Raw genomic sequence first — 57,671 nt, 5'->3', positions numbered from 1 at the left:
AACATTGGCTACAGGACAAAAAAATGGAACTTGTTTTTGAATTACAGTGCACGAATTGATCATTCCGGTTCTCATAATGACTGGACAAAAGAAAATTTTTTAAGTGACTCTTTGCCGTTTTTTATGGAACACAGTCATTCTACCAATAAAAATCAATCCCAGCTGGTAAAGACCGGAATTTCTTTTTTGCCTGACCTTCGAAATACCTTTACTGCAACCATAACACCGGAATGGGATCGGAATAAGTCAGATGCGGTTGCCACAGACTTTCAGTCGGACGCAGAAAACATACTGCGGCTTTTGACTTACGTCTATACAAAGGACACTATTAAGGGTTCAGGAATAGATTATTCTTTAGATTATCGCAGAACATTTTCCAACCCAAACCAAATTCTTTCATCTACTATTACCTATAACAATTCCAAACGAAATCAGGAATCAGCAAATCAGTGGCAACCGTATAATACCGATTTTACGTCCTCCGCTGCATTGCCTTATTTTTATACTGATCCTTTCGGCAATAACTCTAATATCTGGAACTGGCAAGCGGATTATGCACAACCCTTCTCCAATAAAACTAAATTAGAAACAGGAATAAAAACCACCATAAGAAAAATCGAGACCAGCTCTTCCTATTCTTATCTTGATACCGTTAACAACGAATGGATTTCAAATCCGGCACGTGAAAATGATTTTCGCTTCAATGAAAACACTTACGCTGCCTACGGAATTTATTCTTTTGGATTAAGTAAATATCTTTTTCAAATGGGATTACGTTTAGAGCAAACAAATACAAAAGGCCATCAGGAAGCAAATGACGCAAGCTTCACCCATAACTACTTTAGCTTCTTTCCAAGTGTCAATGTAACCCGAAGATTTAATGATAAGGTTTCAACACAGCTATCTTACAGCCGCCGTATCAATCGTCCGATGCTGATGCAGCTAAATCCTTTGGTAGATTACAGTGATCTCTTCAACATTACAAAAGGCAATCCTGAGCTCAGACCTGAATACATACATTCTTTAGAGCTTTCATACAACCAATTCTTCTCTTCCAGTTCCTTTACGCCTTCGCTCTATCTTCACTATACCCAGGATGCGATCAATCGCTTTATCAGTGTTGATTCAAATAATGTAAACACCGTAACCTTTCAGAATTATAAGTACAACCTTGACTACGGAGCAGAGCTTACCGGAAACTGGGCAACCTATAACTGGTGGAACCTCGTAGCCACTTTTAATTGCTTCCGTTCCATCCGAAATGCAGAAAACCTTGGCCAGGGTCTTGTCAATAAAAATATCAGCTATTCTGCAAAAATTATATCGAACATGAATTTCATGAAACAGTTAAATGTCCAGCTTACTGCATTTTATAATGGCACAGGTGTTACTGTTCAGGGCACCAGAAGACCTGTCTTTTCCAGTGATCTCTCGACCAGGGTAACGGTTATGAAAGGAAGAGGCGCAATTACGGCACGGCTTTCTGATATTTTCAATACGCGTGAATTCAGGATTACTGTAGATCAGCCCTATTTTTCTCAGGAAATTACGCGCAAGCGGGAATCCCGTATTTTATTTTTTGGATTCAGCTATAGGTTTGGAAATAATGATAAACAAAATGAAAGATCGAAACGAGGCGATAACAACATTGGAGATTTACCCCAGGAAAATGACGTCTACTGATCAGCATTACAGTCCAGGGAACTATTACTGCATTTAGTGTATTAACAGACTCGGATTAAGAATGCAATATTATTGTTGATTTATCTATGAATTTGCTTATGGAAAATAACGATGTAAATAATGGACAGGTTTCGTCAAAAATTGAAGCTGCCACTTTCGGCATGGGCTGCTTCTGGTGTACGGAAGCTATCTTTCAAAATCTGAAAGGTGTTGATAATGTAACTTCCGGGTATGCAGGAGGAACGATTAAAAATCCTGCCTACCGGGAAGTATGTACCGGCAGGACAGGGCATGCAGAAGTCTCACAAATAATTTATTATCCTGATGAAATCAGTTATGAAGACTTGCTGGAAGTATTCTGGCAGTCACACGACCCTACTACACTTAACCGGCAAGGCGGTGACAAGGGTACTCAATATCGCTCCGTGATTTTTTATCACAATGAAGAACAAAAAAAATTGGCAGAAGAGTTTAGACAAAGACTGGATGCCGCACAAGCTTTTGATAGGCCCATTGTAACAGAAATTTCGCCGCTTCCGGAATTTTATAAGGCTGAAGATTATCATCAGCAATACTTCGATCAAAACACGAAAGCACCTTATTGCCAGTTCGTAATTGCTCCAAAAATAAATAAGCTGAAAAAAGTATTTAAAGAAAAACTGAAAGCGTAAAGTGTTTTTTAGCTGTTTCAGCTATAAGGTGGTTACCGGATAATAATTTCTGTAATAAAATTTTCTGCAATTCTTTCATTGATTATGGCGATCATTTTTGTTTTGGAATACATGAGCTCTTCACGAAGCGGAGCGGATTCAATGGTAAGAAAAAGCTTATGATCAGAAATGAATATTTTCCTTGTGTATCGGGCAATGGTTTTTCCGAACAGTAGTTCCCAGTTCTGCTCCAGTGATACTGCATTTATTCTTTCTTTAAGCTGGTACGTATTAAGTACTTCGTCTATTGCCTCTCTTAAACTTTGCACATTACCGTGTTTCATTCAGTCCGGTTTTAGCACGTTTCATGACTATGTTAAAGGTAAACATCCATTAACCCTTCAGGCAAAAGAACTCTTATTTCTTTTTTCCGCTTATCAATTCTTAATACAATTTCCTTGATCCACGGAAACAAAATTTCCTTTTTATTGTAAATAAATTGTCCTAATTCATGCTGAGGCAGCTCGATAATATTCTCTAAAATCCCCAGTTCGCCATATTTTTCATCAGATAATTTAAAGCCTATAAAATCTGCAAGGCGCTGATAGGGTTTTAATTTCTTAAGATATTTTTCATCAATAAAAATTTCTTTTCGAACCAACCCATCTGCTGTTGTTTTATCTTTTACTTCCTCAAAGTGAAGCATACAATGTCCTGATGGATCAAGATCTGCTTCATCGGTAAAAAAGGGCAGCAGGTTGTTTTGTTTATTAAGAAAAATTACTTCAAGTTTTTTTAGCCGTGATAAAATTCCTGGTTCAATAAAAGCACGAATATGACCCTTAAGGCCAAACGTTTTATTCAGATGCCCAATCTTAATTAATGAATCCTGTTCCATAAATAAAAATAAGGAACCATTCCGGAATTGTGAAACTATGTTTGAAGACAGGGGAGAGGGAGAGCTAATTAAATCAGAATTCTATTAAAATTCTTGTGTAATATTTTCAGGATGCCGGTGTAGCAGCGGTTTCGCTTTTCTTGCCTTTCTTTTTCTTCACACCCTTAATCCCTTTTTCTTTTGCATCCATAATGGCATTGCGATGAGATTCTTCCCATTCAATCCATTTTTGGTCCGCAGTTTCTTGTGTAAGAACACCCTTTTTAATTCCACGAAGCAGATGTTTATGGTATAAAACTCCTTTAAAAGAAAGAATTTTATGCAGTGTATCTGTAGGTTGTGCTCCCTTTTGAAGCCATTCCAGCGCCTTATCTTTATTGATATCGATGGTTGCAGGAACAGTAGTAGGGTCGTAGGTGCCAATGGACTCTATAAAGCGACCATCACGGGGTGAGCGTGAATCTGCAATGATGATGTGGTAGAAAGGTCTTTTTTTCCTACCCATTCTTTGTAATCTGATTTTTACAGCCATTGTACTTTAGAAAAAGTTTTATGGGGTTAATAATGAGGCGCAAATATAAATATTAATTTGACTTAGGTCTTTCTGTATTGAATTAACAAATCATTTTAACAGTAAATTAATGGCGCTCCGGCATAATAGGTCGTTTCATGGAGCTCATTTTATTGAAGTGCTTCATCATCTTTCTCATCTCATCAAATTGTTTTACAAATTGATTTAATTCCTGGATGGAATTGCCGCTGCCTATGGCTATTCGCTTTCTTCTTGCACCATTCAATAATTCAGGATCTTCACGTTCCTGAGGCGTCATGGACAAAATGATTGCTTCAATCTTTTTAAATGAATCATTGCTGATATCAATATCCTTTATCGCCTTACCCATTCCGGGAATCATAGCCATCAGGTCTTTAACGTTTCCCATCTTTTTTATCTGTGAAAGCTGTTGTAAAAAATCGTTGAAGTCGAATTGATTTTTCCGGATTTTTTTCTGCAGCCGTTCTGCCTCCTTTTCATCAAATTGTTCCTGGGCTTTTTCAACCAGACTAACAATATCACCCATTCCAAGAATGCGCTGTGCCATTCTTTCAGGATAAAAAATATCCAGCTGTTCCAGCTTTTCTCCTGTGGAAACAAATTTTATGGGCTTGTGTACCTCGTATTTTATTGAAAGCGCAGCACCCCCGCGTGTGTCACCATCCAGCTTGGTAAGCACCACACCGTCAAAATTCAGCCGTTCATTGAACGCTTTGGAAGTATTTACTGCATCCTGGCCGGTCATAGAATCTACTACAAACAGGACTTCCTGAGGCTGCAATACTTTTTTCAAACGCGCTATCTCATCCATCATCTGTTCATCAATTGCGAGGCGCCCGGCGGTGTCAACAATTACGGTATCAAACTCTTTTAGCTTCGCCTGTTTAACGGCATTCTCTGCAATTTGCACCGGATTGTTATTTCCCTCTTCGGAATATACTTCAACCCCAATTTGACTCCCCAGAACTTTTAATTGTTCTATAGCAGCCGGCCGGTAAACATCGCAAGCCACCAAAAAGGGTAACCTGTTTCGTTTTGTTTTCAGATAATTTGCAAGCTTGGCTGAAAATGTTGTTTTACCAGAACCCTGCAGTCCGGCCATCAGGATCACGACCGGCTTCCCTTTAAGATTGATATCTTCTTTTCCACCACCCATTAACTCAACCAATTCATCCTGCACAATTTTTACAATGAGCTGGCCGGGTGATACAGCCGTTAATACTTTTTCACCAAGTGCCTTATCCTTTACTTTATCCGTGAATTCTTTTGCTATCTTATAGTTTACATCAGCATCTACCAGAGCACGGCGTATTTCTTTTACGGTTGCTGCAATATTTAATTCTGAAATTCTGCCTTGCCCTTTCAGAGTTTTAAAAGCACTGTCTAAGCGATCTGATAAACTTTCAAACATTTCAGATAATTATTTAGTGTAGAGATGGATTTGTATTTTTTGCTTAATTAAAAACCCCGGCCCAAAACAGATGGAACAGGGTTTTCAACTGTATTGTTTAATACTTACTGCCCTAAGTAACTTTTAAGAAGCTTACTACGGGAAGCACTCCTAAGCTTGTTTATTGCCTTGTCCTTTATTTGCCGTACGCGCTCACGGGTAAGAGCAAATTTTTCGCCTATATCTTCAAGTGACATAGGATGTTCAACACCTATTCCAAAGTAAAGTTTAATTACATCTTTTTGTCTTTCGGTTAAAGTGGAAAGTGATCTATCAATTTCTCTTCCCAGGGATTCCCGGTAATTAAGGGCCTCGTCCGTTTGGGAAGAATTAGGATTTTCGAGCACATCAAGCAGTGAGTTATCTTCACCTTCTACGAAAGGAGCGTCCACCGAAATGTGCCGGGATGCAATACCTAATGTTGTTTCCACTTCTTCAGCATTTATTTCCAATACTGTTGCTAACTCATCAGACGATGGCTCTCTTTCAAATTCCTGCTCAAGGGCAGAGAAAGCTTTGTTAATTTTGTTGAGTGAACCCACCTTATTGAGTGGAAGGCGAACAATACGGCTCTGTTCTGCAAGGGCCTGTAAAATAGATTGACGAATCCACCATACTGCATACGAAATAAATTTAAATCCCCTTGTTTCATCAAACCGCTGAGCTGCTTTGATGAGGCCAAGGTTACCTTCATTTATCAGATCGCTGAGTGATAAACCCTGATTCTGATACTGCTTTGCTACTGACACCACGAATCGGAGATTAGCTTTGGTTAATTTTTCTAAGGCATTCTGATCGCCTTGCTTAATTTTTTTTGCTAAATCGACTTCTTCTTCCGGTGTTAGCAGATCAACTTTGCCAATCTCCTGAAGGTATTTTTCCAGGGATTGGCTTTCACGATTGGTAATTGATTTTGTAATTTTTAGCTGACGCATGCGGTGGAGTTTTTCGGGAAACGAGCCAAATATACGTAAAAATGGTATCGGATATTCAGGCCGTACATGCTGTCAGACACGAGTAATATTCCTGTATACCAGCTGATATAACGGAGCTCAAAAAATTAAAATCCGTTTCCTTCTTATTAAAACAAAGGTTAATATATTGATATTTTCCCAAATATTTTTTTTTATTTGACTGGAAAAGTTACTTTTAAATTTTTCCCACTATTTTATAACCGTGTGATGAAAGCTGCGTCAACGAAGAATAATAAATACGTATTGGAGTTTGTGATAAATTCTTCACACATGATTTTATATGACTTTTTAAGCACACCTTCCGGGCTTGCGCAATGGTTTGCCGACGAAGTAGATGTTTTTCATAATGAATATACTTTTGTATGGGATGGGATTCCGCAAAAAGCAAAAATGATCGACAAGCGGGAAAATGAAATGATCCGGTTTCGGTGGCAGGATAGCCCAAAAGAGGAATACTTTGAATTTAAAATCCAGACTACAGAAATTACAGGAGATACGGTTTTAATGATTACCGATTTCAGCACTCCACAAGAATTAAAGGATGCAAGGCAGCTTTGGGAAAGCCAGCTCCAGGAATTAAAAATGCGATTGGGAGGATTGTAACAAATTTAAACTGCCCTTCCCCCGGACCCTTTATCTAAATTTTAATGACTTGTAAGTAAGGCTGCAAAAATTCTAAAGCTGTTTATTGAAAAAGTCACTAATTCATTTATCCGGTCAATGGGTATTTTACGGGCAATCTTTATAAAAATATTTTTATCAATTATCCTAATCCAGGTTTCTTCGCTTAGTTCATTGATTGCAATAAAATTTTCCCTGTTAAAATGGTGATGCCACGGTGAGTCGCTAACACTTACATAAAAATCATTTTCCTTTAGTTTAAGGAAACTTTTCCGGAGGTTAAAGGCATGCTGCAACAAAGAGTTGCCAGATAACAATAATGTACAGCTGCAGAAATTACCCCACCAAACCATGGTTCGTATTGCAAGAATGTTTTCACCGGAAAAAAATCTTGGAAAATCAAGAATCTGATAAGGGAAACCCATGTAGTTTTCGCCTTTAGAGATTTTTCCCGTGCTGCTATCAGAGCCTTCCGGAAACGTTGCATTAATAAAAATAGCCTGTCTTTTCGTTTCTTCAATTAATATAGCAAACTGATGATATATTTTTTCAATAATAATTTTTTTGGTTAAGAAAAAATCTCTTTGGCCAAGCATATCAATCTCGCCTGCAGAAAGCCATATCTTTGAACTGTTTTCCATATGGCGAAATATAGGTGAAAAAAACAGACAAGCTTTTACTGAATACTTTCCTGGGGCCTTTTATCGCGGTATTTTTTATTACCCTTTTTGTGCTGGTGATGCAGTTCCTCTGGAAATATGTGGACGATATGGTAGGTAAAGGCTTGCCAAGTTATATTATTGCTCAGCTGCTTTTTTATGCTTCTGCAAGTATGGTTCCTTTAGCGATGCCACTTGCCGTTCTACTCTCTTCTATTATGACCCTTGGAACACTCGGAGAGCACTATGAGCTGACTTCCATGAAATCTGCAGGTATGTCGCTTATGCGCATTATTGCTCCGTTAATAGGTGTATCAATCTTCTTAAGCGCTGCAGCACTTGCTTTTGCTAATTATGCCTTGCCGGTGGCAAATTTGAAGTTTGGTTCATTGCTTTATGATATCCGTCAGCAACGCCCTGCTTTAAATATAAGAGAAGGTGTTTTTTATAATGAGATTGATGGCTACAGTATAAGAGTAGGAAAAAAGGAGGGAGACAACCGCACCATACATGATATTTTGATCTATGATCATACCAGTGGCAGGGGAAATGATAATGTAATAACTGCTGATAAAGGAGCCATGTATTTGACCTCCGACAAACGGTACATGGTTTTAGAGCTTTATGATGGTCATCAATTCGAGGAAATGAGTCCAACTATCCACAAAGGAAAAAATTATGAGCAGGTTCGTGTAGCGTTTAAAGAATGGAAAAAAGTATTTGATCTGTCTGAATTCAACCTTACCAGAACCGATGAAAATCTATTTAAGGATAATTATCAGATGCAAAACCTGAAACAGCTTACCAGTTCTATGGATACCATACGGATGCAGCTAAACAAGCGGTTTGGACAGTTTCAGGAATACACCCGACCCTATCTTTCCTTCAGCCGGAATAATCTGGACAGCCTTGCATCTGCCTCTGCTACCGATACATTTAAATCATTAACGGATAGTTCGGTAATTTATTCCCGAGCCCTTTCAAATGCAAGAAGTATAAAGGGTTATGCTACTATTTCTGAAAAAGAATCAGAAGCACAGCAGGAATTGCTGATAAAATACAAGGTGGAATGGCAACGGAAATTTACATTATCTGTGGCCTGCTTCGTATTATTTTTAATAGGTGCACCGTTAGGTGCCATTATCCGTAAGGGTGGCCTTGGATTACCATTTGTGGTATCCGTTTTCTTCTTTGTTATCTTCTATGTGCTTTCGATTATGGGAGAAAAGTTTGCTAAACAAAAAGTAATGACCCCCTTTGAAGGTATGTGGTTTTCTACTTTTATTTTGTTACCACTATCCGTTTTTCTTGTTTACAAAGCAACTAATGATTCTATGCTTTTTAATGCTGAATCCTATATTGCTTTTTTTAAAAAAATATTTCAGAAATTGCAGAAAGCAAAAAAATAGTATCTGTATAGTATGCCAACATTCCGTGTTTAATCAAAAACTTACCTGATGGGCAACATTTTATTGCTTATTGTAAATGCGGAATTTTGCCATGTGATGCTTATGCAGAAAGTGCTTCACACTGGTAGACAATACTCCTAATCCATATTTTACGCTTCTGCTGAAATTAATAGAGGATGCCTCTTCAAAATATTTTGTAGGGCAGGTAACCTCTCCTATTTCAAACCCCGCCATAAAAATCTGGGAAAGCATTTGATTATCAAATACGAAATCATCAGAATTATTTCTATAGCAGATGCTTGTTAATACGTTTCTGCTGAATGCCCTGTAACCTGTGTGATATTCTGAAAGCTTCTGACCAATTAAAATATTTTCAATAAGAGTAAGCAAGCGGTTGAAATAATATTTATACATAGGCATGCCACCTTTTCTTGCCCCACGCCCGAGTATCCTGGAGCCAAGGACCACAGGAAATAAATTTTCAGCAATAATAGAAGCCATGGCAGGAATAAGCTTAGGTGTATACTGGTAATCGGGGTGAAGCATAATCACAATATCTGCACCGAGTTGCAGTGCATGATCGTAGCAGGATTTCTGATTTCCGCCATAGCCTTTATTTTTTTCGTGCACAATAATATGCTGAATACCGAGGTCATGTGCAACCTGCACCGTATCATCACGGCTGGCATCGTCGACTAAAACAATATCATCCACTATATCAAATGGAATTTCGAGATAGGTTTGCTGCAGAGTTCGCGCAGCATTATATGCAGGTAAAACCACAATTACTTTTTTTCCATGGAGCATGAGGTAACAAAAATAGAAAGTTGCGTCAGCATTCTATTGAACTAAATGATATCCGATATTCTAAATCAGCTTGATAACTTCTCAAACAAAAATTCGTCAATCATTGTATTTTTGCGCCTCTCATAACCGCTGAAGTGAGGATTCTGCAAGTCTGTAAAAAATTTCCATATCCCCTCCGTGATGGTGAGGTAATTGCCATTCATCAGCTAACCCGTGGATTTCATGATGCAGGACATAAGGTTACGGTGGCAGCCATCAATACTAGGAAGCATTTTTTTCCTCCTGCAGAATTGCCTGTCGAAAATCAGGAGCTTGCCGATTTTCATTCTGTATTGCTCGATACGGATGTGAATTGGTGGGATGCATTGCGCAGCATGTTTCGCGGTGACTCATACAACATTCAAAGATTTGTATCCCCAGATTTTGAAAAATTATTGTCAGGAATTTTACTGAAGAATGAATTTGATATTGTTCAGCTGGAAGGGTTATACTTGTTACCATATTTACTTACTGTCCGTAAATATTCAAAAGCTAAGGTGGTGCTTAGGGCGCACAATATCGAGCACTTAATCTGGGAGCGTAATTCAAAGCTGGTGAAAACAGGTGCAAAGAAGTGGTACTTGCAAACACTGGCGGCGCGCATGAAAGAATTTGAAATATATAACATCAATTCATGCGATGCCTTAATACCGATCTCTGATGTAGATGCTGCCAAATTTATAGAGCTTGGATGCAAGCTGCCAATTCATTCCTGCCCTATTGGAATGAATATTAACGGATCGCTGACTGTAAGCGACAAGATCTCATTCAAATTTCCGGAACGTGAAATTGCTGAAGAAAAAGATTCTCTTGCATATATAGGGTCCATGGACTGGCTGCCCAACCGCGAAGGCATAGAATGGTTTCTGGAGAAGGTTTGGCCAAAAGTGCATGGTCAGTACCCGAAAGCAAAACTATTCTTAGCCGGCAGAAATTTTCCTGAAGATTTTCCTGACACTAAGCAGCCTAATCTGGAGCTGGTAGGTGAAGTGGAAAATGCGAGGGCATTCATTCGTTCTAAAGCCATCATAATCGTCCCCCTGTTTTCCGGAAGCGGCATTCGTGTTAAAATTATTGAGGCCATGGCAGAAGGTAAACCAGTAATAGCTACCACAGTGGCAGCCGAAGGGATTGATATAACAAATGGTGAAAACATTTTAATTGCAGATGATGCGGATGGGTTTGCAAGACATATTAAAAAATGTCTGAATGATGCTGAGTTTGCCCATCAGCTGGGCGAGAACAGTCGTACTTTTGTGAAACAACATTATGATATCCGCAAACACATAGAACACTTGCTACAGTTTTATCAATCTCTTTTGAAGTGATAGCAATAGAATTAATTTTCTGGTGCTCCGTAATCCTATTGTTTCACAGTTATATTTTTTATCCGCTTCTCCTTCAACTATTTTCAAGAAATAGATCTCAGAATAAAGTTACATATGATCTTAATGAAGAATTGCCCGATGTTTCCATTTTACTGGCAGTCTATAATGAAGAAGAGGTAATTGAGAAGAAAATAATAAGCACCTTCAACACATCCTACCCTATTGACAAAATTGAATTTTTAATTGGCTCAGATCAATCTACAGATCGTTCAGAGGAGATCATTCTAAAGTACTCAGAACGCTTTCCTAAGCTGAAATTGATACGTTTTTATCAGCGTAGCGGTAAGGTAAATATTATGAACCGGCTGGCTGAACTATCGCGGGGGCAAATTTTGTTACTTACTGATGCAAATGTTTTTTTTTCTGAAACCGTTATCTATGAGCTGGTAAAACACTTTAAACAACAGCCGGTTGCTCTTGTTGGAGCCAACATCTTAAATCCGAATCTGAAGACGGATGGCATTTCATTTCAGGAGAGCTCCTACTTATTCATGGAAAACCATATTAAATATCTGGAAGGTATTTTATGGGGTGGAATGATGGGAGCCTTCGGAGGTTGTTATGCTATAAGGAAGGATTACTTTATACCAGTTCCTGATAAGTTTATAGTGGATGATTTTTATATTACCATGTCCGTTCTGGAACAGCGTGGAAAAGCGCTTGCAGAACTGAATGCTGTCTGTTATGAGGATGTAAGTAACAGGATTGCAGAAGAATTTCGCCGTAAAAGCAGGATAGCTACCGGAAATTTTCAGATTATTGGACGGTTTAATAAACTATTGTCGCCATCCAAAGGCGGAATTGCCTTTGCCTTTTGGTCGCATAAAGTGTTGCGCTGGATGGGTCCTTTTTTTATCATTGGGGCATATTTGAGCAACTTTGCCTTATCCTTCAGCAATACATTCTATAACCTTTGCTTCTGGATTCAATGCATTCTGCTTCTCATCCCGATTTTGGATTCAGTGCTGCGAAAACTAAAAGTGCATTTTTTTGGTTTACGATATATCACGCATTTCTATGTAATGAATCTTGCATTACTAAATGGTTTTTTTAAATTTATAGGAGGAGTTAAAAACAATGTCTGGACGCCAACACAACGGAATCAATAATTTTCAATTCCATACTATTGAAGAGGCCATTGATGATATTCGTAATGGAAAGCTCGTGATTGTGGTTGATGATGAAGACCGTGAAAATGAGGGAGATTTTATTACTGCTGCGCAGAATGCAACTCCTGAGATCATCAATTTTATGTCTAAGGAGGGCCGTGGTCTTGTTTGTGCTCCTTTAACAGAACAGCGTTGCGATGAATTGAATCTGAACCTAATGGTGGGTAAGAATACCGCATTACATCAAACTCCTTTTACAGTTTCTGTGGATCTGCTTGGAAACGGAGTAACCACCGGTATTTCAGCATTCGACCGCTCCAAAACCATACAAGCTCTTATTAATCCTGAAACAAAGCCGGATGATTTAGGAAGGCCGGGTCACATTTTCCCGTTAAAAGCCATCACAGGCGGCGTACTGCGAAGAGCCGGTCACACAGAGGCAACTGTTGATCTTGCTCGTCTCGCCGGATTTGATCCGGCTGGAGTGCTCGTAGAAATTATCCATGATGATGGCAGCATGGCCCGCTTACCGGAATTAGTGAATGTGGCACAGAAATTTAATCTTAAGCTGATAACTATAAAAGATTTAATTGAATACAGGCTTAAAAACGAATCTCTTATCAGGAAAGAAGTGGTTGTGAATATGCCTACCGATTGGGGTGTCTTTAAGTTACATGCTTACTCCCAAATCAATACCGGCGATGTGCATCTTGCACTGGTAAAAGGAAACTTTGAAAAGAATGATTCCGTTCTTGTACGGGTGCATTCCTGTTGTCTTACAGGAGACGTATTTGGATCGCAAAGGTGTGATTGCGGAGGTCAGCTGCATGATGCCATGTACATGGTAGAACAGGAAGGAAGGGGAGTAGTATTATATATGAATCAGGAAGGAAGGGGTATTGGCTTGCTTAATAAGTTAAAGGCTTATGCTTTACAGGAACAGGGCTTCGATACTGTGGATGCTAATATACAATTGGGATTTGGAATGGATGAAAGAGATTATGGCGTAGGCGCTCAGATTTTGCGCGATCTGGGAATTCAAAAAATCCGGCTTATGACTAATAATCCAAAAAAAAGGGCAGGATTAAAGGGATATGGTTTGGAAATAGTTGAAAACGTTCCCATTGAGCAATATCCGAATCCACATAATGAAAGCTATTTAAAAACAAAGCGTGATAAAATGGGGCATGAAATATTAAAATGATATTATGGCTTTAATTGTTTTCTGCCATTCCGAAAACGTTGATCTATATGTCCCACAGTTCAATTTTCTTTCTTCCCGATCCATATTAAGAAGAAATTTTCTTGTTATCTGCACTTCTGAATTCGAACAGAGAATGTATCTACTACCAATCCCAAATGGAATATCCATTCCCGCATAGTTTAGATTATCGCATTAAAAAAATACTACCAAAGCCGGTAAGTAGTTTAAGGTTTGTTATCCATTGTATTTAGAATTCTTTTTCTATAAGAAGTAATAATTAAAATAAATATGTTTAACCCGCTGCAGATATAATGGATAGTCATTAACTGGCAACCTTTAAAATATGAATGTCATTTCTTTTTTAATATCAGGATGTAAGCTGAGCATTACAGGACAGGTTCTTGCTGCATGTTCAATTAACTTTTTTTCTTTCTGAGAATAATTGAAGAATGGAAAATAGAAAGTAATGTGTACTTCAGAAATTCTTCTGGGATTATTGCTCATTACTTTAGTAACTTCAGCTTTGCTCCCTTCAATATTAAATCCATGCATCTCTGCTGCAATTCCGATGGTAGTAAGTGCACAAACAGCAGTTGACGATGAAGTTAAATCGGTTGGTGAAAATGCCTTTCCTCTTCCATGATTATCCGTCGGCGCATCGGTAATTATTTTATCGCCTGATTGAAGATGCGTCATTTCGCATCTCAATTCACCCTTATAAGTTACTTCACAAGTCATAGATTAATCATTTTTTATAAAGGTATTCAAATGTAGACCAAATGTTCTAATATTGAAGTGTGAAATACTTAGCCGGCATAGCCATTTTGCTTGTGTATTCGTCCTTGGCTTTTGCTCAAACTTCAGACAACCGGAAAGGCATTATTTATAACCACGAACTGAGCGGGGGCTTAAGCTTACATACTACCGGATGGGGCGTTTTTGTTGATAAAGCCTCACGCACTTCTCTTCGCAGAAAAACCATTTATGAATTTGAATTTACGCAGATTCACAGCCCAAAAGAAATAAAGCAAACCATAGATTTTGGATTTTCTTTTTTAGGAATTAATTCTCCAAAACCATTTGTTTACGGCAAGCAAAATAATTTCTACCAGTTACATGCTTCGCTTGGCCGGGAAATCCTGATTGCCGAGCGTGCAGAAAAAAGTGGAGTGCAGGTTGGAATAAAAGCAGTTGGTGGATTATCTCTTGGATTACTAAAGCCTTATTACCTCGACCTTTTATATCCTGTAGATAATACTACTTCCTATAGAATAGAAACGCAGAAATATACTTCAGAAACAGCCGATAAATTCCTGGATTGGTTTTCAATTTATGGAGGTGCCGGATTTGCTTATGGATTGGGGGAAATAAAAGTAATTCCAGGCTTGCATTTTAAATCCGGATTAACATTCGACTGGGCGACTTATGATGATTTTGTAAAAACATTGGAAGTTGGAGTTTCACTCGAGGCATACTATAAGAGAATCCCGGTAATGGTAATTAAAAAGAATGCTCAGTTTTATCCTAATGTTTATTTGAGCGTTCAGTTTGGAAAAAAGTGGTGAGCCAAATGGAAGCAAACATTCTTTCGTCAAAACCACCCCGGTTAAAAAAACCGGATTGGCTCAGAGTTAAATTACCCACTGGTGAAAATTACCGCCATGTAAGGAGCCTGGTAGATCAATATAAACTTCATACGATATGTGAAAGTGGTAATTGTCCTAATATGGGGGAATGCTGGGGAGCTGGTACAGCTACTTTTATGATTCTTGGGAATGTTTGCACGCGTTCCTGTGGGTTTTGTGCTGTGGCTACAGGGATGCCCACAGAACTGGATTGGGATGAACCGCTGCGTGTTGCAGAAGCAATAAAGCTGATGGGTGTTAAGCATGCGGTGATCACTTCCGTGAACAGGGATGAATTAAAAGATGGCGGTGCAGATATTTGGGCAGCTACAGTTAAGGCAGTACGCACCTTAAGTCCGGGAACAACTTTGGAAACACTGATTCCGGATTTTAAAGGAAATACGGCGAGCATAGATAAAATGATAGAAGCAGCCCCAGAGGTAGTTTCGCATAACATGGAAACCATTCCCCGCTTATATAGAAAAGTGCGTCCTCAGGCGAAATATGATCGCTCACTTTCAGTAATAAAAAGATTAAAAGATGGGGGCATTAGAACAAAATCGGGCATTATGGCCGGCCTTGGAGAAACCCGGGACGAAGTATTTAAGGTTATGGATGATCTTTTAGAGTGGGGGTGTGATATAATGACGATTGGGCAATATCTTCAACCGACAAAAAATCACCTGGAAGTTATTGAATGGATTCATCCGGATATTTTTTTGGAATATAGATTAGCAGGCATATCCAGGGGATTTAAATATATTGAAAGTGGTCCTTTAGTGCGGTCGTCTTACCATGCCGAACGACATCTTGCATAAATATTTCCTTTTACAAAGCTGTGACCCGTGATAAAGGATTAATATTTCTTTTGGAAGAATCTTTTCTAATTTAGCGACTTACACCTACAACCAAACCATGAGAATACCATTACTCACAGGATTATTTATTGCGTTAACCTTAACCTCATTAATGTACATGTTCCAGAAAATAAGTTTGGATTCTGAACAGAATGAGACTCAGGATGCGCGCGGCTATATCGATTACATGTACCGTATTCGGGCAAATCAAATAACCGGTAAATTAGATCTAAACGACGAAGTAAGAGCTTATAATGCTGCAGAGACGTTGGTCTCTTCCCGCAGCCTTGGCATTCAGTGGCAGGAGATGGGACCTGACAATGTCGGTGGACGAACCCGAGCCATTCTATTTGATGCAAAAAATGCAAATGTAGTTTTTGCCGCGGGTGTTTCCGGAGGATTGTGGAAAAGCACAAATGGCGGCCAATCCTGGCAAAATATCGGGGATCAGTATAAATGCCTGACGATAGTAAGCCTTGCGCAGGGCCCAACGGGTGATATTTACTTTGGTACCGGAGAAGGTTTATACTTCAACAATGGTACAGGTACCGGCGGATTTATAGGCCAGGGGATCTGGAAATCTACAGATGGCGGTAATTTTTTCAGCCAGCTGCAGTCTACACAGCCTGTATCCGCCGTAAATGTTTTTGTAGATTGGGCTGACGTCAATCGAATAGCAGTGAGCCCCAACGATCCTAACAGAGTATACGCCGCTACCAATACCGGTTTAAAAGTATCTCACGATGGCGGCCTCTCCTGGGTGGCTGTTTACGGGCCTGTAGGTGTCATTTCGTCAACAGATGTAAAAACGGGAAACGATGGCTATGTTCATGCCAGCATAGGCAATAAATATTACAGATCTACTGCACCTGATGGAGATGATTTTCAGCTGCCAACCGGGCAAAGTTCTTTTTTTACAGGCAGCTTTAGCAGAATTGAATTAGCAGTAGCGCAATCTGATGCTAATTATGTATATGCCAGCACGGTAAATAGTTCAGGTGGAATGGCTGGCGTTTTTCAATCTACTGATGCAGGACTTAGCTGGACGCAGATTGGACCGGGTAACAGTGTAAATTTTAATCCCTTCGCTTTTTTTGAACCTCAAAGCGGTGGTCAGGGAGATTATGATGATGCAGTTACTGTTTCTTTAACGGATCCTCAAACAATTTTTGTAGGAGGTTCGGGTATCATGTATCGCTATACATCCACAACGGGATGGGTTAAAATAGTAGATGCTTATCAAAATCCTTTTTTTGGATTCTATGTTCACCCGGATATGCATGCGCTGGTTTTTAATCCTTTTAAACCAACTCAAATGCTTATAGGTTGTGATGGAGGAGTATATATTACTGATAATGCGCTCCAGGATCAGCCTGAATTTTATTCAGCAGACCGCAATTACCGCGTTACTCAAATGTATTCTGTGGCTGCTGCCGCTACCGGCGAAGTCACAGGAGGTACCCAGGATAATGGGACGATTTATATTGATTTTTTAGGAAACACTACTATGTCCGGGGATGCAATATTCGGTGGCGATGGTGGATATACAGAAATTTCACATAATAATCCGGATGCTTTTTTTGGAGGTACCCCGAATGGTGTTTTATTTCGATCTCCGTCAAAAGGCGGAGGCGCTTCTACTTTTTTCGACTTTCGTATTGATAAGGATAATAACGGGAAAATAGATGAGGGTGCTGAATTTGTAACTCCTTTTATATTGTGGGAACAGCTGGATTCCCCTCAGGTTTCTTTTTACGCCTGTGGAAGCAGCAAAAGTATTTGGTTTACTCCATACGCAGTTAATTTTTCGATAATTCCCGATTGGTTCCGGCTAAGCTCTACTATTGGCGCAGTTTCCTGTATAAGTTTTTCACACGATGGAAACGACTTATATGCAGGCACTACGGCAGGATACGTTTACCATTGCGGCAATATTAAGGATGTTTTTAACGCCGGAAAATTTCATTATTCTTCTCCTACATCTACTGTATGGAATGTTGCAGATAGTGGCATTAAGGTAACTTCGGTTTTAGTGGCAAGTGGCCGGTATATCCGCTCCGTTGCAATTGACCCGACTAACAACAATAATATTGTAGTAACGGCAGGTAATTATGGTAATACCAGCTATGTCTGGAAATCGAATAATGCTTTGTCAGATACTATAGTTATGGCCGACATTACAGGCGATCTGCCGATGATGCCGGTGTACGGATCAACTATAGATATTTCTAATCCCAATAATCTGATAGTAGGTACCGATTTCGGTGTTTATTCTCAGGATTTGAGTACAGGTGTTTGGTCAGAAGAAAATACAGGAATGGCTCATGTTCCCACTCTTATGGTTCGGCAAATTCCGTTTAATACAATCCCCTACCTCTACATAGCAACTCACGGCCGTGGAATATTCCGTTCAAGTACGCTTGCCGGAGTGAACGTAGGTATTTCTTCTCAGAACACGATTTTGGATAATGTTATTGTTTTTCCAAATCCTGTGTCCAGCCTGGTTAATGTAAACCTAAACTTAGCAAAGCCGGCGCTGATAAATATTAGCATTTTTGATTTAAACGGTAAGCATTTTGCTAATGAATTGCATAATTTACCTTCAGGAGAAAATACTGTAGCAATTAAGACCAATAGTCTTGCAAACGGAACTTACCTGTTAAAGGTACAAGCTGAATCATCTGTGTTTACGAAAAAGTTTGTAGTAATAAAATAATGTTTAACATTGAATCAGACAACTCCGCAATTATTTGCGGAGTTTTTTTTTATGCCGTTAGCTCAGGTAAACGGCTTCGGTAAGTCCGGAGCCAATTTCAACCGTTATGTGTTCCTGCATATTGGTTGAAAGGCAAAGCCCTACGTAATCCGCGCAAACCGGATAGACCTTATGCTTGCGGTCAATGAGAACAGCTACCTGTATTTTTTTCGGAGCAAAATCAAGGAAAGGTTTCATGGCATATAATAAAGTCTTTCCGGTGTTTGCGACGTCATCACACACGATAACAACTTTATTGTTAGCTGTGGAAGGATCAATACCCATCAGTATCTGAGAACCTGACGGTCTGTGTTTTTCCAGTTGTATATCTGTCAAAATAATGGAAATCTTGCTAAACATGCGAAGCTTTGATTCCAGCTTTTGGGCAAATACAAATCCTTTTTGCCTGATGCCGGCCAAAATGATCTCGTGCTCATCGTCGTTGTTCTCCAGTATTTCATATCCTATACGTTCTGTTTTTTTATCTATATCGTCAGCGGTAAGAATTAATGATCTGTTTATAGCTTCCATTTGGCAATTTGATGTAGAATTCTATATTAAAAAACAACCATTTTCCCGGTACTTAATATCCTGACACCTGTTTGCAACAGGTAAAGATAGATACCTGGTTGAAGAGGGTTCTCAAAGCTTACCGTACCTTTTCGTTCATGTAATTTTATAACGTTATAGATATAACCTGAAATATCAGTAATCAAAATTTTACAATTCGAATTTTGATCCAGGTCATAGGAAAAGTTTGTAAAAGAGTGAAAGGGGTTCGGAAAGCAGGAAAAGGAAAAATTTTTGTGCTGAGTAAGGATTTCTGAAAGATAAATACACGAGCCATTATCCACAGTAGCATCCGAATTATAGTTAGTAGAGGCGGGATCCGTACATCCGTAGCTTATTATATTGGTCATAGCTGCAAAAGCATCTGCTTTGCCATAACCCCAATGGTTATCTGGTAAATCCGGTCCTGTATACTGGTCCTTTGTTGCAGAAAATAAAATTGCATCTTTCACTTCTTTCCAATTTGCCGCAGGTTTTTTTTCTAAATATAATACTGCAATCCCTGCAACTACCGGCGAAGCCATAGAAGTGCCCCCATTGGAATTATGTAATCCACCCAGGGCAACTTTAAAAGGCTGGTATAATAAAAGATTCTGAAGGGTCAGCAAATTGCCGCTAGTAAGTGTGCGGTTACCGGGTGCTGTAATATCGGGTTTTATTCTTCCATCCCGGGAAGGTCCAAAGCTTGATGAAATGGCTAATTGCCCGGTAGTATCCGAGGTAAAAATTTGAAGATTTCCATTAACATCAATGTATTGATTACGATTTGTAAAGTTACCCACCGTTATTACTTTATCAGAACAGCTGAAGCTGCTTACAATAGTTTCCTGAGTATCCGGTACTTTATATCGAGAAATATCTGGGAATGAAACCGAATCCGGCAAATCAGAATATATAATATCAGATGTTCCCGTGGTGGTAAGGCCGCTCCATAAATCAAACTTCCCGCTTCCATTTGTGATGAACCGCCAAAGATCAGAAGTATTTGCAGAAGTTATAAAAACATCGCATGAATATGTGCTGTCAAATGCCTGAACATTTATGGATATTATTCCGGTTTCCAACCCCGCATTCCAAAGTGTATCCATTAAGCTGGGCGCTCCTGAAGGTAAATCAAAATCGTTTTTGAGGTTATAGTATTTCGTTCTGCCCTCAAAGAAAAATGGATTTGTATTATCTGCGCCAATAGCAAAATTAAAGGAGTCTGCCTCTGATTTATTGATCCACCACTCAAAGAAAACTCCCGGAATATTAGGAGCATATTTGAACCACGTAAAAGCGGAATCTGTTTGTATTTGATATCCCAGATGAAAAGGAATATTACCTGCATTACCTGCAGCACAAACAAAGGTCCTTCCACTTTGGGAAGCAATTAAGCTATCAATTAACAGTGCTGCAAGGTCTAGCCCATCATGCGAACCAAAATAGGTGCCGATGCTCGCATTAATAACGCACGGTTCATGCAATTCGGCTGCTTTATCAAAAGCGTATTTCGTTGCGTCTACAACATTATTCAGGAAGTTTTCACCCATATCCACTGCAACCACAAGCAGATCTGAAGCAGGAGCAACTCCGTAAAAATTATTTACAGCCAAACCATTACTTGCTGCTATTCCCGATACATTTGATCCGTGACCATACTCATAATACGGTTCCACATGTGTGCAGCTTCCCGAATTAATTGCGTCAGAATCCCACTCCTGGCCATAATTATAGGGCTGAGGTATATTTCCACCCGTTATTGAAGTCTGATCCCATAAAAATTTTATTCTGGTAGTGCCATCGGCATTCTGAAAATCAGGATGATGGATATCAATTCCATCATCCAGCACCGCAATTACCACTCCTTTTCCATCGTAAGGTTGGGCTAATGGAAACAGCCCCTGATGTACGGGATTTACATTCGCATTTACCAAAGTCATTTCATCAAAAAGTTTCCCGCTGCCGTATAATCCTTCAATGCTTATAATATCCCTTTGTTTTACAAAACTATTTATCTTATTGAGTGGAAGAGATATTGAGCTAAGATTACCTATTGTAAACTTATAAATACCTCCTGATTCTTTGGTTATTTCTTCAAGGGCCGGGTTGTTGCTTTTTACAATTAAAGAAACCATTCTTCCCGAATTCACGGGTTGACTCAGTGCTCTTCTGAGGCCTGTATTCATCGATGCCGTGTGCTGGCTTCGAACAGACATTGGTAAAATGAGGGTATAAATAAAAACGTAATTTATTATTCTCTTCATAATAAATTACTTTTGAAAAATTCCATAAGTGTGATGTTATGGCTGAAAATCTAAGCAGCACTTACCATTAAAAATAGCAATAAATGCCTATAGCCCAAGTCGTCTTTATTATCTGCTTTATTATTGCTATTTCAGTTTTCACCATTAATGTGCGAAAGATAATTCGCAACATCCATCTTGGAAGGGATGTGCTGATTGAGGGAAGTAAAAAGAAAAGATGGAATATCCTGTTTCGTGTAGCGCTTGGTCAATCGAAAATGATGGCAAAGCCTGTGGTTGGATTTTTTCACCTGATAATTTATGCAGGTTTTATCATTGTTAATATTGAAGTGCTTGAAATAATAATTGATGGAATTTTCGGGACGCATCGGATCTTATCAAAGGTTTTACCCATACCATTTTATAATTTTCTTATTGGGAGCTTTGAGATTCTGGCATTCGGGGTGTTGATAGCCTGTATAGTTTTTTTAGCCAGAAGGAATATTGTTAAGGTTCCCCGGCTTACCTCCAGTGATCTTGACGGCTGGCCTCGCCGTGATGGGAACAATATTCTGATTATGGAAATTCTGCTGATGATAGCTTTTTTGTCTTTAAATGCTACTGATCACCTTTTACAAATCAGAGCTGCAGAATCCTTTACAAAGGCTGGCGCTTTTCCCGTTAGTGATGTTTTCTTCTCGCCTATATATTCCTCATTATCTATTTCGGGTTTGCAAACCGTTGAGAGGTCTGCGTGGTGGTTCCATATAATCGGAATATTTTTCTTCTTGAATTACCTGGTTATTTCAAAGCATTTTCATATTATCATTTCCTTCCCGAATGTCTTTTACTCAAATCTTTTTCCTCAGGGAAAATTTAACAACCTGGCTTCCGTAACCCGTGAAGTAAAATTAATGCTTGACCCTTCCACAGAGCCGCCTGCTACAGAACTATCTTCGGAGCGGTTCGGAGCAAAAGATATTTTTGATCTGAACTGGAAGCAGTTGATGGATGCCTATTCCTGCACCGAATGCGGACGATGTACTGCAGCATGTCCTGCCAGTATTACCGGTAAAAAACTATCTCCCCGCCTTATCATGATGAAAACCCGGGACCGCATGGAAGAGGTGGGAAAAAATATTGATAAACATGGAAGCGATTATAACGATAGTAAAACATTATTAGGCAATTATATTACTGAAGAAGAGCTGTGGGCCTGCACCACCTGTAATGCCTGTGTGCAGGAATGTCCTGTAAATATTTCACCCTTAAGTATCATAATGGATTTACGGCGAAGCCTGGTGATGGAAGAATCTAAAGTGCCAAATGAGCTGACAATGATGAACTCAAACATCGAAAATAATGGTGCACCATGGCAGTTTTCGCAAGCCGATCGATTTAATTGGGCAGATGGCCTGGAGATCAGTACCATGAACGACGTTGCTTCAAAAGGTGAAAAAATTGAAGTGCTGTTTTGGGTAGGCTGTGCAGGCTCTTTTGATGAGCGAAATAAAAATGTAACACGCTCATTTGCTAAAATTTTAAAGCAGGCAGGTATTAAGTTCGCTGTATTGGGAACTGAAGAAACCTGCAATGGTGACCCTGCAAAACGCGCAGGCAACGAATTTTTATTTCAGATGCAAGCCATGTCGAATATCAGTACCTTAAATACTTACGGAGTGGAAAAAATTGTAACAGCTTGCCCGCATTGCTTCAATACTATAAAAAATGAATACCCCGGCCTTGGCGGAAGTTATGAAGTACTGCATCACTCTTCTTTCCTTCAGCAGTTGATTCTGGATGGAAAAATAAAAGTGCAGACTGAAGAAAGCCGAAGCGTCGAAACCATTACCTATCACGATTCCTGCTACATAGGAAGGGGAAATGGAATTTATGAGGCGCCCCGGCAGGTGCTTGAATCCCTTAAAGCTGACTTAAAAGAGATGAAACGGTGTGGCTCAAAAGGATTGTGTTGCGGAGCAGGGGGAGCACAGGTGTTCAAAGAAGAAGAACCAGGAAAAAAACGCGTAAACGCAGAAAGAGCTGAAGAAGCAATTGCAACAGGTGCGAAAACTGTGGCAGTTGCCTGTCCGTTTTGTATGACCATGCTTGATGATGGATTAAAGCATGCAGGTGGTGAAAATGCACCTAAATTAAAAGACATTTCAGAGCTGATAGCAGAAGCTCAGGGATTATAGATAGCATTTTTCATGACCGGTATCTAATAGTATCTTTGACGATATAAATAATTCAATGAATCAAAATTTCGATGATCAATCCAGGGTTTGGATCTATACGTGCAATCGTGCATTTACAGACACTGAGTCTCGCGATATCAATAATGCTTTGAAATTGTTTTGTAAAGAATGGACGGCTCACGGATCAACCCTTCTGGCAAAGGGAGAAATTTTTTACAACCGCTTCATTGTTTTAATGGTGGATGAAACACATGCCGGGGCAAGTGGTTGCTCAATAGATAAATCAGTGCACTTTATGCAGGTTATTGAATCTGAATACCAGGTGCAATTATTTAACCGCCTGTTAGTGTCCTGGAAAGCAGGAAATAATATAAATGTAACGGCACTTAATGACCTCGATAAGTTAATTGAAAATGGAGAAATTACAGAGGACACTTTAGTATTTAACAATACCATCACTTTAAAAAAACATTTTGACCAGCGCTGGATTATTCCTTTAAAAGAAAGCTGGTTAGCTTCTCGGGTATCTTTAGTAAAAGGGTGAATCCCGGCATTGCAAATCAAGGTTTTCATTCAATTTATATACATCCAAACCTTCACCTGATTAAAAATTTCTTTTTAGAAAATCCTCTAATTGTAGATTGGCTTTTTGCCCTATTTAATTATTAATGCAAAATCGCAGTATTCAAATAGTTACCATTCTGGCTTTGCTTGCCATAACAGGAATTGTTGTTCTGCAAATATTCTGGTTTCGAAAAGCTTTTGATGTGAATGAGAAAGAATTCGACCAAAACGTATTTACTGCATTACAAAGGGTAGGAGAGCAAATCCTCACAATTAATAATCAGCAAATTCCCAACAGCGGATTGGTTAACCAGTTATCAGGTAATTATTTTGTTGTAAGCGTAAATGGCGAAATAGATACCAAGGCCCTTGAATCGCTGCTCAAAGCTGAATTTAAGAATCGGGGTCTATTAATGGATTTTGAATATGGCGTATATGATTGTAATCACCAAAAGTTAGTGTATGGAAATTATGTTTCTTTCACTGCATCAGAAAAGGAGCGTATTACACATGAACTACCACAGTGGAAAAATGACCTGTATTATTTCAGCGTGAATTTTCCGGATAAGGGAAGCCAGCTAACAGGTTCTTTAGGGATATGGCTATTTTCATCAGCTGTATTATTGCTGGTTGTGTTGTTTTTTGCCTTCGCCCTTATCACCATCCTTCGTCAGAAGCAGTTATCGCAGATTCAAAAAGACTTTGTAAACAACATGACTCATGAATTTAAAACGCCGGTTTCTACCATACTGGTTACATCTAAACTGCTGAACAGATCAGAAATATTACAACAAACATCCTCTGTGGTGCAATATTCAAACTTGATTCAGCAGGAAGCGCTTCGCTTGAAAAACCAGGTGGAACGGGTGTTACAGGTTGCAGTATGGGATGAGAAGAAAATGAAATATCAATTCAGTGAAATTGATTTAAATATTTTTTTAAGAAATTCTATACTTGGTTTAGAGCAATTAACAATTGACAAAGGAGGTGCAATTGAGCATGAACTCCTGGCTGTTTTTTCAATGATTATAGGAGATGCAATGCACCTCTCAAACGTAATCTTTAATTTAGTTGATAATGCAGTTAAATATAATGAAGCAATTCCCCGGATTCTTATAAGCACCAGAAATGCAGGTCAATTTGTAGAATTGATTGTGAAGGACAATGGAATCGGAATTGTAAAAAAAAACCGGAGACGCATTTTTGATCGTTTTTACCGGGTACCAACCGGAGATGTTCACGATGTGAAAGGCTTTGGGCTGGGTTTGTATTATGTAAAAACGGTTATGAAGGATCACAATGGAAATGTTCGTATTATAAGTTCGCCTGGTGAGGGAACAGAGGTTATTCTCGCGTTTCCCCTCCTAAAAATATAACTGATGCAATTGACCAAAGCAACTATTTTATTAGTGGAAGACGATAAAAACCTCGCATCGGTGATTCGTGATTTTCTTGGATTATCCGGCTTAAATGTAACAGTGTGTGACGACGGAAAATCTGCATTGGATAAATTTATCAATGAAAAGTTTGATCTATGCATCCTTGATGTGATGCTCCCAAAGATGGATGGATATGCATTGGCAGAACAAATAAGGCAGATAAATCAGGAAGTTCCTATTTTGTTTCTCACTTCAAAGTCCGGAAAGGAAGATCGCATTAAAGGATTTAAAACCGGTGGAGATGATTTTATAACCAAACCTTTTAATATTGAAGAGCTTGTTTTACGTATTGAAGTGTTCTTAAAAAGGAGTAAAAGTGCCCATTCTAAAGAAAAGCTTTTTCGTTTTGGAGCATGTGTCTTTGACTATTTGAATTATGAATTAACTGTTAAAAAGAAAAAATTAAAGCTTACGGAGAAAGAGTCTGAAGTTCTGAAAACACTTTGTTCAAGTATGAACCAGCTTGTGAAGCGCAACGATCTGCTCCTTAGAGTCTGGGGTAGCGATGATTATTTCCTCGGAAGAAGTCTGGATGTCTTTATTTCCAAGTTAAGAAAATATTTATCTTCAGATCCTCAAGTGGAAATTGAAAACCACCACGGAGTAGGTTTCCGGCTAATTTCAAGAATATAAGTCTATATAAGAAGTTGGCTCACTTTTGTTTATACCTTTCAGTTAATATTACTTTTATATACTGCCGGTAAACCTTAAAATTATAGGATGGCACGGAAAATGAATTATAGCGAACTTATGCTGCGTCTTTTCAGGAAAATAAAAAATCGTTTTTTAAGGTATGCATTAATTATATTTTTAATACTATTTATTTTTGTCGCGGTAGTTATCATTTTTATTTCTCCCATTGCCAAATATATAATTGAAAAATACAGCGAAAAATATGTAGGCCGCAAAATTGAAATGAGCTGGCTGTATGTAAACCCCTTTAGCGGGTATGTGAATGCACATGATCTACGGGTGTATGAGAAAAAAAGTCCGCAGATTTTTATTAAAACAAATAATCTTTCCTTAAACATTACCGTAAGAAAGCTTTTTGCAAAGACTTATGAACTCTCCGCTTTAACCTTCGACCAACTATGGATTAATGTAATCCAGGATTCCACGGTGTTTAATTTTTCTGATCTTATTAAAACAGATTCCACAAAACCATCAGCCCCGTTACATTACTGCATTCGGAACATAAATATTAAGAACAGTGAATTCCACTATAATGAGCTTTCCATTCCTGTTAAATATTACATTACCAAAGTGAATATATCCTGCCCCTCTCTTGACTGGAATGTGGACACCACTCATGTAGAATATAATTTTATTTCTGGTATAGGCAGCGGCTCTGTAAAAGGGTTTGCAGACTATAATATGAAGAGCAGTGTTTACAATCTGCACACTTTGGTTTCCAGGTTTGATCTGAAAATAATGGAACAGTACCTGAAAGATTTTTCAAAATATGGGAATATTTCCGCCTTCTTAGATGCAGATATCCATGCTAAAGGAAGCGTTCGAAGCAAGTTGGATTTATTGGCTAATGGAAAATTTGCCATCAGCGATTTTCATTTTGGGAAAAATATAAGCGATGATTACGTTTCGTTTGCCTCACTTTCAATGAACATCGATTCTCTAAATCCGGCTGATAAAAAATATTTCTTCAGTTCGTTGAAACTCGACAGCCCATTTATCAAATATGAAAAGTATGACTACCTCGATAATTTTGCGCGTATGTTCGGTGCCAAAGGAGCAAACATCCAGGAAGCGAAAGCTGTGCATCCGCAAACAAACATTATATTCCTGATAGCTGATTACCTGAAAGAGCTTGCAGCGAATATCGTGAACAGCCAATACCGTGTAGATCAGTTCAGCATAACCAATGCACATTTGCGCTATGCCGATTACTCCCTCCTGGAAAAATTTTCACTTACTGCAAACCCAATCGAAATAAAAGCAACCAACATAAGCACTCGGAATAAGAGGATGTTTTTGACAATGCAATCCAAACTGAATCCCTTTGGAAATGTAGATGTAAAGTTCGATGTGAATCCGAATGACTTCGGAGATTTTCATCTTAATTACAGCGTTACCGATCTTCCGCTGCCTCTTTTTAATCCATACACTATTACTTATTCCTCATATCCTTTCGATAAAGGCACTATAGAATTACTCGGAAAATGGAACGTGGTGAACAAGCAAATCAACAGCGATAACCACCTGCTGATCATAAACCCTACTCGTGCCGATAAGGTAAAAAATGAAGGTACCAAACATATTCCAATGCCGATCGTACTTTTCCTTGTCAGGAATTTACACCGGAAAATAGATATTACACTTCCGATCACCGGCGATCTGAACAATCCTAAATACCATTGGCGTGATGTGATCTGGGATGTAATTGCAAATATCTTTCTTAAACCTCCTGCTTTTCCATACACATCATCCGTAGAAAAGCAAAAGAAAGATAAAGAGGATTTTATTATGATGGAATGGAAGCCAATGCAGACAGCATTAAATGACGATCAGAAAGGTCAATTGCGGAAGATATCACGGTATATGTTTTTCCATCCTAATTCACATCTTACCATATCGCCGAAATATTTTGAGGAAAAGGAGAAAGAAGCAATGTTATTTTTTGAATCAAAGAAAAAATTTTATGCTGCCCAAAACAATATAAAACAGGCGGCACTGTCAATAGATGATTCAGTGGCCATAACTAAATTATCTATTAAAGATTCCTCATTCGTTCGTTACCTGGACCGCCTGACTAACCACAGTGGGCTGGAATTTACCGTTCAGGGGAAATGCATGAAATTAATTGGAGCAGGTGTAGTTAATAAAAAATATGCTGCTATACTGGTCAACCGGAAGAAAACGATTATGGACTTTTTCGATAATAAAAAAACCTCTGACCGCATTACGTTTAACCATGGCATTATCACAATTCCGCCTTCCGGATTTACCAATTATATATTTCAATACAAAGGGGATGAACCCGAGGCAATTAAAAAATAAAAAAGGATAAAGCTCAGCTGTTAACACCTCGCTTACTGCAATAATCGTCAATGACCACCACTCAGTTGCTGGTCGTAATCGAGACCCTGTGACTTTAAAATTGCTCTTGTTTTGTTAGCGTGCCAAATCATATATGCAAAGCAAATGAATGGTACTATATACGAGAAATGCGTATAAGAAATACCCATTATCCCATTCGGGTTGGTTCTATCGAAATCGCAAATTACCCCCTGTACCGGTGGTATAATAGCACCACCTAGAATCATCATAATAAGAAAAGCTGAGCCCTGGCTGGTGTATTTGCCCAACCCTGTAACTCCTAATGAAAATATGCAAGGCCACATTACCGAGCAGCAAAGTCCACCGCTTATAAAGGCAAAGGTGCCCAGAGTTCCCGTGGTTAACAAACCGATTAACATTGCAATAGTGCCTAGAAATGCAACCGTAAGTAACATTTTAGCCGGCCTTTCATTCGCATAATAAAACGCCCCGATCAATACTGCAATGCAGATAATATATACAAAGAGATTTTTCACTTCATTGCCACGAATAACATTTACAAAAAGAATTAAGGCAAAGGCTACGAGTGGCACTACCACGGTAAGAAGTCTTTTAGTTGATCTCTTCAAATCAAATACCGCTACAGCGCCCGTCCATCTTCCTATCATTAAACTGCCCCAGTACAATGAAATAAATTGGGAGATATATTTTGCATCCAGGCCACCAAACTCAGGTTTTCTCAATAAAGCGCCCATGTTACTTTGTATAGTTACTTCCATTCCCACATATACAAATATTGCCACCATGCCCAGCACCAATTGAGGAAACTGCATAGCTCCCCATCCTTCCTTGTTTTTTTGTGCGGAGCTGTATGCAAAAAATAATAAACCAATTATAATCACCAAAGAACCGGCTACCAGGTAAACTCTGTTATCATCACTGAACATCTGGTTGAGGAATAAGAGCATGATGGTAGGCACTGCTATGGCCAGTAATAACGAAGTCGCCTTTCTGCTTTTTTCAACGTGCTCATTATTTTTTATGGAGGGCAATTTTTTTGAAGTTAGAAAAAACATTGCCACCGCAAAAAATAAACCTCCTAAAATCAGGTACAGTGTCTGAATGGATTGGATGGTGGCAACGCCTGCATCTTTCATATCGCCAAAAAGGACATAGCTTACTGCTAATGGCCCCAGTAAAGTACCCAGCGAGTTTATTCCTCCTGCAAGATTGAGGCGGTGAGCACCTGTAGCGGGATTTCCTAATGCAATTGCAAACGGCTGTGCAGAAGTTTGCTGTAAAGAGAAGCCTAGTGCTATAATAAAGAAGCAGAGCAGGATCATTGCAAAAGTAGCACCTGGTGAAATCGAAATAAAGGCAAGCGCAATGGCGCCGACTACCGACATAAGCAGGCCGTAAATTATCCCATGCTTAAATCCAATTCGATTTAGCAGATCAATCCCTGCAAAAGCGGAGAACAAGTACAAAAGCAGTGATCCGAAAAAATAGGCACCATAAAAAGAGGTATCAATAAGCTGCGATTGAAATTGATTTAAGTTAAAGTGCGATTTGCAGAAGGGAATAAAAATGCCATTTGACGCTGCAACGAATCCCCAGAAAAAAAATACAGTAACCAAAGTAGGTAATGCACCCTTACTAACAGACGGTGAAACGTTATCCATAGTTTACAATGATCGTGAATGGTTAGTTATTATTTGAGTTCAATTTGCGCAAAGTCAACATAAAATATTCATGAATTTAATTATGATTATTGCAATCGGGATCAAAATAGCGGATTTTTATTACAATACCTCTGCTATATTTTTATCTGCCTATTCAGGCCTTTGAAGAAGGTTTAATAATCAATTCCGGTTAAATACAAATCTCAAGTAACTGCAGCCCTTAAACTATTTTAATGTAATATCCCGCACAATAGAACTTTGCCGGTTAGCAATTTCCCAGGCTGTGTAGAAAATTAATCTCGTCCGTTTTTCCATCAGGTCGAAATTTATTTTGTTAACGGTGTCTGTTGTTTGATGGTAGTCAGCATGGGTGCCGTTAAAGAAAAACATTACAGGCACGCCATTTTTTGCAAAGTTGTAGTGGTCGCTCCTGTAATAGAATCGTTCCGGATCATTTCCATTGAATTTTCGGTCAATATTTATGTTTGAATGGCTGTTATTTACTGAGTCTAAAAGAGGCCTCAATTGAGAGCTGATCTTATCATCACCAATAACATAAACGTAGTTGAGAGAATCTGCAGCTTCCCTTTTTGGATCAATCCTTCCCACCATATCGATATTGAGATCAATATCAGTTTGTTGTAATGGGAACACCGGGTGTGAGGTATAAAATTCTGAGCCCCATAATCCTTTTTCTTCTCCCGAAACGGTCATAAAAACAATGGATCTGCGCGGGCCGTATCCATCTTCTTTTGCTTTTTCAAATGCCTGTGCAATCTCAAGCACGGCACTTACTCCCGACCCATCGTCATCTGCGCCGTAGTAGATCTTCCCGTTTCCTTTATCGCCCAGGTGATCGTAGTGAGCGGTAACAAAAATGTATTCATCTTTCTTATCGCTTCCCTCCACCATCCCTAAAACATTGCTCGCGGCAGTCATTGTAAATGTATTTTTTTGAAAATCAAATAAAATTTTTTTACTGACACTTCTATAATCGTGCTGGCTGAATGGCGCGCCGCGTTTCATCCTGGAGAGTAAGGTATCCGCAGCTTGTTTGCCAAAAAGGTCTGCCACCATTTGCCTGCTGATAAAGGCTGAGTTAATCGTTGAAGCGCTTGTGTATTCATGCCTGAAATAGAGGCTTGATTTTTTTTCGGTATTTGCTGCATCCGGATCTGGCGATCCAAGCGGATCTATGAAAAAAATTCCCGCTGCTCCCTTTTTTAATGCTGCCTCTTTTTTCTCTGACATCGTTCTGAACGACCAGCCGGAAGCTGTCTCGTCTCCGCTGACCAGGTAATTCGCACCGATTTTAGGTTCGCCATAAGCAATAACAACTATGCTTCCTGTTACAGCAAGATTTTTGTAATCATCGTATGCTGAATCGCTGATGCCATACCCGGCGAAGATGACTCTTTGGGCAAGAATGGTTTTACTCTGGTTCGTGCGAACCGCAGCATGAAAGTCGTTGCCATAATAGTATTTTTTTCTTCCGATACCTATTGAAGAAGAGACCATGGTATCGGTAAAAAGCGGATACTCCTGGAAATAACCTATCGTGCTGCCGGCAGAAAGAAGACCTATAGATTTAAAAGAATTGGCAATATAATCTGCAGCTCTACGCTGCCCTGCTGTGCCCGTTTCTCTTCCATCCATTTCGACACTTGCGATAACGGAGAGACGGTCTTTTAGATCATTTGCAGTAATGGTGAGTGCATAGTGTTGAGGAAGATCCTGGGCTATTCCTTTAGATATCATTAACATTAAAGTTAAAACCGAAATCAGTATGAAAGAGTTAAGAATGCTTCCGAAATGGTATAACATAGCAGGATAATAGCTTTATACGTTAATGCAAGATATTCTTAAGCAAATTACTATTGTTAGGTGAATAATGAAAAGTGCGGTGTTTGATATTGGGTCACCATCACTTCTGTCTTTCTGTAAGATGTTAGCATAAAATAACTCCACATAATTCTTGTAAGCTGGCGCTAATCAGGACGGAAGCCATTGATAGCTTAACTACTTGTTCGAGTCATTAGCCGTGATTTAGCCGTGAGGTGATTTAGCCGTGAGGTGTCGTTTTTGAGCAATTGACTTGGCTACATCTCTCTCTGTTGCCATGGGGAGCGGGCAGTTATTAGTGTACTTTTGTAGCCGGTACGAGAATCGAACTCGTGATTCCTCCGTGAAAGAGAGGCGTCTTAACCCCTTGACCAACCGGCCGTTCGTAAATAACGGTCGCAAAGATAAATTTTTTATCGCTCCATTTCCAATCTGCACAGTTAAAATATTTCCTGCATCATTTCAGTTGAAAGCTTCTTTTTCTACCTTTGCCAATCAAAATTATTCCTTAACTCACCTTAAAAATTTCCTAATAATGTCAACAGTAAAAGTTGCAATAAATGGATTCGGAAGGATTGGCCGCCTGGTATACCGGCAGATATTTGAAATGGATGGCATAGATGTGGTTGCCATCAATGACCTTACAAGCCCTAAGGTATTAGCACATTTATTAAAATACGATTCAGCGCAGGGTAGATTTAATGCTGATGTAAGGTCTACTGAAAATTCCATTATTGTAAACGGTAATGAAATCAATATTTATACACAAAAAAACCCTGCAGAAATTCCATGGAGGCAGCACGATGTGGATGTGGTACTTGAATGCACTGGTTTCTTTACCGATAAGGAAAAGGCTTCCGCTCATCTTACTGCCGGCGCAAAGCGGGTGGTAATTTCAGCTCCTGCTACAGGAGATTTAAAGACCATCGTTTTTAATGTGAATCACGATATCCTCGACGGAAGCGAAACAATTATCTCCTGCGCTTCCTGCACTACCAATTGTCTTGCTCCTATGGCAAAAGTGCTGAACGACAGTTTCGGCATTGAGATGGGCCTGATGACCACTATTCACGCCTATACCAACGACCAGAATACACAGGATTCTCCGCACCCAAAAGGCGACCTTCGCCGCGCCAGGGCAGCCGCAGTTAATATTGTTCCCAATAGCACCGGCGCTGCAAAAGCAATAGGATTGGTGCTCCCAGAATTAAAGGGAAAGTTAGACGGCACCGCACAGCGCGTACCAACCATTACCGGCTCTCTCACTGAGCTTACTACTGTTTTAAATAAGAAAACTACTATACAGGAAGTGAACGCTGCCATGAAGGCATCTTCAAATGAATCATTCGGTTACACCGAGGATGAAATTGTAAGCAGCGACGTAATCGGTATCACCTACGGATCTCTATTCGATGGCACTCAAACCAAGGTGATGTCGATGGGAGAGAAGCAGCTGGTTAAAACAGTGTCCTGGTACGACAATGAAATGAGCTACGTTTCACAATTGGTGCGTACGGTTCACTATTTTGCCACACTGATTGAAAAGGAAGCTTTTCAGGCTGAGCGGGCTTAAGCAACTATCCGGTAATTATTTACAATAGGCAATTACAGTCATAACCTTTGGCTGTGATATTTATATTTATTTCGTTTTTAAATTAATGTATGCAAACTGTTGCCGATTATAATTTTAAAAGCCAACGGGCACTTGTTAGGGTAGATTTTAATGTGCCGCTTGATAAACAGACATTACAGGTAAAAGATGATACACGAATCCGTGGTGCACTAGCAACAATAAATAAAATATTAAAGGATGGCGGTGCTGTAATCCTGATGTCGCACCTCGGAAGGCCTAAGGGCGGTCCGGAAGATAAATATTCTTTAAGGCATGTATTGGATAAAGCTGCACAGTTATTATATCGGCCAATTAAGTTTGCAGGGGACTGTATTGGAGAAGAAGTAAAACAATCAGCAGGGTCTTTAAAAAATGGTGACGTTCTGCTTTTGGAAAACCTCAGGTTCCACCCCGAGGAAGAAAAAGGTGATGAGGCATTTGCAAAACAATTGGCAGCGCTTGGAGATGTTTATGTTAATGATGCTTTTGGAACTGCACATCGGGCGCATGCTTCTACTGCTGTAATTGCGAATTTTTTTACTGCAGGAAAAAAGATGTTCGGTTTCCTGATGGCGTCCGAAATTGAAAATGCAGATAAGGCTATTCGAAATCCTGCAAAACCATTTACTGCAATCATCGGTGGGGCAAAAGTTTCGGATAAAATTTTGATATTGGAGCAATTGATCGATAAAGCAGATAACGTGCTGATAGGAGGTGGAATGGCGTATACTTTTTTTAAAGCGATGGGAGGAAATATTGGAAATTCACTCTGCGAAGACGAGCGCCTGAGCAACGCGGTAAATCTGGTAAAAAAAGCACAGGATAAAAAAGTGAACTTGCTCTTGCCTGCAGATTCCATTACATCTGATGCATTCAGCAATGATGCAAAACGGGGTGAATGCCCAAGCAATGAAATTACTTCCGGCTTTATGGGACTGGATATTGGTCCGAAAGCTATTGCAGAATTCAGAGAAGTAATTCTGCTATCTAAAACCATTTTATGGAATGGACCAATGGGTGTTTTTGAATTTAATAATTTTCAGGAAGGCACTAAGGCCGTTGCAGAAGCGGTTGCAGAAGCAACCTCTAAAGGCGCCTTTTCATTGATTGGCGGAGGAGATTCTGTTTCGGCAATCAATAAGTTTAACCTGGCCGATAAGGTGAGTTACGTTTCAACCGGTGGGGGAGCACTGCTCGAATATTTCGAAGGAAAGATATTGCCTGGCATAGCAGCAATTTCAAGAAACTAACAGATAATATAATTAGAATGAGCTGCAAGGTTAGCTGCAGTCAACTCTTCCAGTCAATGCTTTTTAAGTATGTTGGTTCTAAGTAAAGATCACTGCTCACCAGAAAGTAATAGCGATGCTCAATACTTCCTAAAAAAATGTTGCTGACATTTTTCCAGTTCAGCGTACGCTCCATCTCTTAAAATATAATGGTAACATTCTTTATTATCAGGATCAGTGATCACATATTCGTCAACGCCATATTTTTCATAAATCTTTCTTTTCACTTTTAGATTATGATAGAAATCGCAGGGAGAAAAATTTCTATAATAAGATCAGGTAAGCCATAAATTCCATTGGGTTTTATTATATCCAAACACTCTCTTTTTATAAAGAATAAGGTCGGTTGGAAGACATTAAATTCATTAGAATAGACATCTAAATCTGCGAAGTAAACTTCTCCGATATTAATTTGAAGGCACAGGTGGTCTATTTGCGGAAAATATTTTGATTAGATTTTGATGCCCGTATGTGGGGACTGAAATTTCACAATCTGACCTTCAATGAGTCTGAAACCCGTCCGGGATATGCTTTAAAATCTTTTAAAGTCTCTGGATTTTACCAGAACCATTGGAATTTTATTACGCTAAAAGTTACACCGTTTTGATCTCAGATCTTAGTCTCAGGTCCTCGTTTAAACTTTTATTTTCTTTTTCCAAGAAACATTCTGAATTTAGCTTTCATTAAAAATCATTGAATGATTTCCCAGCCTACACAACCGGATCCTATAGATAAACTGCTGGAAAAAATTGTTAGGGAAGCCGAGGCTGAACAGCGGCAGTTGGCAACCTTTACACAACGGGCGATTGCAAGAACGGTAGATACCCTGATGGTGTTTGGCACTGCTTACCTGTTTGAAGCCATTGCCATTTATTTTATAAAGCAAAGCAAACCATTCAATGAGGATTTCATAATTAAAAGTGTGCAGCAGGCCATGCCTGCTCTTGCTTTAATGCTTTGGGTGATGCTCTATTCACCGATCATGGAAAGTACCGGAGGAACATTAGGGAAACGCCTGGTTAGAATTAAATTGATTGATGCTACTACCAGTGAAATGCCTCCTTTCAGGATGTGTGCTGCAAGAGCGTGGGTATATATGATCTTTGTGATTCTTGCCGGTGTGCCTGCAGTGTTAAGCTGCCTGGCTTTTTTTGTATCAGATCATCATCAAACCTGGCATGATAAGATTGCAAATATGGTCTGTGTTAAAAAGTAAGTTTAGCTTCTGTATTATTCCTTCCGTAATACCCTATAATTTTTTATGTAATAACAGAAACATCCTCAAATGTTGATTTTATTATAGAATATTTTTTTATTTACTTAATTTTTCGGATCTCTATATACAGGAATAGAGTCAAGCACCATGGCCTTATTACCTTCTTTTATTTCATTTTTAAATGAATCAGAATTGCAATCATTGCGTCATATGCAATTGCGGGGTAAGGAGAAAGAAATGCTTGAGCTAATACTGAAAAGCCGTACTGAAACGGGTATCGATAAAAAAGCTATTTGCGATCAGCTGCATATTTCCTCATCCCATTATGACAAGATAAATACGGTATTGCTAAAGAAATGCTACCGGCATTTCTCTGGCGAAAACGACCTGGACCAGCTCACCTTTCTTAATAAGAAACAGCTGTTCCCGCACCTGTTTCATGAAATCAGGCAATTGTCTGCGAAATCAAAATTCGATCAGCTTTCTGCTGAAAAAAAAGAGGAATATGCATATGCATTTTATAACCTTACCTTGAATGTACCAGCGCGCTTTCTTGATGAAAAATTGGTTAACGGACAGGCTGATCTGTACTTAAAAAATATCATTAGCGGTAAACCCGCAAAAGAGCTTGAGGTAAAATCAAAGCTTATTTTTTCACGCCTGAATCGACAGATGCAAAAGCCACCGGATGAGCGGGCTCATCTGAAGTTGCTTCAGGAGCTAAATGCATTAGAGAAAAAATATCAGTCCGTTAAGGAGGTAAGCGCAAAAACAGTTCTGTACCGTGTAATGGTTTTTTATTATAACTATTTATGCCCCGAATTTGAAAAGAGGAATTACTATCTGGCCCAAATTGAATCACTTTACAGAAAAGAAGAATTACCACATTTTCAAAAAGCACTCTCCGATTGTAATAAAGCGGAGCAGTTGTTTGAGGAAAATAAATTAGGCGAGGCATATGTGCTGTATGCCCGCACATTTCACGAGTATGATACGTTACTTAAAAATCAATTCCACCATTATTCCCGGTTTGCAGAACTGGCAATGGTTATGAATGAGCTGAGTACGGCGCAACAGGTGCTGGATAATGTTTTTTTGATATATATTCAAAACAAGCATGAATCAGCCGGTGTACTGGGTTCTGTTTTGTATGCAGAACTGTGTTTTAAAAAGGGACTTTATGAAAAGGCATTTGAATATATAGCCATTGGAAAATCACTCAATTCCCTGCAGGTTTATTTTCAATATGAGATAAGGCTCCGCATGCTTGAAACATTATATTTTGCATATTCAGGAGATTTGGAATTTGCATCCCGCCTGGCTCAAAAAAACATGCGGTACATTCAGCTTCAAAAGTTATCCCTCAAAAAATATAAATATGCTCATTACTTCTACCTGCTGAAGGAGTTAAACAATATTATTAAACCATTGCAGGGTAAAGGACTTTCAAAAGCTGAGGGTTACCTGGCTGAATTCACATCCGGCTATGACCTTTTGTATGGTCAGCTTCTTCATAAAATTATTTACAGCAGCCATCCTAATAAATAAGACGTTACAGTTAAGCTTACTTCATAAATATGGTGTAATCAAAATGTCACATTTAAAGGATGTATTAGTTTAAAAGCCAAAAATTTTAATCCTTTTGTTTCAGGTGATTTTTAATCCAGTTTACTATCAAGTTCATTACCTCATCTTTGTTTAGCTCATTATGCATTTCATGGAATCCGCCCTCAAATAATCTGAAGCTGTAATCATACTTTTCATTTTTGGAAAATGCAATACTCGCTTCGTGAGAAGTAAGCCGGTCTTTTGATCCATGAAAATGAAGCATGGGTAAATGTATTTTATGTGATTGCTCCTGGGCAAAAATTCCTGCGTCAATTGCAGGAAAGAATAGCATCGGTGAGATCTTATCATGGATTAAAGGGTCTTCTTCATACTTTTTAACTTCTGAAGGATCACTGGAAATCGATTTGGTGTCAATTTTAGAAGATTGGGTAAAGGATGGCCAGATCTTCATCATTATTTTCCCTAATATGACCTGGAATGTGGGCGGATCAAAGGGCAATCGAAACCATGGTGATGAGATGATAATTCCCTTAATATTCCTTTCCTGATAGTTCCGGCGTAACAAATAATTAAGAGCAATATTTGCACCTAGGCTATGGCCATACAGGAATCTTGGAATGTTTTTAAAATTTTTATCTGCTTGCTTTAATAAGTCATCAACCTGGTCTATCAAAAAATCATAGGATGGGGTATGTCCCCTTTTGCCTTCTGATTTTCCATGGCCAATCATATCATAAGCAACCATAGCTATGCCATTATCAGAAAAAAACTTTGCCACATGTGCATACCGTCCGCTGTGCTCTCCAAATCCATGAACCATACAAACAAGTGCAATTGGTGGGGTGTCCGGCTTCCAGTATTGAGCAAATATTTTTTTTCCGTTCGAAGCGGTCCAGCTTAATTCGCTGTGTTTCATCTTCTGATTATTTAAGATTACAAAAATTGAAATATTGTCAGATAATATTTCTAATGTAATAAATAAATTAACCGGATATAATATTGCTCAGTGAATGTTCCTCGTTTTACATTTTTTAATTAATGAAAAAATACATTCTTGCATTAGATGAAGGAACCACAAGTGCCCGTTCCGTTTTGTTTGATGACAGCGCCAATGTTTGCGGCACTTCACAAAAAGAATTTGTCCAGTATTTTCCAACGCCCGGCTGGGTTGAGCATGATGCAGAAGAAATCTGGAATACACAGCTGGAATCCATTTATGAAGTGATAAGCAGCAGCAATATCACTGCTTATGACATTGCAGCCATAGGGATCGCAAATCAGCGCGAAACTACGGTAATATGGAATCGGAAAACAGGAAAGCCTGTATATAAAGCCATAGTGTGGCAGGATAGAAGAACATCCGGCATATGTGATGCTCTGAAGGCTAAGGGTTACAGTGAAATTGTAAAAGAAAAGACCGGTCTGGTGATTGATGCGTACTTCAGTGCTACCAAAATAAAATGGATTCTAGACCATGTTGAAAACGCGCAACAGCTTGCCATCAATAACGAATTGGCTTTTGGAACCATAGACTCCTGGCTCATCTGGAAGTTGACGGGAGGCAAGGTCCATGCTACAGATTTTTCAAATGCATCCCGTACTATGCTGTTTAACATCAACACGCTTAAATGGGATGAAGAGCTATTGAATGAATTAAATATTCCGGCATCCATTCTTCCCGAGGTAAAAAATACAAGCAGCTTATTTGGTTACACAGATATGAAGATATTTGGAGTAAAAATTCCTGTTACAAGCGCGGCAGGCGATCAGCAGGCTGCGCTGTTTGGGCACCGGTGTTTTGAAACCGGAATGGCAAAGAACACATATGGAACAGGCTGTTTCATGCTGATGAATACTGGGAGAAAGAAAGTTTCATCTGCTTCAGGATTGTTAACGACCATTGCATGGAAAATAGATGACTCTGTAGAATATGCATTGGAGGGAAGTGTATTTATCGGCGGAGCCGCTATTCAATGGATGCGGGATGGATTACAGCTTCTTTCTTCTTCAGCAGAATCAAGCATTGCAGCCTTGAAGGTGGCTGACAATGGTGGGGTGGTGGTAGTTCCTGCTTTTACAGGACTTGGGGCGCCTTACTGGGATATGTATGCAAGAGGAGCAATATTCGGATTGAGCCTGGGCACTACTGCAAACCATCTTATCAGAGCCACTCTTGAATCTATTGCTTACCAAACCTATGATGTGATTAATGCAATGGAGAAGGATTCCAGCATAGGGTTACATCAATTAAGAGTGGATGGTGGTGCCTGCGAAAATAATTTCTTAATGCAGTTTCAATCTGATATTTTAAATGTGATTGTTGCCCGGCCTGCTATGCGTGAAGCCACGGCACTTGGTGCTGCCTATCTTGCAGGGTTAGCTGTAGGCTTTTTTAATAAAGAAAAAATTCTCAGTCACAATAATAATGATAACGTTTTTTCTCCAGAGATGAATGAGAATGAAAGAGATCAATTATTAAATCAATGGCATAAAGCTATTGAAAGAGCTAAAGGATGGGATTCATAACCTGATAACTTCGTAACATGTCTGTATATATAATTCAATACATTTTATTTGAAAAAATTAGAAGTGAATAGAAGTTGTTGAAACCTGTTCAACACTATAGATATCTACCAACTGTTCTTTCCCTTCAGCCTGACATCGGCAATATTCCTTATTGCAAATTTACCGGAATCAGCATGATGCGTTCGTATTCTTCTGATCCAATTATTCTTGAAACCATTTATAGATTACATACCAAAGTCAGAAACAGACCTGAAAATTATGTTAAGACTTACCTTTCCCGGAAACATGACACACAAATTGTTTGAAGGCTCAATCACGTTTCTTTCCATATTCCACCTTTGAAACAAGGTTAGATTAAATAATATAACCTGTTGATAATTATTTATTTAAGGGGATTTATAATTGTTGATATTCATGGATTATAATTCTTACAATCAATTAATTTACAACATTCGATTTATTTATATCTGAATAGCCTAATATATGCTGAAGTTCGGGTGTTAAAACCGGTAAATTCCTTCGCTCAATCAGGAACGAAGTGAGTTCTGCAATTTCCTTAAAAATATAATGCTTGTCAAGTGCAGAGCGCAGGTAATCTTTACCACTGCTTCCACCGGTTCCAATGCGCGTCCCAATCATTCGGTGCACCATATTTACATGGCGATATCGCCATGTGCTTATTAATTCATCTATATCCAATAACGTATTAAGAAGCTGGAATGGAAGCTGCATTAAAGGATAATCGCGGTAAAGCATAATGAAGAGAATACTGCGATTCGCCTTGCGTGAAAAACTGCGGTTTTCCGGGTACGGCATGTTCTCCATAAATAATTCGTCAAAGTGCTGAAGGTTGCTTTTTTCTGCGTCCACTAAACTGCTATCATATAATTTACGGTAGTCATTCCAAAATGTGTGTTCGGACGATGTATTTGTATGAACCGCCATATATTTCTGCCACAGCTCTGATTGTTCAAAGAACGGCATTCTCTCCAGCCATTGTTTTATAAGGGTTACAATCGATGGAAGTGATTCTGCTTCTTTTACCTTTTGCACATCTGCAGGCTTAAGCATTGAAATATAATATTCCTGTGCAAAACGATGTTCATATTTCAAGCCCAGTGTGGCTTCAATAATTTTGAATTGAATACTTTGAAAGCCTGAGGCAGGACGTAATAAATTTCTAAAATCAAGGAAATCGAGCGGCGTCATGGTTTCAATAATATTGATCTGATCTACTGCAAGCATGAAAATAGAAGCGATGCGCTTAAGCCGGTGTACGCTGATGATTATATCGGGTGAATTGTCATTGATTCCTGACTGTCCAAAGATGCTACGAACTATTTCGAGTTCGAATAATATTTGTTTGAACCATAGCTCGTAGGTTTGATGGATTATTATAAAAAGCATCTCATCATCAGCACGCAACCCGGCTTTAATACTTTCTGGTTCCTGAGCACTTAGGATTTTATCGAGCTGCAGGTAATCGCTGTAATAAACTTCGCTCATATCAGTTGATTTATTAGAAACGTAAAGATCAGATAAAATAAAAAAGATGTATGTACAAAATGGCCTATCGATACCATTCCGTCAGATTCCTTTCCACAAGCCTTTCCAGGTTTTTGATATCAGGCATTAATTTCAACATTAGCTTTCTTTTAAATGCCGAGTCAATTTGTTCAGGTTCCTTATTTTTTGTGTTTACTTTCCAGAGCCAATACATGAGCCAATCTCTGCGCTTTGTCTGATGAGGAAAAAATATAGCACCTAAAGATTTAATCAATGCCGGAGGAGCAACAATAAGCCTCTTTAATAATTTACTCCGGCTGATTTTCCTGGAGTTGTAGACTTTAAAATCAGGATTGAAATCAGAAGTAATTTCAAGAAATTTTATTACCTCCTTATAAGCAGTGGTCACATCCTTTTTAAACTCTTCGAACAAAATAATTTTGACATTCTCTTTGCCGAAAACATCGATATATCTTTTTACCTGAACAAAATAAGAAGCTACCTCTGTATAATACAATCCTTCCACCGGGCATTTAATAGTCGGTGAAATCAGGTTACCTTTTTTGCGATCTTCCTCTGCTTTCACAGCATCTTCAAAATCGAGGATGATTTCATTATCGTTGAATACATGGTTGCTATGCAGTGCAACCATCATTTCTACGGGATTGCGAAGCAGGATAATAATTTTAGAATCAGGGTTTAGTTTATAAATATTTCCCGGCGCGGCTCGTGAGAAGAGGTTCCAGACAGAAATTTCACCCGCAATTTTTTCATTTTTCCAACCATCGTAATAACCGAAAAATTGCTCTTCGGTAAGCAATGGAAATCGAAAATGGAGATCTGTACAGAAATAATTCAGCTCCTTAATTCTGGGTAAGAAAATTTCAGGAAGTTGCTTTAGATAGAAATATAGGGAAGTGGTGCCGCTCTTCGGTGCCCCAACAATAAAAAAACCAGGTATTTTATTGGTGCTCATCTGATTCGCAGTAATGTGGAATTGATGCCTATTTTCCTGTAAACGGCAATAGCCATAAGCACATTCAGCAGAATATTATTTGTCGCAGCAGAGATGGCAGCACCGTTTATTCCTAAAACAGGAATCAGGATAAAGCTCAGAAGCGTGGTTACTAAAGCACAGAACAGGAGTATCTGAACCGCTGTTTTTTGATGGCCTGTCATGGTCAATAAATATCCTACCGAACCGGTTGCAAAATTAACCACCTGCGATACGGTAAGCAATATCAGTACAAAAGTTCCTGCGGCAAAATCATCTCCGAAAAGGTGCAGAAAAAAGGCGGGAAACAATAAAAAAAGAATTACTACAGGAGCGGAAAAGAAAAAACCAATGCGTAAACTTTTAGTAACCAAAGCCTGCAGCTCTTTCATATTTCTTTCTGCAAACAATTTTGAAATGAGAGGAGCGAGCACCACATTCATCGCAGCGAGCAAATAACCTTCAAGGTCAGATAGACGCGAGGCAATGGAAAAGATACCTGTTTCCTTTGCGCCGCTAAGTGAACCCAACATTAAAATCTGGATCTGTGAGAGATAAAAATAAGCACCATTCACGAGGAACAGTAAGAATGAAATTTTTAACCAGTAAGCCTGATCATAGGCGGGAGCTATGTCTGTAACTTCAGGTAATATCCTTCTACTGATAAAAACATTTCCGGCTAATAGGGCTGCAAGGATGCTGACCATGCTGATTACGATTACCGCATAAATATTCAGCTGGTCAGGAATAAAAAAATAATACACAGCAAGAAGTACCAGGAACAATAATGGCCTTAGTACTTTATCAGGAACCTGGCTCAGAGAGTTAAAGTGATACCCTCTGAGCCATGCAGAACGCAGGTTGATAACTGCAATTACCGGTAATATGGGCAGGGCAAACCATAACCCTTTTTGGAGAGAGTGGTCGGGCGGTTGATTTAAAAAAAAAGAGTAACAGAAGAGACTTAATGAAACAATAAAGGAAGTAATGATCACTCTGCGCAGTGCATATTTAAAATAACCCCGGATAAGGTCATTTCTGTTTAGCACCTGGTAATTTGGAAGCTCTTTTATAGCCAGCTGTTCTAAGCCAAGGCAGCTCAACACTGCAAGCAGGTTAACCCATGAAAAACTATAGCTGAAAACCCCATAGGACGCTGCTCCCAGTAAATTCGTAATGATTAAGCTTATGCTGAAAGAAGTGAACAATGAAAATGCCTGTATCGAAAATACGAGGATCAATTGTTTAGCATACCTGCTTTGCAGCAGATCACTTAATGTTTCTCCGATAGTTTTTTGAAAAATATGGCTGATATGCTTTAGCAAAAATTTTTTGCAGGGAAAATAGTCAATTAAACTTGTGGTTGATTCACAAATATCAGTATGCTCTATAGCTTAGGATGGCTCCATCAATGAAAAGATGGTTTACCTTTAGTAACATTTACAAAAGTCTGCAATGAAAACGATATTCTTTTTTTTCCTTTTATTAACAGGTAGTTTTGCCCTGGTTCATGCTCAAACGATTGCATGCGGTGAAGTTTCAAGCTACGTTGGACAATCAATAACTATTTGCACAGAAGTAAAGGGTGTTTCTGTAGATAGCGCGATAAAGCAGATCCCGACACTATTATTTCTATGTGCTCCATATCCTCACCAGGTGCTTAATGTAGTGATCCGAAAGGATGTTGCTGCAAAATTTCCAACATCCCCGACTACCTGGAATGGAAAACAAATTTGTGTTACCGGAACTATCAGTCTCTATAAGGGAAAACCTGAAATTGTAGTAAAAAATAAAGATCAGATTATTATCCACTGATCAACCGGAAAAAAAACCTTAAATTGGGGTATACTCTACCGAATTTTCCCGGAAGAATGAGAAATTCTCTTCAGGATCTCCGACAGGCATAAGCCGTACAATACAAAAGAAGTAAAAACAATAAATCCGGGCTGAAGGCTGGTCTCATTGGTCGCAATGCTGGTCAAGGTTTCTGTTTTAAAGTTCATATACTGCAACTGGTTATCGAGTATTCCCTTAAATCCCACATAAGCCATAAATATAGCGACTACGGTTACATCTGCCATAGACCACTTCCCTGATTTAAATGCTAAAAAATTTAAAATTTTGTTTTTTCTTATTTTTTCATTTCCCAATAAATAAATTTCTGTAGATATCAGCTTTGAAAAAGGAAATATAACACTGAAAACGAGAATCAGAGCACCTACCAGCATGGAATCCGTTTTTTTTGTGCTTAACAAAATTTTCACCACATCAAGTATGCTTTTGCTCTGGAAAAAAATTACTTGATCGTGAAATTGCACTTGCTGCCCCAAGAGTAAAAATTCAAGTTTCTTTATGCGTGCATCTATTTCAATCATTGGAGTAGTTAACCCAATTACAAGCACCACTATTGCCAATACTACTGAGAGAATAAATAATGGCTTTCTCAGACTTTCTGCCTTACGAAAAAACCACCAGGCAATTAATAGCAAAACCATAGATCCGATAACCAAATAGCAGAAACGGTATATCTCTGCCTGGAGATCCTTTATTATAGTGGCAGTCTTATCATTGAATTCATCAACCGTTTTTGCATTATAATTTGCAAGGATCATGCGGAACGCCGCAGTATCCACCAGGCTGTCACGGGTTTGAATGGCGAGCTCATCTATTTTTTCTGTTGCTAAAGTTTTAAGCTTATCTCTGTTCTCTGGCTTTTTTATTTCATCGATAACTGCTTGCGAAAACTGCGGCACTTTTTTACGGATGTCGTCAGTATTAACCAGTGCCTTTACTGCAATTTTTTTAATCTTCCCGCTGAAAGTTTTTTGATTCTGGTTCAGCATGCTGTCACCTTTGGTGATTATGGCATTCAGTGCCTTTGAGATTTGAATCTTCAGAGAACGTTCCTGTTCAGGTGAGAAAGAAAAATCCTGGATGCGGTTAATTAATATTTTTTGAATATTATCCTTCCAGGCATTCACTGAAAGCAGTCCGTAGCTGATGCTGTTTACCTGGCTATAATCTTTCTTTATGGCTGCGCGATGGCCGGATAGGGTATGAATTTGTATCCCGCACCAGATATTAAAGGCTATCATTCCCCCGAGGAATAAGATCAGAAGGAATTGCATAACAGACCACTTCATACGCCAGAAACTGAAAATCTTGGGTGAATATTCATAATAATATTAGGAATTATGGTCAGTCAGGTGACTTTACAAGTATGGTAACACTGAAAAAAGCTCGGTACAAATTAATGAAATGATGGTATGGAACACGTTTTGTGATTCTAAAATAAAGATAAACTATGCAAAACGAACCTGTAATTTACACAGATGGTCACGGAATAAAAGTTACTTCCAGCAGTTTGATTATCGGCAAAGCGCAATACCTGATTAATGGAATAACAAATGTTTCCCTTTTTATAATTAAAGCCCCGATTGCTCCGGGAATTATTCTATTACTAATAGGGGCAGGAGCGGCTATAGCAGGTTTTATGAATATTTTTCCGGATCGCGTTTCCACATCAGGAACCTATCAGTTAACCTCTAACCAGATTGCAATAGCAGCAGGCGGCATACTTTTCCTTATTGGAGTTATCTGGTTACTTTTTTCAAAAGAAAAATATACCGTACGCATTACAACGGCTGAAGGCATAAAGGATGCTGTGACCAGTACTAAAAAGGAATACATACGGCAAATTGTAGATGCAATCAGCGAAGCACGATACACACCCATGTAATGTGTTTGATTTATGAATTAAAAGCAAATGGGTTTTGCTGATAAGAAACGGGAATTAAAAATTCATTGTTTGGAATTTTCTTTTTGCCTGAGCATAGAGCAATAGATGTCCAGGAAAGTTTTTCCGACTACTTCTTCAGAAAAGTGGCTGGCCACAAATTCCTGTAGCTTTTCAGGACTGAATTCCGGATGATGTTTATACATCCATTTCATGGCCTCAGCCAGCTGATCGTCACGGTTTATTGCAATAGTGAGCCCTCGTTCTTCAGTAATAAATTCCTCTGGCCCGCCAGCCTTTGTAGTAATTACCGGAATGCCTGAAGCAAGGGCTTCCGCTGCTGCCATAGAGAATGTTTCACTAAAGCTGTTTACTATAAGGAAAGAACACTGATTAAGGAAGTCATACACCTTCTGGTTTTGCAGGCCATAATGGAAGAAAATCTTTTTATTCAGCAGCTTCAGTTCTTCTGCCAATGCTTCGCCCTGATCATAAATCCCTGCAATGATAATATGAAGGTTAGCAAGAGGTATTTGCGGCTCTAAAAAGCCGAAGACACGGATGATTGCATTTATGTTTTTCCTTGCATCATTAGCATTTGCAATAGTAACCATCCTTACATCTGCAGTCTGCTCCTTTACTATTATTGTTTGTTTAGTGAAAACTACGTTTGGGATTACCTGGTATCTTCCCCTGATTCCAAAACGTATCATGGCATTCTGCAAAGCTGTGGATACCGTAGTAATCACGAAGGCACGGTGAGCCACATAACGCGTATGGATTTTCAGATAGGCAAGCCAATGCGGCTCCAGGGAAACATAAATGCTTGAATGTTCCGTAATGAGATAAGGGATGTGATACCTGAACCGTAAATAGAGAGGAAGTACAGCGGCCCGGGTGAGTATGTTCACGTGGCAGACATCCGGCATAATAAATTCACGCTGTGCTTCCTTCCATCCTAAAAGGGTTGCTTTAACATAGCGAAAAAATTTGATGGACCGGGCGAAGAAATTTTTCCCGACATCATTGTTGCGGTAATAGACATGAATCACTTTAAAGCCATAGGGAGCACTTATCTGCACATCGTAGCCGGCATCGGATAAGTTTTTATCAGCACCTACATATAATACCACCAGGTGAGCAAACCGGTGTATTGCTCTCGCGTGGTTTTCAATGAAATTTCCATCCAGCGGATCGATGCGATTGGGATACCAGCGTGTAGTAAACAATACCTTAGGCCGCATAGGTGCGAAGATATACGAAGAAGATTCAGTGGAAGAGCAATTTTATTCCTTTGCTACTTTTTTTGATTGTAATAGATTGCTGGTCGGGATTTGCAATCCCGACTAAGTAATATTGGATTTGTAATCCAATCAAAATAAATATCATCAAGTAGAATTACATCAATTAATCCTTTTTCACCAACGTAATAGCAGACAGAACTAGAAAGGTAATCTTCAGCATGAAAGACAATCATTTCTTTCACAGGCTTGTGATGAATGTAATCAAGCTTTTGTTGTAGTATTATCCCATACTGATCCAGTTCAACGGGATGTTTCCCTTCCTGCCAGGATTGAAATTCCTTAATCTCTGGATTTATCCTTCCTGTAAACTCAAATTTATTTAATAGGCATATTTTACGGCTCTCTTATAGATCATTTTTAATAAGCTCAATTATACTTTTTGGAGTGAATTTTTTAAATCGCGAAGGACATCCCGAAGATTAAAGCCAGGGTTTGCATCTGCAATCAGGTGAAGATGGTTGGTCATCAGGCATCACCTATAAATTCTCAATCTCTTATGAGCCTGACAAAATTCTAATGATTGAATCAATGCTAATTTATAGCTCGGCCTGGTAAAAATATCTATCACACTATAAGTGTCACTGGCAGAAAATATATATCTGATTGATTATTGATTTGATATTTAAACGCTATTATCTATAAGTTGATCTATAATCCAAAGTGATGTGGGTTATGTGGTAGGAATTACAAATGCCGACCAGCAGAACAGATTATAAATCCTCACGATCCGAGCATCTGTAAACTTGATCTTTAATGAAGGTAAAATCATTATTACTATTTCACGTTTTTTATAATCTTTCTTTATTATTATTTTTCAGCAAAATGGTTTCCTTTAAATTCATTCAATAAAAAAATCTATTCATGCAAAACATTAAAAAAAATTCACGCCGCGAGTTTCTTAAAAAAAGCACATTAACCGCTGCCGGCGCCATTGGCATCCTTGCGTTTCCTGCAGGCAAATCATTTGCCTCCGGTTCAATCCAGACCATGGAAAGACGAGAAGCACCTGAAGAAGGCCCTTTCAAGCTTCCTCCATTACCTTATGCTTATAATGCTTTAGAGCCTTATATCGATGCGCAAACCATGGAAATTCATTATACAAAACACCACCAGGCGTATGTAGACAAGCTTAATGCAGCTATTTCCAAAGTTCCCAATTTTAAAGATCAGGGCATTCGCCAGTTACTTTCAAACATCGATGAATTACCTGAAGAGGTACGTAATTCGATTCGGAATAATGGAGGAGGCCATTGGAACCACACTTTCTTCTGGGAAATTTTGCACCCTAAAACAGAGATCATTCCAACCGGAAAACTTAAGGATGCCATGGTTTCACAGTGGCAAACTATGGAAAATTTTACTACTGCTTTTAATGATGCGGGTAAGAATTTATTTGGTTCAGGATGGGTTTGGATGATCAGCGATAAGAATGGTAAATTATCCATCACTACTACGCCTAACCAGGATAACCCATTGATGAATGTTGCAAAAGACCAGGGTAAGCCTGTTCTGGGAGTTGATGTGTGGGAACATGCCTACTATTTGAAACATCAGAACCGTCGTCCGGAATATCTTACCGACATCTGGAACGTAATTCATTGGAATAAGGTGATGGAAAATTATGGCTAATCCGTTTTCTTTAAACTTATAATCTATAGTATAAGCGGAATGAAAAAGTAATCATTAGTTGTGAAAATTGAATTTACTTATTTTTGCGCCGTTGTAATTGATACGATTGCTTTCTAAGCGATATTGCACAATGGATTAGCGGTGTACATCTTAAAATAAATATTACATAAGGTATTTGGTGGCTGTAGCTCAGCTTGGTTAGAGCATCAGATTGTGGATCTGAGGGTCGTGGGTTCAAGTCCCATCAGTCACCCCAAATAAAACCTCCGAAAGGGGGTTTTGTCATTTACTTATGCTTCAGATAAGAAAACGTTTTCATCTCTTTGAGTTTGAAGACCTGCCGTGGTTTCCGGATGTGGTTAGGGAAGGCATGACGGATTTCCTTCGCTTTATGATCACGAAGACGAATTTTTACGAACCTGTAATGCCCATAATTGCAGCCACTCTCAAAAAAACAGGTGAAAACCAACTGATGGAACTGGGAGCCGGTGGCGGGGGTGGTGCCTTGAAAATGCAAAAGCAGTTACAACAGCTTGGATTGGTTCCTGAAATTATTTTAAGTGACTTGTACCCCAATATTCCGGCTTATCGTGATTTAAAAAATATTTCAAAAGGTCGCATCAATTATATTGAGGAACCGGTGAATGCATTAAATGTACCCGAGGATTTAAAAGGAATGCGCCTCCTGTTTTCATCGTTTCATCATTTTAATCAGGAAGATGCAAAAAAGATATTGCTGGATGCAAGAACTAAAAACGCACCGATCGGAATTTTTGATGCGGGAACAAAAAGTGTTCTTACCATTCTGTTCGGTGTCATTCTTTTGCAGCCTCTCATTTTCTTTTTTGTTACACCCTTCATCAGGCCTTTTAAGTGGAGCAGGTTATTGTTTACTTACATTCTTCCACTGATTCCCCTGTGTACACTGTGGGATGGATCGGTTTCAGTGCTTCGCTTCTATACCGTAGAGCAGCTAAACGACCTTATTAAAAACATGGATGACAGCGGCTATTTTTATGAGACAGGACAAGTGAAAAACCGGATCGGTATAAAGGTGAATTACCTTGTAGGGTATCCGTTGGGTTAATCCGGAGCTAATGCTTTTATATTATATTCACATGCTTTTTGTTCTGATATATGGAACGATCCTGGAAGATTACTTTTACCGTACTATTAGCAGCGATCATCATTTTGCTGCTGATGAATTTGCGCCAGAAAGATAACCGCATTGACAATGCGCTCCGAAAATTGGATTCCACAAAAATGTTGCTTGGCATCACGCTGGCATCTGTGGACAGCTCCCAAAAATATTTAACTGACCTGCAGAATAAGATAACCACGTATGATATATTCCTCAGCTCCCTCAACAGTAGTGTAAACAATCTCACAAAAAGCTTTAAAGCGGATGAAGCAAATTTTAATTTGCGCAAGGAGCAGGCGAAAAAAAAATACAGCCAGACAAAAGATTCGTTGTTAAAATATAACCGGCATGACTGGCCGGCAATTGTAATTGATACTTCACGATAATGATTATACAGATCAAAAATTATTTGCTGGCTTCGCTTATTTTAATCCTGCTTTATTCCAGTTTATTTGCACAGAGCACCACTGAATCTATATGTGATGATCATTCTTTCAGCGTTCTTCCCAGGCTTAACGGCCAGGTAATAAAAGTAACCTGTGATACGGTGTATATTCTCAACAAAACCACTTTTCGCTTACTCAGTTCTTCCTATAAGAATTTCAGGTCACAGAGCGGATCCTTGAAAAATTTTTTCGATGCCGCCGATAACTACCTGTATGAATACGACAGGCATGAAGCAGAACAGGCCGCTAAATTTGATTCCCTTCGAAACTATTTCCAGTTACTTACCGATTCTTCTAAAAACCTTGTGAATATTACAAATGCCCATATGCAAACCATTAATGCTGATCTTTCATCCATACAATTGAATGTGGAATCCGCGCGTGAAAAAATATCATCGGCGCAGGTTGATATTGTAAAAAATGAAAGGAGAAAATGGTGGGACAGGGTAAAATGGGGATTGGGAGGGTTGGTAATTGGAATTGCCGCAACAACCATTTTGATTGGCATAAAATAAGACTGTCTTACTTAAAATTAAATTTCATTAAGCACATCAACTATTGAGAGATATGAATTCTTCAGGTTCTGCTTAACTTTTGATCTTGTGCACCATTCTGCTTTTTCAATTCCCTCGTTAGCCTGTGGAATCAATTTTCTATCCTTACTTTTCATACGGTACCAGTAAGTGGATTTAAGAATGCGTTTTCCCTTTAAATTATACGTATGGTAAGTGCAACCCTGGGTGGCTTTCAGAAATTTAATCTGTGATTGAAGAGTCAGGTTTTCTATTGCTGTTTCTTCCTGCACTTCGCGTTTAGCTGTTTCACGGATGGATTCTCCCTTTTCAAGTTTTCCTTTAGGCAAATCCCACTTGCCTCTTCTGAAGATCATTAATATTTTGTCTTCTTCGTTAAAAACAACACCGCCAGCTGCTGTAATTTTTTTATAGCATGAAAGAAATACCCTTTCCAAATCTGATATAGACTTATGCAGAATTACCCAGGTGGCCGGAGGTTGCTGTTCTATTGTTTCAATTTGTTTTAATAAATCTTTTTTGTTTTGGAACTCATAGATAAAGAATTCTTCTTCAAGGTATTTTAAAAGTGATGTATTTCGCTCCCTATAACTGGCCAGGAATATGCTGGAATTGTTGATGAAAATTTTTTTCATAGATACATTAAAATCAGGGCCCGAAAATAATACCAAAAAATAGTTAAACACTTTTAAAGCGTTGCAGGTAAATTATCTTTGTAAAAAATATCGGGCATAGGATGATTTTGAATGAATCTGTAGCGCAAAAGATGGCTGGTTTGCTTCTGCAAATAAATGCAGTCAGGTTAAACCTTAATGAACCATTTACCTGGTCGAGCGGATGGAAGTCGCCTATCTATTGCGATAACCGGCTTTCGCTTTCTTTTCCTGAGATAAGGACCTTTATTAAAGAAGAGATCAGCAATATCATTAACCTCAAGTTTCCTGATACAGAATTAATTGCCGGTGTTGCCACGGCGGGTATAGCTCACGGCGCATTGGTTGCTGATTATCTTGAAACACCATTTTGCTATGTACGCTCATCTTCAAAAGGGCATGGTCTCGGTAATAGCATTGAAGGATTGGTAGTCCCGGGCCAAAAAGCAATAGTGGTAGAAGACCTCATTTCCACGGGCGGAAGCGGCATAAGTGTAATAGATTCATTGCGGGGGGCTGGGTGTGAAGTGACAGGGCTGATCGCAATTTTTACATATGGGTTTCCGGAAGCAGAAAAAAAATTGCTCTCAAAACAAGTTTTGTTTTATACACTTACAGATTACGATACCTTATTAAATGAGGCGCTTTCACAGGGCGTCATCTCTGGAGATCAGCTATCGGGGCTACAGCAATGGCGTATGGCTCCGTCAACCTGGGAGGGCCTTCGATGATCTGGGTTATTCCAATACTAAATGCCGCTTTTGGATGGTTAATAATATCAGCATTATCCTGGTTTTTGATTCATCCGATTAAAAGAAAGAATTTTTTCATTGCTGAAGTTCAGGGTTTCATTCCGAAAAATTTAAATAAATGGGGTATTCAGTTGGGTGGATACGTCTCACAAAATTTTTTCAGCATCAGCAGGCTAAAAGAGAGCATTCTTGAAGAAGAGAACCTGCGCCGGATACATTCCCTGCTTGAGGAAAAGGTTGATAATTTCCTTAAGAATAAGCTGAAGGAAAAAATTCCTATTTTTTCTATGTTCGTCACAGATTCTCTTATTCTGCAGATGAAGGAAATCCTGACGAAAGAACTGGAACAAATGGTTCCAGACCTAATAAATTTTTTCGCAGATGACCTCCAGGCGAAATATGATATGAATAAACTGATTAGTGAAAAGTTGAGTTCGCTCTCCACTGAGGATTTAAAAAATAAGTTTTATACCATGGCAGGTAAAAATATTTTACAGCTTAAAGTATGCTGCGCTTTTTTTGGAGGTATTCTTGGGCTGTTCGAAATTTTTTTACTTCACCTGAACAGGTAATATTAGTATTGAGAAAATGCCATTGGTTCGCTCTGCATATAAAAATCCATGGTATTTACCCACAGCAGATCTTCAAACTATTGTACCGAATATATTTCGCGTAGTAAAAGGTGTAGTATACAAAAGGGAAAGAATCTCAACTCCTGACAGCGATTTTCTCGATATAGATTGGCTTTCGAACAAATCTGCAAACATTGCCCTGCTGATACATGGTTTGGAGGCTTCTGCCCACAGCATGTATATAAAAGGAATGGCAAAGGCATTAAGTAAGCAGGGCTGGTGTGTGGCTGCTATGAACCTGAGAGGCTGCAGCGGATATCCTAACGTTCAACCCCGTTCTTACCATAGTGGAAGCACCGAGGATGTAAAAACTGTTGTTGATCATATTCTGAAATCACATCAATGTAAAAACCTGGTTATCGTCGGGTTCAGCCTGGGTGGTAACCTGGTATTGAAATACCTGGGTGAAAATGGTACTGCTATTCCTGCAGTCATCAGTAAGGCAGTAACCATCTCTGTTCCCGCTGATTTAAGGGCTTGTGCAGAATTTCTGGATCGCAATGCATTGAGCATTTACAAAAATCGTTTTCTTAAGTCCCTGAAGCAAAAAGCAATAAAGCACTTGCCGAATGATTCTTTTACCCTGGACAGAAGAGATATTGATAAGGTGCATTCGCTGGTTGATTTTGATGATTTGTATACAGCACCGTTATACGGATTCCGTAATGCGTATGACTATTATGCCAAATGCAGCGGGAAAAATTTTATTCAAGGGATCACCGTACCAACATTAATTTTGAATGCACGGAATGACCCATTTTTTACGGATGCCTGTTTGCCTGTGGAAGAGTGTACATACCACTCCGGTGTATTTCTGGAAGCACCCGATAAAGGAGGTCACGTAGGTTTTTCAATGGAAAACCCATATGGTTATTATAGTGAAATGCGAACACTTAATTTTTTAGGTGGATTTACCGATTCCTTTGTATCAGTTAGAACCGCGGGTTGATGATGAATAAAAAACCGAAATCAAAATATTTTATTTTTGCTTTGGCGATGGGGTTCGCCTTTAACCGCCTTAAACAAGCTGATAACTCCTGTTCAATATAAAACTTTTGCTGTATGAACAGGATATTTTTATTAGTAGGCGCAGGTGGTTTCCTGGGAAGCGTAGCCAGATTTTACTTTACTCAATTTATTAATTCCTGTTTTCCTTCCGCTTTTCCATTTGGAACAATTACTGTAAATGTTATTGGCTGTTTACTTATGGGATTTTTATATGCACTGGCAGAAAAAACAGGATTGCTCAGTTCAGAATGGCTGATATTTCTAACTATAGGAGTTTGCGGCGGCTTTACAACATTTTCCGGTTTTTCTTACGAGAATATGGTGCTGATTCAGGCCGGCCAATACGGGACAGCCCTTTTGTACACTTTGGCAAGTGTATTATTTTGCTTTGGTGCTTTATTCATTGGGAAATCGATCCTAAATTTTTTTTAGGATATGATCTCGTACCGTGATTCCAGTCAGTATCTTAAAACTTAAACCTATGTGGTGGATTTACGCCTTGCTTTCCGCATCTTTTGCAGCACTCACTGCAATCTTTGCAAAAATCGGGATTAAAAATGTTAATTCCGATCTGGCAACAGCTATTCGCACTGTGGTGATCTTATTTTTAGCCTGGGGCATTGCATGGTTTCGCGGAGGCACTGATTCTATATATTCACTGACAAGATATAATATTCTTTTTCTCGTTTTATCAGGTATAGCAACCGGGTTAAGCTGGATTTTTTATTTTAAGGCACTTCAAATAGGGGAAGTATCTCAAGTAGCCCCGGTGGATAAGGCAAGCGTTGCAATTGCCATTGTTTTGGCGGTTATTTTTCTAGGTGAAACGCTAACACTAAAAATGATAGCAGGAATTGTGATGATTATTTTTGGAACCATACTTCTTATTCATTAAGCGATTATAACAGTCAAAAGCTTTTTAAGGACTGCCATGGTATTGCATCTTTCTGTTAATTTTTTTGCTGTCCTGCAGAAAAATTATGTGAGACCTGGGGGAATCGAACCCTCGACCTCTTCCCTGTCAAGGAAGCGCTCTAAACCAACTGAGCTAAGATCTCAATGGGTCAAAAATAATGGTTTGAAGCGGGCTTTTTTAAGTAGAAAGAATACATTATTACACGGATTATTTTCCCCTTTCTCCAATCTGTATACCTTCGAAGAATTTTTGCAGCATGAATGACAATTATACTTCTTATCGCAATATCTTTTTAATAGCGTGGCCAATTATGCTGGGCTCCCTGGGACAGAATCTCATTTATCTGATTGATACTTCTTTCATCGGGAGGGTAGGAGAGATTGAACTGGGTGCAGCAGCCATAGGCGGTATATTTTATTTTGTTTTGTTCATGGTGGGTTATGGACTCAATACAGGCATGCAGGTAATTGTAGCACGCAGAAAGGGTGAAGGTGCAGATGCAGCAATAGGTGAAGTGGTAGACCATGAATTAATAATGATCCTGCTTCTGGCGCTTACTCAATTTTCTATAATGTATTTTTTTTCAGATAAGTTACTGTACTTCTTTGTTCAGTCCTCTCTTGTTCATGAAAAGACCAGCGAGTTCCTGCACTATCGTTCTTTCGGAATTTTTTTTAGCCTTATAAACTCCTGCCTTATGGCATTTTTTGTAGGAATTGGTAATACAAGAGTTACCACATGGACGACCGGGGTGCTATGCTTTGTCAATATCATTCTTGACTATCTGTTAATATTTGGCAAATTTAATTTTCCAAAGATGGGGATTGCCGGAGCAGGTCTTGCTTCTTCTATATCTGAAGCCACGGTTACCCTGGTTATTATTTTTTACCTCTACAGAAAAAATTTTGTAAAACTTTTTTCCTTGTTTCATTTCAGAAAAATGAAGCGTGCGCTAACCGTTAAAATGTTAAGTGTTTCGTCTCCCCTCGTGTTTCAGCAGCTTATAAGTGTCGGCACCTGGTTCTTGTTTTTTATTGTTATCGAGCACCTGGGAGAACGGGAGCTGGCCATCTCCAACCTCGTCCGAAGTCTCTATACCTTTTTTGGTATTCCCGTATGGGCACTTGCCTCCACAACCAATTCTATGACAAGTAATTTATTGGGGCAAGGCAAGCAGGAGAAGGTAATTCCGCTCATAAAAAAAATTGCCTCGGTAAGCATTGTTTTTTCCCTTGTCTTCGCCGCATTGGTAAATATTTTTCCTGCCAGTGTATTATCGATTTACACTAATGAAAAGGATTTGATTATCGCAAGCATTCCAAGCCTGAGGAGCGTAACAGTTGCAATCACCCTTTTTTCAGTTGCAGTGCTCACCATTTTTGCCGTGTCCGGAACAGGGGCAACCAGAGTGTCACTGTTAATTGAAGTGGCTTGCATTATTGTTTATGTCATATACGTTTACCTGGTGGCAGAGGTATTCCATATGAGCTTACCGGTTATCTGGCTTGCGGAAACCGTTTATTGGGTGTGTGCACTACTATTTTGCAGCTATTACCTGATCTATGGCAAATGGAGTATGAAAAAAGTGTAATTGTAATTTTGTAAACAAATAATGATGTATTGCTGGAAAGTCCATTAATCAGATTTCAAATCTCGATTTTAGTTTTCTTTAATACCTTTAAATCTTAATCCTAATACTCATGAAAAAATTTTGTCCATGGTCGGCGTCCTCCGCCGACCATCATTCGATTTCACTTAGATATAATTCATGTAATCGGTAAGAAAGGGGGAAATTCTTTTCATTTTTTGGCCGTTGATGGTCTTGGCCAAGGTTCAGTTAAAGCTGACCAACAACGATGTGGGTGGCTTCTATAAAACATTTACCTTGACACTAAAATGCAAGGTGGTAAACTTTATTTCTTTACTGCAACAGATCCTTCTAAAATTAGACAGCGATTTATGAAATATACAGCACAGGTAATTATTGAAGACT

52 protein-coding genes and 3 tRNA genes (1 of these 55 running past the window's edge) are annotated in these 57,671 nt (G+C 39.0%); 33 read left to right on the top strand and 22 right to left on the bottom strand.

The window, feature by feature from the left end; genetic code table 11:
* On the top strand, positions 1-1,683 hold the 3' portion of the coding sequence (locus H0W62_05385) for a TonB-dependent receptor (protein ID MBA3647972.1). The gene continues 795 nt to the left of window position 1, outside the view; the window shows 1,683 of its 2,478 coding nt (coding positions 796-2,478); the start codon falls outside the window, past its left edge; the stop codon is at positions 1,681-1,683.
* A gap of 98 nt (positions 1,684-1,781) precedes the next feature.
* A complete protein-coding gene (gene msrA, locus H0W62_05380; GenBank protein MBA3647971.1) occupies positions 1,782-2,354 on the top strand; it encodes a peptide-methionine (S)-S-oxide reductase MsrA in 573 nt (190 codons plus the stop codon).
* A gap of 32 nt (positions 2,355-2,386) precedes the next feature.
* Here msrA and H0W62_05375 read toward each other — a convergent pair whose 3' ends face one another.
* The 5 genes from H0W62_05375 to H0W62_05355 form a co-directional block, all read right to left on the bottom strand.
* Positions 2,387-2,677 carry a DUF721 domain-containing protein gene (locus H0W62_05375; GenBank protein MBA3647970.1) on the bottom strand — a complete coding sequence of 97 codons (291 nt, stop codon included), beginning with the start codon at positions 2,675-2,677 and terminating at the stop codon, positions 2,387-2,389.
* A gap of 32 nt (positions 2,678-2,709) precedes the next feature.
* Positions 2,710-3,231: a 16S rRNA processing protein RimM gene (gene rimM / locus H0W62_05370; GenBank protein MBA3647969.1), complete on the bottom strand. Its 522-nt coding sequence runs from the start codon at positions 3,229-3,231 to the stop codon at positions 2,710-2,712.
* Between the two features lie 106 nt (positions 3,232-3,337).
* The gene (gene rpsP, locus H0W62_05365) at positions 3,338-3,763 is read right to left on the bottom strand and encodes a 30S ribosomal protein S16 (protein MBA3647968.1); all 426 of its coding nucleotides are present in this window, start codon (positions 3,761-3,763) and stop codon (positions 3,338-3,340) included.
* 106 nt (positions 3,764-3,869) lie between these two features.
* Positions 3,870-5,195 (bottom strand): signal recognition particle protein, encoded by a 1,326-nt coding sequence (gene ffh, locus H0W62_05360; GenBank protein ID MBA3647967.1) that lies wholly within the window; start codon positions 5,193-5,195, stop codon positions 3,870-3,872.
* A gap of 104 nt (positions 5,196-5,299) precedes the next feature.
* On the bottom strand, positions 5,300-6,169 hold the full coding sequence (locus H0W62_05355) for an RNA polymerase sigma factor RpoD/SigA (protein ID MBA3647966.1): 870 nt from the start codon (positions 6,167-6,169) through the stop codon (positions 5,300-5,302).
* A 309-nt stretch (positions 6,170-6,478) separates the two neighbouring features.
* Between H0W62_05355 and H0W62_05350 the strand changes: the two genes are divergently transcribed.
* Positions 6,479-6,811: a hypothetical protein gene (locus H0W62_05350; GenBank protein ID MBA3647965.1), complete on the top strand. Its 333-nt coding sequence runs from the start codon at positions 6,479-6,481 to the stop codon at positions 6,809-6,811.
* Positions 6,812-6,852: 41 nt separating this feature from the next.
* Here H0W62_05350 and H0W62_05345 read toward each other — a convergent pair whose 3' ends face one another.
* A complete protein-coding gene (locus tag H0W62_05345; protein MBA3647964.1) occupies positions 6,853-7,470 on the bottom strand; it encodes a hypothetical protein in 618 nt (205 codons plus the stop codon).
* 14 nt (positions 7,471-7,484) lie between these two features.
* Here H0W62_05345 and H0W62_05340 point away from each other — a divergent pair, with 14 nt between their 5' ends.
* Positions 7,485-8,897: an LptF/LptG family permease gene (locus H0W62_05340; protein MBA3647963.1), complete on the top strand. Its 1,413-nt coding sequence runs from the start codon at positions 7,485-7,487 to the stop codon at positions 8,895-8,897.
* 60 nt (positions 8,898-8,957) lie between these two features.
* Here H0W62_05340 and H0W62_05335 read toward each other — a convergent pair whose 3' ends face one another.
* Positions 8,958-9,704 carry a glycosyltransferase family 2 protein gene (locus H0W62_05335; protein ID MBA3647962.1) on the bottom strand — a complete coding sequence of 249 codons (747 nt, stop codon included), beginning with the start codon at positions 9,702-9,704 and terminating at the stop codon, positions 8,958-8,960.
* A gap of 134 nt (positions 9,705-9,838) precedes the next feature.
* Here H0W62_05335 and H0W62_05330 point away from each other — a divergent pair, with 134 nt between their 5' ends.
* The 3 genes from H0W62_05330 to H0W62_05320 are packed head-to-tail and all read left to right on the top strand — an operon-like array spanning position 9,839 to position 13,444.
* On the top strand, positions 9,839-11,071 hold the full coding sequence (locus H0W62_05330) for a glycosyltransferase family 4 protein (protein ID MBA3647961.1): 1,233 nt from the start codon (positions 9,839-9,841) through the stop codon (positions 11,069-11,071).
* Entirely contained in the window at positions 11,068-12,240 is a 1,173-nt protein-coding gene (locus H0W62_05325; GenBank protein ID MBA3647960.1) for a glycosyltransferase, read from the top strand. Before H0W62_05330 ends, H0W62_05325 begins: the two co-directional genes overlap by 4 nt.
* Complete coding sequence (locus H0W62_05320; GenBank protein ID MBA3647959.1) at positions 12,209-13,444, top strand: bifunctional 3,4-dihydroxy-2-butanone-4-phosphate synthase/GTP cyclohydrolase II; 1,236 nt, start codon at positions 12,209-12,211, stop codon at positions 13,442-13,444. The genes H0W62_05325 and H0W62_05320 overlap by 32 nt, the downstream gene beginning before the upstream one ends.
* A gap of 336 nt (positions 13,445-13,780) precedes the next feature.
* On the opposite strand, the gene H0W62_05315 is transcribed toward H0W62_05320, so the two are convergent.
* Complete coding sequence (locus H0W62_05315) at positions 13,781-14,182, bottom strand: OsmC family protein (GenBank protein MBA3647958.1); 402 nt, start codon at positions 14,180-14,182, stop codon at positions 13,781-13,783.
* A 59-nt stretch (positions 14,183-14,241) separates the two neighbouring features.
* Here H0W62_05315 and H0W62_05310 point away from each other — a divergent pair, with 59 nt between their 5' ends.
* From H0W62_05310 to H0W62_05300, 3 genes are all read left to right on the top strand, one after another.
* Complete coding sequence (locus H0W62_05310; protein ID MBA3647957.1) at positions 14,242-15,009, top strand: hypothetical protein; 768 nt, start codon at positions 14,242-14,244, stop codon at positions 15,007-15,009.
* Between the two features lie 5 nt (positions 15,010-15,014).
* Complete coding sequence (lipA, locus tag H0W62_05305; GenBank protein ID MBA3647956.1) at positions 15,015-15,887, top strand: lipoyl synthase; 873 nt, start codon at positions 15,015-15,017, stop codon at positions 15,885-15,887.
* Positions 15,888-16,044: 157 nt separating this feature from the next.
* Positions 16,045-18,642 carry a T9SS type A sorting domain-containing protein gene (locus H0W62_05300; protein MBA3647955.1) on the top strand — a complete coding sequence of 866 codons (2,598 nt, stop codon included), beginning with the start codon at positions 16,045-16,047 and terminating at the stop codon, positions 18,640-18,642.
* Between the two features lie 57 nt (positions 18,643-18,699).
* On the opposite strand, the gene H0W62_05295 is transcribed toward H0W62_05300, so the two are convergent.
* Both H0W62_05295 and H0W62_05290 read right to left on the bottom strand, forming a co-directional pair.
* Positions 18,700-19,203 (bottom strand): phosphoribosyltransferase, encoded by a 504-nt coding sequence (locus H0W62_05295; GenBank protein ID MBA3647954.1) that lies wholly within the window; start codon positions 19,201-19,203, stop codon positions 18,700-18,702.
* Positions 19,204-19,238: 35 nt separating this feature from the next.
* Positions 19,239-21,497 carry a S8 family serine peptidase gene (locus H0W62_05290; protein MBA3647953.1) on the bottom strand — a complete coding sequence of 753 codons (2,259 nt, stop codon included), beginning with the start codon at positions 21,495-21,497 and terminating at the stop codon, positions 19,239-19,241.
* Positions 21,498-21,580: 83 nt separating this feature from the next.
* On the opposite strand from H0W62_05290, the gene H0W62_05285 reads away from it, so the two are divergent.
* From H0W62_05285 to H0W62_05265, 5 genes are all read left to right on the top strand, one after another.
* The gene (locus H0W62_05285; GenBank protein MBA3647952.1) at positions 21,581-23,674 is read left to right on the top strand and encodes a (Fe-S)-binding protein; all 2,094 of its coding nucleotides are present in this window, start codon (positions 21,581-21,583) and stop codon (positions 23,672-23,674) included.
* Positions 23,675-23,729: 55 nt separating this feature from the next.
* Complete coding sequence (locus H0W62_05280) at positions 23,730-24,218, top strand: ABC transporter ATPase (protein MBA3647951.1); 489 nt, start codon at positions 23,730-23,732, stop codon at positions 24,216-24,218.
* A 124-nt stretch (positions 24,219-24,342) separates the two neighbouring features.
* The gene (locus H0W62_05275; GenBank protein ID MBA3647950.1) at positions 24,343-25,614 is read left to right on the top strand and encodes a HAMP domain-containing histidine kinase; all 1,272 of its coding nucleotides are present in this window, start codon (positions 24,343-24,345) and stop codon (positions 25,612-25,614) included.
* 3 nt (positions 25,615-25,617) lie between these two features.
* Positions 25,618-26,310 (top strand): response regulator transcription factor, encoded by a 693-nt coding sequence (locus tag H0W62_05270; protein MBA3647949.1) that lies wholly within the window; start codon positions 25,618-25,620, stop codon positions 26,308-26,310.
* An 87-nt stretch (positions 26,311-26,397) separates the two neighbouring features.
* Entirely contained in the window at positions 26,398-28,692 is a 2,295-nt protein-coding gene (locus H0W62_05265; protein MBA3647948.1) for a DUF748 domain-containing protein, read from the top strand.
* A 47-nt stretch (positions 28,693-28,739) separates the two neighbouring features.
* Here the strand turns inward: H0W62_05265 and H0W62_05260 are convergent, their stop codons facing one another.
* The 3 genes from H0W62_05260 to H0W62_05250 form a co-directional block, all read right to left on the bottom strand.
* On the bottom strand, positions 28,740-30,374 hold the full coding sequence (locus tag H0W62_05260) for an MFS transporter (protein MBA3647947.1): 1,635 nt from the start codon (positions 30,372-30,374) through the stop codon (positions 28,740-28,742).
* A gap of 225 nt (positions 30,375-30,599) precedes the next feature.
* Positions 30,600-32,132 carry a M28 family peptidase gene (locus tag H0W62_05255; GenBank protein MBA3647946.1) on the bottom strand — a complete coding sequence of 511 codons (1,533 nt, stop codon included), beginning with the start codon at positions 32,130-32,132 and terminating at the stop codon, positions 30,600-30,602.
* 393 nt (positions 32,133-32,525) lie between these two features.
* Positions 32,526-32,597 (bottom strand) — tRNA-Glu (locus tag H0W62_05250).
* Between the two features lie 154 nt (positions 32,598-32,751).
* On the opposite strand from H0W62_05250, the gene gap reads away from it, so the two are divergent.
* Positions 32,752-33,789 carry a type I glyceraldehyde-3-phosphate dehydrogenase gene (gap, locus tag H0W62_05245; GenBank protein MBA3647945.1) on the top strand — a complete coding sequence of 346 codons (1,038 nt, stop codon included), beginning with the start codon at positions 32,752-32,754 and terminating at the stop codon, positions 33,787-33,789.
* Between the two features lie 89 nt (positions 33,790-33,878).
* Positions 33,879-35,078: a phosphoglycerate kinase gene (locus tag H0W62_05240; protein ID MBA3647944.1), complete on the top strand. Its 1,200-nt coding sequence runs from the start codon at positions 33,879-33,881 to the stop codon at positions 35,076-35,078.
* 119 nt (positions 35,079-35,197) lie between these two features.
* On the opposite strand, the gene H0W62_05235 is transcribed toward H0W62_05240, so the two are convergent.
* Positions 35,198-35,344, bottom strand: a complete 147-nt coding sequence (locus tag H0W62_05235; GenBank protein MBA3647943.1) for a Uma2 family endonuclease — start codon at positions 35,342-35,344, stop codon at positions 35,198-35,200.
* 470 nt (positions 35,345-35,814) lie between these two features.
* Here H0W62_05235 and H0W62_05230 point away from each other — a divergent pair, with 470 nt between their 5' ends.
* Together H0W62_05230 and H0W62_05225 are read left to right on the top strand one after the other, a co-directional pair.
* Positions 35,815-36,333, top strand: coding sequence for an RDD family protein (locus H0W62_05230; GenBank protein ID MBA3647942.1), 519 nt, complete (start codon positions 35,815-35,817; stop codon positions 36,331-36,333).
* Between the two features lie 147 nt (positions 36,334-36,480).
* Positions 36,481-37,881, top strand: a complete 1,401-nt coding sequence (locus H0W62_05225) for a hypothetical protein (GenBank protein MBA3647941.1) — start codon at positions 36,481-36,483, stop codon at positions 37,879-37,881.
* 85 nt (positions 37,882-37,966) lie between these two features.
* On the opposite strand, the gene H0W62_05220 is transcribed toward H0W62_05225, so the two are convergent.
* Positions 37,967-38,818 carry an alpha/beta hydrolase gene (locus H0W62_05220; GenBank protein ID MBA3647940.1) on the bottom strand — a complete coding sequence of 284 codons (852 nt, stop codon included), beginning with the start codon at positions 38,816-38,818 and terminating at the stop codon, positions 37,967-37,969.
* 122 nt (positions 38,819-38,940) lie between these two features.
* Between H0W62_05220 and glpK the strand changes: the two genes are divergently transcribed.
* Positions 38,941-40,428: a glycerol kinase GlpK gene (gene glpK / locus H0W62_05215; protein MBA3647939.1), complete on the top strand. Its 1,488-nt coding sequence runs from the start codon at positions 38,941-38,943 to the stop codon at positions 40,426-40,428.
* Positions 40,429-40,866: 438 nt separating this feature from the next.
* Here the strand turns inward: glpK and H0W62_05210 are convergent, their stop codons facing one another.
* The 3 genes from H0W62_05210 to H0W62_05200 form a co-directional block, all read right to left on the bottom strand.
* On the bottom strand, positions 40,867-41,934 hold the full coding sequence (locus H0W62_05210; GenBank protein ID MBA3647938.1) for a tryptophan 2,3-dioxygenase: 1,068 nt from the start codon (positions 41,932-41,934) through the stop codon (positions 40,867-40,869).
* Between the two features lie 64 nt (positions 41,935-41,998).
* Positions 41,999-42,910 (bottom strand): sulfotransferase domain-containing protein, encoded by a 912-nt coding sequence (locus H0W62_05205; protein ID MBA3647937.1) that lies wholly within the window; start codon positions 42,908-42,910, stop codon positions 41,999-42,001.
* Positions 42,907-44,253: an oligosaccharide flippase family protein gene (locus tag H0W62_05200; protein MBA3647936.1), complete on the bottom strand. Its 1,347-nt coding sequence runs from the start codon at positions 44,251-44,253 to the stop codon at positions 42,907-42,909. Before H0W62_05200 ends, H0W62_05205 begins: the two co-directional genes overlap by 4 nt.
* Before the next feature lie 130 nt (positions 44,254-44,383).
* Between H0W62_05200 and H0W62_05195 the strand changes: the two genes are divergently transcribed.
* A complete protein-coding gene (locus H0W62_05195) occupies positions 44,384-44,743 on the top strand; it encodes a hypothetical protein (GenBank protein MBA3647935.1) in 360 nt (119 codons plus the stop codon).
* A gap of 35 nt (positions 44,744-44,778) precedes the next feature.
* Here H0W62_05195 and H0W62_05190 read toward each other — a convergent pair whose 3' ends face one another.
* Positions 44,779-46,071, bottom strand: a complete 1,293-nt coding sequence (locus H0W62_05190) for a paraquat-inducible protein A (GenBank protein ID MBA3647934.1) — start codon at positions 46,069-46,071, stop codon at positions 44,779-44,781.
* A gap of 161 nt (positions 46,072-46,232) precedes the next feature.
* Here H0W62_05190 and H0W62_05185 point away from each other — a divergent pair, with 161 nt between their 5' ends.
* Entirely contained in the window at positions 46,233-46,667 is a 435-nt protein-coding gene (locus tag H0W62_05185) for a hypothetical protein (protein ID MBA3647933.1), read from the top strand.
* 62 nt (positions 46,668-46,729) lie between these two features.
* Here the strand turns inward: H0W62_05185 and H0W62_05180 are convergent, their stop codons facing one another.
* Positions 46,730-47,908 (bottom strand): glycosyltransferase, encoded by a 1,179-nt coding sequence (locus H0W62_05180; GenBank protein MBA3647932.1) that lies wholly within the window; start codon positions 47,906-47,908, stop codon positions 46,730-46,732.
* A 921-nt stretch (positions 47,909-48,829) separates the two neighbouring features.
* On the opposite strand from H0W62_05180, the gene H0W62_05175 reads away from it, so the two are divergent.
* From H0W62_05175 to H0W62_05155, 5 genes are all read left to right on the top strand, one after another.
* Positions 48,830-49,597, top strand: a complete 768-nt coding sequence (locus tag H0W62_05175) for a superoxide dismutase (GenBank protein MBA3647931.1) — start codon at positions 48,830-48,832, stop codon at positions 49,595-49,597.
* A 178-nt stretch (positions 49,598-49,775) separates the two neighbouring features.
* A tRNA-His gene (locus H0W62_05170) sits at positions 49,776-49,853 on the top strand.
* A 36-nt stretch (positions 49,854-49,889) separates the two neighbouring features.
* Complete coding sequence (locus H0W62_05165; protein MBA3647930.1) at positions 49,890-50,684, top strand: class I SAM-dependent methyltransferase; 795 nt, start codon at positions 49,890-49,892, stop codon at positions 50,682-50,684.
* A 50-nt stretch (positions 50,685-50,734) separates the two neighbouring features.
* Entirely contained in the window at positions 50,735-51,124 is a 390-nt protein-coding gene (locus tag H0W62_05160; GenBank protein ID MBA3647929.1) for a hypothetical protein, read from the top strand.
* Positions 51,124-51,699 carry a hypothetical protein gene (locus H0W62_05155; GenBank protein MBA3647928.1) on the top strand — a complete coding sequence of 192 codons (576 nt, stop codon included), beginning with the start codon at positions 51,124-51,126 and terminating at the stop codon, positions 51,697-51,699. The genes H0W62_05160 and H0W62_05155 overlap by 1 nt, the downstream gene beginning before the upstream one ends.
* 17 nt (positions 51,700-51,716) lie before the next feature.
* On the opposite strand, the gene H0W62_05150 is transcribed toward H0W62_05155, so the two are convergent.
* Complete coding sequence (locus H0W62_05150) at positions 51,717-52,352, bottom strand: NUDIX domain-containing protein (protein ID MBA3647927.1); 636 nt, start codon at positions 52,350-52,352, stop codon at positions 51,717-51,719.
* 101 nt (positions 52,353-52,453) lie between these two features.
* Here H0W62_05150 and H0W62_05145 point away from each other — a divergent pair, with 101 nt between their 5' ends.
* The 5 genes from H0W62_05145 to H0W62_05125 all read left to right on the top strand — a co-directional run bounded on the left by H0W62_05145 (position 52,454) and on the right by H0W62_05125 (position 55,657).
* Complete coding sequence (locus tag H0W62_05145; GenBank protein ID MBA3647926.1) at positions 52,454-53,101, top strand: orotate phosphoribosyltransferase; 648 nt, start codon at positions 52,454-52,456, stop codon at positions 53,099-53,101.
* A complete protein-coding gene (locus tag H0W62_05140) occupies positions 53,062-53,694 on the top strand; it encodes a hypothetical protein (GenBank protein MBA3647925.1) in 633 nt (210 codons plus the stop codon). The genes H0W62_05145 and H0W62_05140 overlap by 40 nt, the downstream gene beginning before the upstream one ends.
* Positions 53,695-53,710: 16 nt before the next feature.
* Complete coding sequence (locus H0W62_05135) at positions 53,711-54,703, top strand: alpha/beta fold hydrolase (protein ID MBA3647924.1); 993 nt, start codon at positions 53,711-53,713, stop codon at positions 54,701-54,703.
* Between the two features lie 113 nt (positions 54,704-54,816).
* Complete coding sequence (crcB, locus tag H0W62_05130; protein MBA3647923.1) at positions 54,817-55,194, top strand: fluoride efflux transporter CrcB; 378 nt, start codon at positions 54,817-54,819, stop codon at positions 55,192-55,194.
* A 49-nt stretch (positions 55,195-55,243) separates the two neighbouring features.
* Complete coding sequence (locus H0W62_05125) at positions 55,244-55,657, top strand: EamA family transporter (protein MBA3647922.1); 414 nt, start codon at positions 55,244-55,246, stop codon at positions 55,655-55,657.
* Between the two features lie 88 nt (positions 55,658-55,745).
* On the opposite strand, the gene H0W62_05120 is transcribed toward H0W62_05125, so the two are convergent.
* Positions 55,746-55,820 (bottom strand) — tRNA-Val (locus H0W62_05120).
* A 114-nt stretch (positions 55,821-55,934) separates the two neighbouring features.
* On the opposite strand from H0W62_05120, the gene H0W62_05115 reads away from it, so the two are divergent.
* Positions 55,935-57,269, top strand: coding sequence for an MATE family efflux transporter (locus H0W62_05115; protein MBA3647921.1), 1,335 nt, complete (start codon positions 55,935-55,937; stop codon positions 57,267-57,269).
* The last annotated feature ends 402 nt before the right edge of the window (positions 57,270-57,671 follow it).

This window comes from Chitinophagales bacterium, from assembly GCA_013816805.1.
Taxonomy (GTDB): domain Bacteria; phylum Bacteroidota; class Bacteroidia; order Chitinophagales; family UBA10324; genus MGR-bin340.
The sequence above is the reverse complement of the archived record's forward strand: the minus strand, read 5'-3'. Positions and strand labels throughout refer to the sequence as shown.

Coding starts and splice junctions, on each gene's coding strand:
- H0W62_05205 (MBA3647937.1), bottom strand. CDS start 42,910: ATGAGCACCAATAAAATACCTGGTTTTTTTATTGTTGGGGCACCGAAG.
- H0W62_05350 (MBA3647965.1), top strand. CDS start 6,479: ATGATTTTATATGACTTTTTAAGCACACCTTCCGGGCTTGCGCAATGG.
- H0W62_05210 (MBA3647938.1), bottom strand. CDS start 41,934: ATGAGCGAAGTTTATTACAGCGATTACCTGCAGCTCGATAAAATCCTA.
- msrA (MBA3647971.1), top strand. CDS start 1,782: ATGGAAAATAACGATGTAAATAATGGACAGGTTTCGTCAAAAATTGAA.
- rimM (MBA3647969.1), bottom strand. CDS start 3,231: ATGGAACAGGATTCATTAATTAAGATTGGGCATCTGAATAAAACGTTT.
- gap (MBA3647945.1), top strand. CDS start 32,752: ATGTCAACAGTAAAAGTTGCAATAAATGGATTCGGAAGGATTGGCCGC.
- H0W62_05125 (MBA3647922.1), top strand. CDS start 55,244: ATGTGGTGGATTTACGCCTTGCTTTCCGCATCTTTTGCAGCACTCACT.
- H0W62_05280 (MBA3647951.1), top strand. CDS start 23,730: ATGAATCAAAATTTCGATGATCAATCCAGGGTTTGGATCTATACGTGC.
- H0W62_05355 (MBA3647966.1), bottom strand. CDS start 6,169: ATGCGTCAGCTAAAAATTACAAAATCAATTACCAATCGTGAAAGCCAA.
- lipA (MBA3647956.1), top strand. CDS start 15,015: ATGGAAGCAAACATTCTTTCGTCAAAACCACCCCGGTTAAAAAAACCG.
- H0W62_05115 (MBA3647921.1), top strand. CDS start 55,935: ATGAATGACAATTATACTTCTTATCGCAATATCTTTTTAATAGCGTGG.
- H0W62_05175 (MBA3647931.1), top strand. CDS start 48,830: ATGCAAAACATTAAAAAAAATTCACGCCGCGAGTTTCTTAAAAAAAGC.
- H0W62_05230 (MBA3647942.1), top strand. CDS start 35,815: ATGATTTCCCAGCCTACACAACCGGATCCTATAGATAAACTGCTGGAA.
- H0W62_05160 (MBA3647929.1), top strand. CDS start 50,735: ATGGAACGATCCTGGAAGATTACTTTTACCGTACTATTAGCAGCGATC.
- H0W62_05300 (MBA3647955.1), top strand. CDS start 16,045: ATGTTCCAGAAAATAAGTTTGGATTCTGAACAGAATGAGACTCAGGAT.
- H0W62_05285 (MBA3647952.1), top strand. CDS start 21,581: ATGCCTATAGCCCAAGTCGTCTTTATTATCTGCTTTATTATTGCTATT.
- H0W62_05225 (MBA3647941.1), top strand. CDS start 36,481: ATGGCCTTATTACCTTCTTTTATTTCATTTTTAAATGAATCAGAATTG.
- H0W62_05140 (MBA3647925.1), top strand. CDS start 53,062: ATGGCGTATGGCTCCGTCAACCTGGGAGGGCCTTCGATGATCTGGGTT.
- H0W62_05195 (MBA3647935.1), top strand. CDS start 44,384: ATGAAAACGATATTCTTTTTTTTCCTTTTATTAACAGGTAGTTTTGCC.
- H0W62_05335 (MBA3647962.1), bottom strand. CDS start 9,704: ATGCTCCATGGAAAAAAAGTAATTGTGGTTTTACCTGCATATAATGCT.
- H0W62_05320 (MBA3647959.1), top strand. CDS start 12,209: ATGTCTGGACGCCAACACAACGGAATCAATAATTTTCAATTCCATACT.
- ffh (MBA3647967.1), bottom strand. CDS start 5,195: ATGTTTGAAAGTTTATCAGATCGCTTAGACAGTGCTTTTAAAACTCTG.
- H0W62_05155 (MBA3647928.1), top strand. CDS start 51,124: ATGATTATACAGATCAAAAATTATTTGCTGGCTTCGCTTATTTTAATC.
- H0W62_05345 (MBA3647964.1), bottom strand. CDS start 7,470: ATGGAAAACAGTTCAAAGATATGGCTTTCTGCAGGCGAGATTGATATG.
- H0W62_05150 (MBA3647927.1), bottom strand. CDS start 52,352: ATGAAAAAAATTTTCATCAACAATTCCAGCATATTCCTGGCCAGTTAT.
- H0W62_05180 (MBA3647932.1), bottom strand. CDS start 47,908: ATGCGGCCTAAGGTATTGTTTACTACACGCTGGTATCCCAATCGCATC.
- H0W62_05275 (MBA3647950.1), top strand. CDS start 24,343: ATGCAAAATCGCAGTATTCAAATAGTTACCATTCTGGCTTTGCTTGCC.
- H0W62_05255 (MBA3647946.1), bottom strand. CDS start 32,132: ATGATATCTAAAGGAATAGCCCAGGATCTTCCTCAACACTATGCACTC.
- H0W62_05240 (MBA3647944.1), top strand. CDS start 33,879: ATGCAAACTGTTGCCGATTATAATTTTAAAAGCCAACGGGCACTTGTT.
- H0W62_05135 (MBA3647924.1), top strand. CDS start 53,711: ATGCCATTGGTTCGCTCTGCATATAAAAATCCATGGTATTTACCCACA.
- rpsP (MBA3647968.1), bottom strand. CDS start 3,763: ATGGCTGTAAAAATCAGATTACAAAGAATGGGTAGGAAAAAAAGACCT.
- H0W62_05185 (MBA3647933.1), top strand. CDS start 46,233: ATGCAAAACGAACCTGTAATTTACACAGATGGTCACGGAATAAAAGTT.
- H0W62_05190 (MBA3647934.1), bottom strand. CDS start 46,071: ATGAAGTGGTCTGTTATGCAATTCCTTCTGATCTTATTCCTCGGGGGA.
- H0W62_05290 (MBA3647953.1), bottom strand. CDS start 21,497: ATGAAGAGAATAATAAATTACGTTTTTATTTATACCCTCATTTTACCA.
- H0W62_05165 (MBA3647930.1), top strand. CDS start 49,890: ATGCTTCAGATAAGAAAACGTTTTCATCTCTTTGAGTTTGAAGACCTG.
- H0W62_05260 (MBA3647947.1), bottom strand. CDS start 30,374: ATGGATAACGTTTCACCGTCTGTTAGTAAGGGTGCATTACCTACTTTG.
- glpK (MBA3647939.1), top strand. CDS start 38,941: ATGAAAAAATACATTCTTGCATTAGATGAAGGAACCACAAGTGCCCGT.
- H0W62_05375 (MBA3647970.1), bottom strand. CDS start 2,677: ATGAAACACGGTAATGTGCAAAGTTTAAGAGAGGCAATAGACGAAGTA.
- H0W62_05270 (MBA3647949.1), top strand. CDS start 25,618: ATGCAATTGACCAAAGCAACTATTTTATTAGTGGAAGACGATAAAAAC.
- H0W62_05145 (MBA3647926.1), top strand. CDS start 52,454: ATGATTTTGAATGAATCTGTAGCGCAAAAGATGGCTGGTTTGCTTCTG.
- crcB (MBA3647923.1), top strand. CDS start 54,817: ATGAACAGGATATTTTTATTAGTAGGCGCAGGTGGTTTCCTGGGAAGC.
- H0W62_05220 (MBA3647940.1), bottom strand. CDS start 38,818: ATGAAACACAGCGAATTAAGCTGGACCGCTTCGAACGGAAAAAAAATA.
- H0W62_05315 (MBA3647958.1), bottom strand. CDS start 14,182: ATGACTTGTGAAGTAACTTATAAGGGTGAATTGAGATGCGAAATGACG.
- H0W62_05265 (MBA3647948.1), top strand. CDS start 26,398: ATGGCACGGAAAATGAATTATAGCGAACTTATGCTGCGTCTTTTCAGG.